The sequence below is a fragment of the Bacillus sp. BS3(2021) genome, assembly GCF_021043345.1.
GTDB classification, from domain to species: Bacteria; Bacillota; Bacilli; order Bacillales; family Bacillaceae; genus Bacillus; species Bacillus paralicheniformis.
In genome coordinates this window covers 346,030-403,700 of sequence record NZ_JAJNDM010000001.1, presented here as the reverse complement: position 1 = coordinate 403,700, position 57,671 = coordinate 346,030, and the positions used below count along the sequence as shown (strand labels likewise).

Here is a 57,671-nt window from a genome sequence, read left to right as displayed (position 1 = left end):
TTGAAAAAGGAAAACTACGGTGTCGCCGGTAAACGAATGAGCGATATGTAATAAAAACGGCGTCTGCCGCTTACATGCGGGACGCCGTTTTTATTATTTATACCAAGCTTTATTTCTTGTGATCTGGCTATTGTGAGCCGAATCCCAGACATCGACCGTGTAGGCGTAGTCGTAGTTCATAATGCAGCGGATTTCGCTTCCTTGCGCATCGTGGTTCAAGCCGAAGTTATGGGAAAATTCGTGGGTCGCCGCTTTTGCCGTGTTGGCCGTTCCCTGGTCGAGGTTTACGCTGAAGGCGCTGCCGTTCGGCTTGCTGTTGTATACGTATGCGATGCCGCCGGCGTCAAAATTGCTGTTCGCCGTAAATCCGACGACAAATTTATAACTGCGCCCGCTGAAATTGCTCTGAAGGTTTGATAGAATTTGAGAGCTGTTGCTGCCTGAAGAAGTCCAAGGCGCCACGGCTTCGACGACAAAATCAATATCGTGGTCCCTGTTGAACATGACATCCGCCTGCTCAATAATTTGGACGATTCTCGTCTGCCAATCGCTGTATTTCGCGCGATACTGAGCGTCAGCCACGGCCAGGACGCTCACTTTCTGACTGCCCGTGCCTGCCTGGGTTGAAAATGTCCCTTTGCTCGTATTCTTTTTAAACGTTTTTGTCCCCGTCACATTTCCTTTCTCATCCAATATTTTCGTATTGACCGTTCTTTCTATTTGAACTTTTCCATTCAAGTCTTTAAAGTCTTTCGCTTTAGGCAAAGAATCGATATGAGTGCCTTTTACTTCATGGCCGTGGTCATGATCGTGCCCGTCAACCTGGGCGGCGCCTGCAGTCAAACCGGGGATGAGACTGACGGAAAGTAATAGAGATAAGAATATAGAACGCTTTTTCACTGCTAATTCCCTCCTTTTTTTTGAACGAATGAAAGATTCTGCTAGTTGTCTAAAAATTCCTTCAATTCATCCAAAAAGAGGAAATATTGCACGCGTTCTGTTTACTGCTCCTTTCTATTTCCCCACAAAAATTCCAAAATGTTTACAAAAAAACAAAACAAAAAACCTACCGTTTTCCGGCAGGTTTATGAACAAAGGTCTCTGAGCTTTTTTATGTAAGCGACGGCTTCATCGAATTCTTCGTCCGTATACCGCTGCTTGCTTTTTACGGTAAACACTTTTTCTCTGATCTCTTCCTGCTCCAGTCCTTCAAAATACAGAATCGTCGACACCAGTTCCAAAAAGCGCGATGACTGGCCGTTCACGTCGTCTATATAGGCTTTAATATCCCGCATATCCAGCTCACACTGGCTCAAAAACTGCGTTCCCGCTTCAGTGGGCGAATAGCGGTATTGATAATAGCCGCCTTTTTTTTCTTTGACTTCATGAAGAAATCCGAGATTGCAAAGTTCTTCGACTTGAAGCGTCAGCTCCTCTGAATAGGGCCCGTAAAAATGAAAATCATACTTTTCATAAAAGGGAAGCTCCAATTTCTTTGCGATATAAATGATTTTCTGCAGCTTTTTCCGCCCGACAATCTCTCCCGAATCCGAGAAGACCTTCATCAGCTTTGCATGTTCTTTTAACAAATCTCCGCCATCTCCTTCATCCTTTTCTTTCTATATCAGTCCGAGCAATTCTTTCATTCTTTTCGCATGACGGCCGTCAGGCAATCCTTCGATTAAATCGAGCGGGAAATACAGCTTATGGTCCGTTCTCCGCTTGCCTGATATCGCATCGACAATATCGGACTGCCGCGACAGCTCCTTAATCTGGCCGTTGTGCGTCAGCAATTGAATCGGGAGGCGCTCCTCTTCTTCCCCCGGTCTGTAGAAATCATAAGGAAGGTCTGAGGACGAATCCACCACAAGATAATAATCGGGATCAATCCCTGATTCTTTAAACAAGGCGGTCAGTTCAAAGTAAGTCGCCATTTCCTCATTCGGATTGAATTCCGCATACTGGAACAGCCTGCGGTTGATAAAACGGCGGCATAAATCAGACAAAACTTCATCCTCTTCTTTTTCCCAGGCCTGAAAATAATAAAGAATGATTGCTTCATCAAGACTCAAATAATCTTCCAATGTGACATTGCCTTCAAAAATAGAATAAAAATGCACGGGCGCATACGTGAAAACATAGCCTTCCTCATGAAGCTGCTTTGCACGGTGAAGAATCTTCGTCAAAATCACTTCCGCGCTTCTTGTCACAGGATGGAAATAGACCTGCCAGTACATCTGGTACCGGCTCATAATATAATCCTCAACGGCATGCATTCCGCTTTGCTTAATCACGATTTGGTCTTCGCGCGGCCGCATCACGCGGAGGATCCGCTCCATATCGAAATGGCCGTAGCTGACGCCGGTATAATAGGCGTCTCTCTGAAGATAGTCCATGCGGTCAGCGTCAATCTGGCTTGAGATCAGGCTGACGACCTGCTTGTTCTGATAGGTTTTCGCGATGACCTCAGCGACATCCTTTGCAAACGTCGGGCTCACCTTGTTTAACACCTGGTTAACTTCTGTATCGCCTAAAATGATCGCTCTCGTAAAATCTTCATGATCAAGCCGGAAGACCTTTTCAAACGAATGGGAAAACGGGCCGTGCCCCAAATCGTGCAGCAATGCGGCGCAAAGGCACAGATCACGCTCGCTGTCATCCCATTCCTCCCTGCCTTTAAAAACGTCATCAACCATTCTTCTGACAATTTCATAGACGCCGAGAGAATGGTTGAAACGGCTGTGTTCGGCTCCGTGAAACGTCAAATAGGTCGTTCCAAGCTGTTTGATTCTGCGCAGTCTCTGAAATTCACGGGTTCCGATCAAGTCCCATATCAGCTTGTCCCGTACATGGACATAGCGGTGAACAGGATCTTTAAACACTTTTTCTTCTGATAATTTTCCGTTTGGATACGCCATTTTTGTCCCTCTTTTTTTCAAACGTGAGGCAAACTGATCGCTGCCCATCCGTCTCTTTTTCTTCGGAGAACTAAATGTATATTGTAAGTATTGCCCGATCTGCTTGTTTTCTTTTAGGTCTGTTTCTATTATATCGAGTCTGCTTTTTTGAAAACATCCTTGAATTTACCCGGCTATTTGTTCCAGACTGCAAAAAAGCCGGCAAACAAGCAAAAACGCCTGACCCGTTAGGGAGGCGGTTATTTTTTGAGTTTCTTTTTCACTTTTTCGATCAGCTCGTCTTCATCAGGAGCTGACAGCGGACGATTATTGACAAACGCGAACGATTTTTTTCGTCCCGGCCCGCAGTAAGACTGGCAGCCGATTTCCACTTTTGCATCCGGATCGATTTCTTTCAGACGGGGCAAAAGCGTCTTTAAATTAGTGGCCTGACAATCGTCGCATACTCGAAATTCATTAGCCATTTCATACGCTTCCTTTCGTTTTGTTCATCTGTCTTTATGAAAGGCATTCAACCGTGCCGAACTTTGATAAAAAATGACACCATCCTTCATTTTACAAGGATTCTTTCATTCCTGCAAGGATCGCGCTAAAAAAATCAGTTCCTATTCTTTTAGCAAACTTGTATAAATATTTTCCAAAATGGACAATCTAATACCAATACTGACAATGGGAGTTGAGAAGTGATGAAACAAAGACAAGACGCTTGGTCTGAAGAGAATGATTTACTGCTTGCTGAAACGGTATTGCGGCATGTCAGAGAAGGCAGCACACAGCTGAACGCCTTCGAGGAAGTGGGAGACAGACTGAACAGGACATCAGCCGCCTGCGGTTTTAGATGGAACGCGGTTGTCCGCCACCAATACGAAAAAGCATTGCAGCTGGCTAAAAAACAAAGGAAGCAAAGAATGCGCGCCCTTGGAAACGGCCAGCCGGCGAAAAAACGCTTATTATACAAGCCGCCTGTCGAAACAGAGGCTGAACCGCCTGCAGAAAGCGTCATTGAGCAGCAGAAAGCAACCGCCGATTCAAGCGAACAGCAGCCGATCGCCAGCGAGCATCTGCCTTATGTTGATGAGAGCTTTAAAGAAGAGTTAGCTAGTTTATCGCACCTTCTATCGCCAAACCAGCCGCAGGCAGGCCATTCAGCCGATTCATCGAAAGACATGACGATCGATGATGTGATCCGCTTCCTGCAAAACTACACAGGAAACGAAGCACAGACTGCCGCTTTAAAAATGGAAAATGACCGCTTAAAACAGGAAAATGAAGAGCTGACGAAAAAAGTTGAAAAGCTTGAAGCTGAAGTCAAAAAGCTGGAAAAAGACCAGTCGACCATCCAGGAAGACTACGAAACGCTCGTAAAAATTATGAACCGTGCAAGAAAACTAGTTTTATTCGAAGAAGACGAACACGCTGCGCCCGCCTTCAAAATGGACCGGAACGGCAATTTAGAAAAAATGGCTGAATAGCGCTTTCAGAGGGTGCGGCAAAGAGACAGAACTGAAAACGCATAAAAATTTGCCGATACGCTGATACCCCTTTCTTGAAAAAAGGGGGTATTTTTTACCTCTGCGGCTTGCTTTCATATGACAAAAATTTCATAATAGGGATAGCAATTTATAAGGCGGGGTATTCGATGAAGTTTGTTTTATATGCGGTTCAGTTAGGCACGGCAGCCCTTTTGTTTTTGTTTTCTGCATTGGCAAGCTGGTATCAAGGCAGCGAGCTTTTAAAGGTGCCGTGGGAGTGGAAATATACAGCCAAGTTTACAAAACTGCTCTATGGAGAGGACTCCATAAAATACGCACACGATATTTCCCAGCTTGATTTTTTCGTCTACGCGGCCAAGCATACGCCGGCAACCGTAATTTTAATGGCCGTCAGTTTGGCGTATATCATCGCTTTGGCGGCTTATCTTCTCATCAAAACATATGTAAAACGAAAAAGCGCTTTGAGCGCAGCATAAAAAAACCGCTTCGGAAGCGGTGAAGTGTGACAAAATCCTGAAACGTTCAACCGTTTTAGGATTTTGCCGTCTATGAAGCATTTTCTCAATCCGCTAGAGGCAGCCGCGGTTTTTCGCCGCTTTAAGCATGCCTGGCAACGAATATAACGGGAGCGCAGAGGCTCTTCTTCTATCCAAAAACTTTTTCATTCCGCTCAATCATACGGACGAGGTTTTTTTCATAGGCTTCTTCTTCTGCGGGCGTGAGGGGGCCTTGATAAATCTCCCCGCCCAGCTCTTTCAGCTGTGTCAGAAGCAAGAGCATCAAGTCCTGCACCGAGATGTCTTCATTGAGAAGCTCAGAGAGCGAAGCCATCGTTTCCGGGCGAATATCGGGATAAACGGCTTTTGTTTTCCCGCGCATGTCTTTCAATGCGGTGTCGTAGAAACGTTTGATCAGCTCAGCGCGACCGCTTCCGCTTTGATCAGCGCATAAATAAATTTGAACAGCCACTCCGCCTCTCAGCCGCCTCTGGGAAATTCCCGCAAACTTCCTTCCCCCGATGCTCAAATCAAAGCTCCCCGGACAGTAAGAGCCTTTGATTTCATAGGCTTCGATTGCTGCGTCATAGGATGACAGCATTCGCTTAACGAGCTCAAACATCGCTTCATAGCCCCGGTCGATATCAATTCCGTTTTTCTTATCCTGAAAAATCAGCGAAACGTTTAAAACCCCGCTGTCCAAAACGACGGCCAGTCCGCCGGAATTGCGAACGATGACTTGATAGCCCGCTTCTTCAAGCAATGAAATCCCGTCTTGTAAATAAGGAAGCCTTGTATCCTGAATTCCGAGCACGATCGTGTCATGGTGCACCCAGGAACGCGCCGTCGCCGGAGACAAACCCTTTCCGACAGAAGCGCACAGCGTATCATCTATCGCAAATGATTGTTTTGCATCAAAATATGGGCCGAGGCTGGATTGGTCAATAATTCTCCATTTCGGCTGGATGAGTAGATCAATCGGTTGCTTTGCCATATATATTGTAAACCCTTTCGTTATGCATTTCAGCCAACATCCATTATACCATTTACGAAAACATGATGTGGGATTTTTCTTATCTCCGGCGCTTCTCCTTCATTCATGTGACTCTTAAAGACGGTTCTCCGAATTCGAGCGGCAGCCCGACGTAATTTTCGGCAAGACTTTGAGCGGCCGCTGTTGAGGTTGTGACATGGTCAAGCTCAGCCAATTGAATTTGGTAGTCAAATGGCGTGTAGCCGTGATGACGGTGCAGCAGGGATGTCATATACCAGGAAAAGCGCTCCGCTTTCCAGACGCGACGGAGGCAAGCCTCAGAATAGCGGTTCAGCCGCTCGGTTTTGCCGGCTTCGTAATAGTCTTCGAGCGCCCACGCAAGCCGTTGGACATCCGCCATCGCAAGATTCAGGCCTTTCGCACCGGTCGGCGGTACAATATGCGCGGCATCCCCCGCTAAATACAGTCTGCCGTATTGCATCGGATCGCATATAAAGCTTCTCATCGAGACAATGTTCTTTTGAATCACAGGGCCTTCAGTCAGCTTCCATCCGTCATCGGCCGACAGCCTTAAATGAAGCTTCTCCCATATCCTTTCGTCCGGCCAGTTCCCGATTGAATCTGAAGGGCTGACTTGCAGGTAAAGCCGCTGGATTTCCGGAGTCCTCGTGCTGACGAGGGCAAACCCGTCCTCATGATGGGCATACACAAGTTCAGACGAGGACGGAGGGGCTTCAGCCAATATGCCGAGCCATCCGTATGGGTACACCTTTTCGTACTCTTTGCGGATCTCCCTCGGAATGCTTTGTCTGCTCGGCCCATGAAATCCGTCGCACCCCGCAATGAAATCGCAGGTCAGTTCTTCTGTATCGCCGTTTTCAGTCTGATAAGTGATGACGGGCGCTTCTGTATCAATATTTGACAGGCGGACGCCAGACACATTGAAAACGATGCGCCCTCCCGATTGCAGACGGACGTCGATTAAATCTTTGATCACTTCATGCTGGGGATAGATGGCAATGTACTTTCCTCCCGTCAGCTTGTGCATATCAATTCTGTGCCGCTTGCCGCCAAAGCGGATCTCAATCCCTTGATGAAACATGGCTGTTTTCATCATCCGTTCACCGGCGCCTGTTTCATTTAGCAAATCTACCGTCATCTGTTCAAGAACGCCTGCACGGATGGTTTCTTCAATCTCCTTTCGCGAGCGGGATTCGATCACGACCGCTTCGATTCCCCGGCGTTGGAGCAGGTTTGCGAGCATAAGCCCGGCAGGCCCCGCTCCGATAATTCCCACTTGTGTCCGCAAAATGGTTTCCTCCCTTTATCCATGTTTTGATGTGGCTTCTAACGTAAACTCGGCGCTTTCCGATTTAGAGACAAAATCAAATGAAGCATGCTTCTCTTGGACGAGCATGATGCCAAGCGCAGCAAAAACACTCGGGATCGCGAACACCATGAAAGCCTGCTTCGGCTCCATCCCAGCAGCAAGAATCAATGCAAACAGCGAAGGAGCAATGATCGCTCCGAGTCTGCCGACCCCGAGCGCCCAGCCGATTCCGGTCGCTCTGATTTCTTTCGGATAATATTCTGAAATATAAGGATTGGCGATATTTTGCGCTCCGACAGTGCATGCTCCGCCTAAAGCAATCAGCAAGTACAGAAGAACGGCGTTCATCGTCATTCCAAACGCTGCAAAACAAAAGGCCCCGATGACATACATCGCCGCAAGCACTTTTTTATGGCCGGCCTTATCTGCCAAATATCCGCCGAATACCGCTCCTGCGGCTTGTCCGCTGCACAGCGCCAGATTAAATGACAAGCTTGACGACAGCCCGTAACCTGACTCCTGCATCATTTTCGGAAGCCATGTATTTAAGCCGTAGACCATGAGAAGGCAGCTGAAAACGGAAAGCCAGAATGCGAATGTGCTCGCTGCACGTTTTTGTTCGAACAGTTTTTTAACTGGAAAGCCCTTCTTTTCTTTCGCAATCACCGAAATTTGATAATTGTCGTCTTCCCTGTACCGTCCCGCCGGATGCACCTGATTGAGAATCTCAGCCAACGCTTTCGTCTTCTTCTTCAAAACGTAAAATGACAGAGATTCGGGGAACCGGCTGAAAAAAAACGGGAGCACAAAGAGCGGCACGGCTCCGATCAGATACAGCACTCTCCAGCTTGTCCCGGGCACGGCGAACATGCCGACGAGAGACGCCAGCACACCGCCTGCGGAATAGCCGCAATACATGGCGGCTACGATCACCGCTCTGTTTTTTTTCGGCGAATATTCGGTCATCAGCGAAATCGCATTTGGCATCAACCCGCCCATTCCAAGAGCAGCAAGAAACCGCATGATCGTAAACAAAAGCGGAGAATCGATCAGCCCGGCCAATGCCGTAAACAGGCTGAACAGAAAAATACAGAAGCCTAACACCTTTTTGCGGCCGTATTGATCTGCGAGCGGTGAAAAAATAAGTGCGCCGAGCATCATACCGATCAATGTATAGCTGCCGATCGCTCCGGCTTGAATGGCGGTCAGGCTCCATTCCTCCATCAGCCACGGCAAGCTGACGCCGTACATCGCAATATCATAACCGTCAAAGGCGATGGCGAAAAAACACCATAGGAAAACAGTCAGATGCACTTTGTTGAATTTGCTGGCCGCCATGATTTCTGCTGGATGAACTGAACGATTTTTCATGTTTCCCTCCACGATTCTAATCGTATTATGAGAACAGCTTAACGTACGGTGTCTTTTTCATTGAAAGCGTGCGTGCGAGCTTTTTGCCCCGCAGGTTCGAATGCCATGACGACATTGGAGCTCCCGGAAGACTGGCCGTATCCGTAAAACGTGCTTTTACATCCGTCTTCAAGCACGCCCAAAAGCATTGCAATGTGACGGCCGCCAGCTTCAAGTCCGGCATTTTTAGCATATTGAGGCAGCATCTGCTGAGCAGATATAAGATCGTTGTCTGTTAAATAGGTTAAAAATTGAGCATCGAGGGCCTGTTCGGCCAAAGTCGGCATGCATTCGGGCCCTCTCACCAAATGGTGGCTGAGTGCCCCGCTGCTGATGAACACGATTTTCTTTCTGCTTTCCTTCAGTACTCTTCCGGCAATCCGGCCCCACAAATACGTTTCTTCCAGGTTCGCCGCCAATGTAACCGATAAATCGATGACGGGAATATCCCCTTTTGGAACGAGATAGCGCAGCGGAACAACTGTCCCGTAGTCCCAGCAGTAGGCGGGATCGTTGATAGGAATGACGGAAAGCCCCTCTTTTGCGCCGGCTTCGGCCAACTGCAGCGCCAATTCCGTGTCCCCGGGGTAAGAATACGGAACATCGGAAATTAAATTCGGGCACTCCAAAGCTGTTAAAACGCCTTGATGATCGGGAGCCGCATCGATCAGATGATCGAAGCTTGACGTCCAGTGACAGGAAATCAAGACAACGGCATCAGGCTGAATTCTTTCGATGATCCCGGAGAGCCGCTTCATCCCTTTGACCAGCTCTTTTTGAAAGTCAGGGGTTTTATCTTCAAAGCACATCCTCGGTGTATGCGGAACAAGCGCCGCCAATTCGATTGACATGTAGATTCCTCCCGTCGCCTTCTTTAAGGTCTTAATTTTGAAACCGGTGTTCCGCCTATGCCCCAGTGGCTTTTAGGAATTTCGGTGACAAGAACACGGACGTTTTCCCTCGGAGCATCAAGGGTGGCGCTCAACGTTTCCGTCACTTTTTGAATGACTTCCTCGACCTTTTCAGGCGGCCGGCCTTCTAATAATTGAATATGAACGATCGGCATATGATCACCTCAGGTTATGATTGGACTGAAAATGATACATCTCCCAGTCCTTCTACTTGTGCTGAAACGCGGTCGCCCGGCTGCAGCATGACAGCTCCCGTTACACCGCCCGTTAAAATGATGCTTCCGGCCGCAAGCTTTTGTTTCTTCCTGGAGAGCATATTGGCGAGCATGGCCGCCGAATTTGCGGGATGTCCGACAACTGCTGCACCAGTGCCCTGCTCTTTGACCTCGCCGTTTATCACTAAAGAGACTTTTGCTTCATCAAGCTTGAAATGGTCCGGCATCTTCACTTTTTCACCTAACACCACCCTTGAAGATGACGCATTGTCCGCAATGACATCAGGCAGGGTAAATGAGAAGTTTTCATAACGGCTGTCAATCACTTCAAGAACGGGAATCAATTCAGCAACGGCTTCAAGGACCTTCTCCTTTGTAACACCCGGCCCTTCAATATCCTTTCCAAGCACAAAAGCAATCTCGGCTTCAACCTTCGGGTGAATCAGCTCGTTCATCCGGATGCTTCCGCCGTTTGGTACGATCATATCTTCAAAAATATAACCGTAGATCGGCTCCTCGACGTTCATCTGCTCCATTTTCGCCCGGCTTGTCAGGCCCATTTTCGGACCGATAATGCCGTTGCCATCCCATAATTTCAGTTGAATCAGTTCTTCTTGAATCGCATACGCCTCTTCGACGGTCAGCTCCGGGTAGTCCTTTGTGATTCTTTCAACCTCGCGCTTCTCTGTTTCAGCAAGATACAAGAGGCGCGCCGTATCCTTCAATGCTGTGGCATTCATCCGTTTTCCTCCTTTTACAGCTTGATGCAAATATTGGTTAATTCGCTGAAGAATTCGAGGCTGTGAATGCCTCCTTCTCGTCCGAGCCCGCTCTGTTTCATGCCGCCAAACGGTGTCCGAAGATCGCGGAGAAACCAGCTGTTGACCCATACCATGCCCGATTCGATTTGCCCGGCTACGCGGTGCGCCCGGCGGAGGTCGTTCGTCCATACGGTCGCGCTTAATCCGTAATGTGTATCATTAGCCTGTGCAATAACTTCCTCCTCTTCGTCGAACGGAATCACCGTCACGACCGGCCCGAAGATTTCTTCTTTGATGAGCCTGGAATTGCGGGAAAGTCCGGTGATAATCGTCGGTTCAAGAAAGCAGCCGGATTCCTGTCCTTCAGGGCGTTTTCCTCCGGTTAAAATAACGCCGCCTTCCCGTTTGGCCAATTCGATGTAGTTCATCACACGCTCGGTGTGTTCAGAAGAAATTAAGGCGCCGATATTCGTATCCGGATCAAAAGGATCGCCGACTTTGAGCTCTTTCGTTTTCTCAACGAACTTGTTCAGAAATTCGTCATACGCTTCCCGCTCGACATAGATGCGGGAGCCGCTCATACATACTTCGCCCTGGTTGACGAAACTCGATTTCAATGAGATACTGACGGCTTCCTCCATGTCGGCATCGGCAAAAATAATATTCGGGTTCTTTCCTCCCAATTCAAAGGAAAGTTTCTTTAATGTTTTCGAAGCAGCTTCCATAATGATTTTGCCGGTTGTCGTTTCTCCCGTGAAAGATATCGCATCAACATCGGGATGCTCAGAAAGCGCAGCGCCGGCGGAATCAGGCCCAAACCCGTGGACGATGTTGACGACTCCGTCAGGCATTCCTGCATCATGGCAGATTTCCCCGAGGAGCGTGGCTGTCAGCGGCGTCAGTTCAGCCGGTTTGATGACGGCTGTATTTCCCGCCGCCAGACAAGGCGCCAATTTCCACGTCAGCAAAAGCAGCGGCAAGTTCCACGGATTGATCAGCCCGACGACGCCGACCGGACGGCGGATCGCATAATTGATTGCAAGATCGTCAGTTTGATAAGCTTCTGTTCCGGCTCCTCTCATAAAATCCGCAAAAAAATGAAAGTTGAAAGCAGCCCGCGGAATATCTAAATTACTTGAGAGCGAAAGCGGCTTCCCCGTATCCAATGTCTCGAGCCTTGCCAGTTCGTCTTTACGCTCAAGTATGATGTCGCCGACCTTTCTGATGATCCGAATCCTTTCGTCAACGGTCATGTTTTTCCAGCGTCCGTTTAAAGCACGCCTTGCGGCCGCGACTGCAAGATCGACCTCTTTTTTGCCTCCTTCCGCAACGCTCCCGATGATTTCCTGTGTAGCCGGATTGATATTGTCAAACGTACTGCCGTTCTCTGAAGGAAAGTACCTGCCGTTTATGTAGTGCTGACAGTCAAAAGGTTTTACGAGTTTTGCCGATGGGGTCTGAACATTCATATTCTACAAACATCCTCCTTTTCAAATCCTTTCCATTAAGTTAAATGATTTTAAACGACAAGAAAACAGCAATGTTCCTCTATGCGGAACAAATCAGACATTTTTTCCGAAAATTTGATATTTTCCGCTTTTTTATTTTTTAAATCATGTTATATTATGGAATAAAAGGCAACGAAAACAAGGGAGAGAGTTGAGGAACCTATGACTGTTGAGACAAAGGACCACCAGCTGCTCGGTTCAGTAAAAAATGCACTTCGTCTGCTTCAATCGTTTACATTAGAGACACCGGAAAAGAAACTAACCGAACTCGCCTCATCGCTCGGCCTCGGAAAAAGCACAGTATCGCGCCTTTTGACTACATTGGAAAGCGAAGGGTTTGTCATGAAGGACCCGGAATCCAGAAGATACAAGCTCGGCTTATCGGTTCTGAAGTTAAACACCATTGTCAACTCCACTCTTGAAATCAACCGCGAATCCCAGCCGGTCCTCAAACGGCTGACAGAAGAGACCGGCGAAACGTCGCATATTGCGATGCGACGCGATCTAAGCGTCGTTTATCTCAATCGGACGGAATGCCCCCGCCCTGTCGAACTTCTCTCATATATCGGGCGGCAAAACCCGATGCATTGCACAAGCTCGGGCAAGGTGCTTCTCGCCTTTGACGAAGACGGCATATTGGATGAGTATGTGAAGGAAGGCTTGAAAAGCTGTACAAAACAAACGATTACAGACGAGGACAAATTGAGGGAGGCGTTGAAAACCGTTAAAGAAAACGGGTTTGACGTCAGTTGCGGGGAATTCATTGATGGTGTCACATCCATCTCAGCTCCCGTCAGAAACCACGCGGGACGAGTGTTGTACGCCGTCAGTGTCGTAGGTCCGGCAGAACGCATAAAGGCCCGGCAGGCGAAAATCGTATACCAAGTGAAAAAAGCGGCCCGGGATATTTCCGAAAGAATCGGGTACTGGAAACGAATATAAAAATTGGGGGAATCGGCTTTGTATGATCTTCACACGCACTTTATACCGCACGATGTGCTGCTTTGGCTGGACGACAATGAAAAGAAGGTCCACGCCGTCCGCGAAAAAAAGGATGGCCGCCAAGCGGAGTTTTTGACGGTCAATCACAAATGGGGCTTTGAATTAAAAGAGCTGTTCTACCAGGAAGCTTTATATTTGGAAGCCCAGCAGGAAGCCGGCGTCTCACACTCATTGGTATCGCCGGTTCCCCAGCTTTTCCTTTACGATCTCGCCGAAGAAATCACAGACGAATTGTCCTTTGTATACAACAAAGCGCTTGCCGGATGGGTTAAAAAACACGACGGCCGCCTTTCAGGCCTCGGCACCGTCCCGCTGAACAGCCCTTTAAAGGCGAGCGAGCGCCTGAATGAAGCGATGAACAACGGCCTTAAAGGAGCGATTATCGGCCCCGGCGCTTCGCAAATGCTTCTCTCAGACGAAGCATTTACACCGTTTTGGGAAACGGCTGACAGAAGAAAAGCGATTATCTTTATCCATCCGCTCCTTTCTGAAGATCCGCGGCTTCGCCGCAGGATGCTGCCAAATTTGATCGGCGTTCCGTGGGAAACGACAATTTGCGCCGCTGATCTTTTGTTAAGCGGGTTTACAGACCGTTTTCGCAATGTGAAAATTCTGCTGGCGCACGGCGGCGGCTTTTTGCCCTATCAGATCGGAAGACTGGACAAAGGATATGACAAATGGGCCGGCGTTTCTTCATCGCTTTCGGCGCCGCCGCGCGAATATTTGCGGAAGTTTTGGTTTGACAGCGTGCTGTGGGAGAAAGAAAGTGCGGCATATTTAAAGAAGCTCATCGGAGAAGACCGCCTTGTTCCGGGTTCCGATTTTCCTTTTGACCTTTGTCAGTGGCCGCCTCTCGATCCCGGTCGGAAAGGGGCGGAATCTCTGCTGAATGTAGCGATTGAAGCATAAAAAAAGGCGAACCTCTTCAGGTTCACCTTTTTCAAAAACAAATTACAGCGCTTGAACTGCCGTAATCAGCGCAAGATTATAAACGTCTTCAGCGTTGCATCCTCTGGAGAGGTCGTTTACAGGCATGTTCAGCCCTTGCAGAATCGGACCGACCGCTTCGAAGTTGCCGAGGCGCTGAGCGATTTTATAGCCGATGTTCCCCGCTTCAAGGCTTGGGAAAACAAATACGTTTGCATCACCTTTAATGACGGAGTCCGGCGCTTTTTTCTCGGCGACAGATGGAACGAATGCCGCATCAAATTGGAATTCGCCGTCCAGTGTAAGCTCAGGCGCTTTTTCTTTGGCGATCGCAACCGCATTGGCTACCTTTTCAGTTTCGTCTGATTTTGCAGAGCCTTTTGTTGAAAAGCTGAGCATGGCGACACGAGGGTCAATGTTGAACATTTTCGCTGTGTTCGCACTTTCGATTGCAATTTCCGCAAGGTCCTGACTGTCAGGCGCAATATTGATCGCACAGTCTGCAAATACATACTGCTCATCGCCGCGCGCCATGATAAACACGCCGGAAGTTTTCTTCACGCCTTCTTTTGTTTTAATAATTTGCAGCGCAGGGCGAACCGTATCCGCTGTTGAATGAGCCGCACCGCTGACAAGACCGTCGGCAAGCCCTTTATAAACAAGCATCGTTCCAAAATAGTTCTCATCTAAAAGGATTTGGCGGGCCTGTTCTTCCGTCGCTTTTCCTTTGCGGCGTTCAACGAAAGCCTGAACAAGGTCTTCCATTCCTTCGTATGTATGAGGATCGTATATGTCAACGCCATCCAGCGTCAAATTCAACCCGTTCGCTCTATCTTTGATTTCCTGCTCGTTTCCCACAAGGATCGGCTTTAATACGTTGTTTCCGGCCAAATCGTTGACAGCTTTGAGAATGCGCTCGTCCATACCTTCCGGAAATACGATTTTAACTCCTTTTCCTGCTACTTTTTCCTGCACTGTTGTAAATAGATCTGCCACTATATACCCTCCTTGAAAGTGTCACAAATACTTCATTTCTCTATTAAGCATACTCTTTTGTGATATAAATTCAATCCTTCTGTATTTTATTATAATGCTTTCACTTTTTAAACGCTTTTTTTAAATTAATTTAAGTGCGGCAGGGTTTAAACACTTCTATTAGTATATAACAGCCTTTCCCAGTTATACGACAGATCGTCACCTTTTGTTCAAATCTTCTAAACGGATAAAACGCGGCAAACTATGATATGATGAAGGCAAGTACATACAAATTGGGAGTGATTGCAAAATGAGCGAACAGCAAAAAACGAACGAAGCCGCCCAAACGCTTGACGGCTGGTATGCCCTTCACGATTTCCGGACAATGGACTGGTCCGCATGGAAAATGCTTTCAAGCGATGAGCGCCAGATCATTATCAGCGAATTTACAGGTCTTCTCGAAAAATGGGGAGCTGCTCAAAAAGAAGGAAACGGAAGCCACACGCTATACAGCATCGTCGGCCAAAAAGCGGACTTCATGCTGATGATTTTGCGTCCTACGATGGAGGAATTAAATCAAATTGAACTTGAGTTCAATAAATCCAAACTCGCTGAATACACGATACCTGCTTATTCATACGTATCCGTTGTCGAGCTGAGCAACTATATGGGAAGCGGCGAGGGAGACCCTTACGAAAATCCGCAAGTGCGTGCGCGCCTGTACCCTGAGCTCCCGAACGCCAAATATGTCTGCTTCTATCCGATGGATAAAAGAAGATCGGGCGATGACAACTGGTACATGCTGTCTATGGAAGAGAGAAGAAGCTTGATGCGCAGCCACGGGATGATCGGCCGCGGCTATGCGGGCAAAGTGAAACAGATTATTACCGGCTCAATCGGATTTGACGATTATGAGTGGGGTGTCACGCTCTTTTCAGATGATGTGCTCCAGTTCAAAAAGCTCGTCTATGAAATGCGCTTCGATGAAGTAAGCGCCCGGTACGGTGAATTCGGTTCATTCTTTGTCGGCAACCGCCTCGCAAATGAACAGCTGCCTGCATTTTTGCATGTGTAATGATAAAAAGCTCCAAAGACCTCGGTCTTTGGAGCTTTTTTGCCTATTACTTGCAGTTACACGGCTGTGTAGGCGGAGTCGCCCTTTTTTGCACCTCGATTGAAGATTCGGCATAGAAAGTCGATCCGAGCCCCAGCACTCTGTTCTCCGCCCGGAATGTATACTTTCCTGCGGCAGGCAGCGTTTTGTTTGCCAGCACAAGCTTAAACTCCGCAATACCCAACAGATCAATTGTAAGCGGCAGCCTTACCGTTTTTCCGTTATTCAAAATTTGCCCTGTAGTCAACGCTCTTCCGTTCACGGTATCTTTCGTTGTTGCGGAAAATCCCGACGGCAATGTAAATTCAACCGTTCCCAGCGCCAGGATTGAATTCGGACGATACGTCAGCTCAATATCCGAGAACGACCACTCCTGTTTGCTGGCACCTGTTATAGTCGCATACAAGGAAGCGTTCGCAGCCGGGCAGTAGACAGATTCAGTTTTGGTTGTTTGAGCGCTAGCCTGGAACGAAGGCAGAAAAATCGAAACCATCATCACGAGACTAACCGCCAAGATTGACAATTTAGAACGATACATTCTTTTCAACACAGCAATTCCCCCTAGTCATCATTTTTTTCATCATTCGTCATGACGAAAGCGTACAAGAAAGGCAACATCAAGCAACGCCTTCTTCCCAAAGCGCCGGCACTTTGGTGATTTCTATTAAAAACTACCATTTTTTCAACAGGTAGTAAATGTTTTCCATGTCATATTTTTAAAAGAAATGCAAAATAATAGAATTTAACCAGGCGTTGCTCCTCTTGATTTTCTTCGCTGTTCTTTAGTAAAGGACAAAAGACCCGTCCGCATTCCTTCTCTTCATTCTCCTGATTTTTGTTGACAAACGGTGTATCTGGCTGTACATTATTGACATTATTGAAACATGACCATCTGCGTTTAAATTTGAAATCACCTTGCTTTTTCTCCATTCATGTTTTGACTGAATGGATGAAGAAAGGAACGAAAAAATGCCTAAATTGGTTTCTTCAAATCTTGTAAAAGGTAAGATCATCAATATTAGTCCGCCGCAGACGCTGGCGCTCAGTTTCTTGATTATCATTGCCATCGGCGCCTGTTTATTGAAGCTGCCCGGCGCATCCACTACTTACATCTCATGGGTGGATGCTTTATTCACGGCCACCTCTGCAACTACGGTAACTGGGCTTGTTGTTGTCGATACAGGGGCAGATTTTACGGTTTTCGGACAAACAGTTATTATGTGCCTGATTCAAATCGGCGGACTCGGCTTAATGACGTTTGCCGTTCTCGTCATCATGATGATCGGCAAAAAAATCGGCCTGCAGCAGCGGATTCTCGTTCAAGAAGCATTTAACCAGACTTCTTTAGGCGGACTTGTCCGCCTGGTCAAGCATTTGTTTATTTTTACCATTGTCATAGAATTTGTGGCATTTTTGATCCTTTCGATCAGATGGGTTCCTGAATACGGTTTGCAAAAAGGCTTGTTTCATAGTTTGTTTAACACGATTTCAGCCTTTAACAATGCGGGGTTCTCCCTGTGGCCGGACAACTTGTCTCAATATGTGGGCGACCCGATTGTCAACATTGTCATCACAGGCCTTTTCATTACAGGGGGTATCGGCTTTACCGTTCTGCTGGATTTATGGACAAAGCGAAACTTCCGGACATTATCGCTGCATTCCAAGCTCATGATCGTTGGAACATTGATCATCAATACGACAGCCGCCTTGCTGATTTTTATTTTGGAATACTCGAATCCAGGTACGCTCGGCGGACTGCCTTTAGCCGACAAAATGTGGGGCGCTTACTTCCAGGGTGTGACACCGAGAACTGCCGGATTCAATACGCTTGATATCGCCCAGATGACAACGCCGTCCCTCCTGTTAACCATCGTTTTGATGTTTATCGGAGCCGGAAGCGCGTCAACAGGAAGCGGAATTAAACTGACAACGTTTATCGTGATGATCTTGGCGACGATCACCTTTTTAAGGGGAAAAAGCGAGACGGTTGTGTTCAAAAGGGCGATTAAAATGAAAACCATTTTAAGAGCTTTGGCCATCATTGTGATCAGTTTTTTATTCGTGCTTTTCGCATTATTTATATTGACGATCACAGAGAATGCTCCATTTTTGGAAATCGTCTTTGAAGTATTTTCCGCTTTTGGAACGGTCGGCCTGTCGATGGGACTGACACCTGATTTAACGACCGCAGGCAAAGCGGTTATCATGATGATGATGTTTATCGGCCGCGTCGGGCCTCTCACTATGGCGTTTACGCTGGCCAAGCCGAAGAAGGCGCCGATCCGCCATCCTGAAGATGAAGTGATCACAGGTTAATATGCAGAAAGACCGCTCTTTTCACGAGCGGTCTTTTTGTTTTTCTCTTTCCAACATGATGTGTCGTCATATTCCATCCCGCCCGTTCATACTGTAAAAGGGATGGGAAATATTGATCTATCATCTTGAGTCTTTTACAGCCGGATCGTCTTCATAGCAGCACTTTATCATTCCTCATGTATGGACGGTAGGCATGACTTTGACACAATGAAATGAGGAGGAACGAGATGAAATTTAAAAAAAATCAGATTCAGCCGCTTCAGGAGCTTGAAATGCCGGATTTCCGGCAGCAAATGGGGCCCAACCCTTATCCGCAGATGGGGCAGATGGGGCAAATGTACCAGCAGCATGGACAGCAGCCTTTCACCCAAACGGGGGGGCAGCAATCGTATCAGCAGCCCGGCCCACAGCTGTTCCAGCCGCAGCCGGCAGGAGTCCAGGTCCCTCCGATGCCTTCAGCACAGCAGACTTCACCGAGTATCCCCGGCATGCTGCCGCTTGAGCAATCCTACATTGAAAATATTTTGCGGCTCAATCGCGGAAAAGTGGCAACCGTATATATGACATTTGAAAACAATCCGGAATGGAATGCGAAAGTCTTTCGGGGAGAAATTGAAGCAGCCGGCCGCGACCACATTATTTTAAGCGACAGAAAAACAGGCACACGCTATTTGCTGCTGATGGTGTATCTTGACTATATTACGTTTGATGAGCCGATCACTTATGATTATCCGTATTCAATGGCCTCATATACCCCAAGATAAAGGTTCGGTTTCATTAAAACCGAACCCTTTTTTTATAGATATTAAGCAAAGTTTCTCACATCATTATTACGTTTGAATTTGTAAATAACGATGAGGAAAAAGACAGCAGCGAAAGCAAACAGGATCATGATATTCAAATAAAGACCTTGAAGCTGCTGTCCCTCCTGCAATTTTGCCAGCGTATCCAGCACCCACCGCTGCGGAAGAAAGTCCGCGATACGTTGTGCGAAAGACGGCATGATTTCAATCGGCCAAAAACATCCGGACAGCATGATCGTCGGCATAAATATTAAATTTCGCAATACCCCGGATGACTTGGAGCTATTTGCAAAGACGACGGTGATCAGCGCCAGGCCGACCGCGCTTAGCGCAAAAATCAACAGCACCGCTGCCATCTCCCAAAATGAGATGCCAGTCTCCATCCGGAACACATATTTCACCATTATCAATGTTAAAAAGATTTGGCATGCGATGACAGACATACTGACGGCCACATTGGACATAACGTACTGTCTTGCCGTTATCGGTGTGGTCAAAAGCCTGAAATACGTTCTGTTCTCTTTTTCCTTCACTAACAGTTCGGTCAAGCTTCCCGCTGAAAAAAGCATCGCCATCAGAAGAAAACCGACCGTTCGCTCCGTCATGTTTCTATTTTTCGCCGTGTCTTCAACCGTATATGTTTTGACACCCGTTTCAGAACTCCGGTAATTTTTATACATTTCCTCAAAACGCTTTTCATTCCCCTGCGCCGATTTGCCGATTGCGGCGATATTATCAATGTAATGATAAACATACGATTTCACAAACCCGGTGATTTCAGCGCCTTTGACAGATGCAATGGCGATATGAGCCGGTTCTCCGCTCTGCACGCTTTGAGAAAAGCCTTGTTCAAACGTAATGACGCAATCAAGCTCCCCTGACGCAATTTGACTTTTCCCTTCTGCCTCACTGACCGCGCTGATGTTGACATTCTCGATCCCCTTCAAAAAATCCTTAGTATCTTCGGCGATTCGTCCGCCGTCATGATTGATAATTCCGACGCGCAAATCTGTCTTGTCCATGCTTCCCTCTGTTAAAAGCGATACGAATATGCCTAGCAAGGGCAGACATACGAACAGAAAGATATTGATCTTCTTTTTGAAGGTGACATTCAGTGTGTTTTTGACAAGCCATAGCATTTCTTTCATCTTACAGCCCCTCCCTTCTCTGCAATGAGACAACGGCAATCAGCAGAAATAACAGGGATAAACCGATGTTCAGCAAGATTACGGGCAGCCCCGCCGCTAGATCGTCCGCAAATATAATGTTCATAATAGCTTCGTTCGTCCATGTGAGCGGAGACAGGTCTTTGATCAAAGCTAAAACACCTTCCGCACCCTCGACAGGAAAATAAGCGCCTCCGAAAAATGCAAACAGCGGAATCAACACGTTAATGATCGCCACTGCCGCTTCCCCCGTTCTCGTCAAATAACTGACGCCAAGGCCGAGGCATACGGCAAACAATACGATGCTGAACAGCACGGCCGCCACAAGGGCGAGATGATCTCCCCAGTACGCTTTAAATACGTATTTGCTGAATATGACGACGGCAAAAATACACAATCCGTTTGTCACAAGATTGCCAATCAGCTTGCCGGCAAAAATCTCGCCTTTATGAACCGGCGCCGCGATCAGCCGGTCGGCTGTTTTTCCAAGCCGCTCTCCCCTTATTAAATAACTGGCGCTTAGTGCACTGTAAAGCGCGATCAGAGTGGTCATGGTAACCGCGTAATAATCCATGGAGTTGGGCTTTCTGTCTGAGCTGAGAGACGTCTCCTTGATATAATGGTCGCCAGGTATGTCCCCGAGCACGGCACCCGCTTGCTCAGGAGCGGCTTTGATGATCTCTTGTGCGGCATTGTACCGGTTTGCAAACGCGGTCAGCATTCCTTGAATAATGCTGTTTTTCATACTGTTTTTATCCATTTGGTAAAGCTTGATGCCGCTGTTTTCGATCTCAAGGTAAGCATCGTAGTTCCCTTGTTTGATTTCTTGTTTTCCATCCGTATCAGACAATATTTTTTTAAAATGAACGCCGGATGTTTTCGCTTCTTTTGCGAATGTTTTAAAACCTTCCGAAAACGCTCCGTCAGCCTTGTCTTTATACAGAACATGAACCTCGCCGACCGCTGCTGTTTGCTGATCGAAAGCGTTCGTCAGCGCGGTGCCTAAAATCATAATCAGTACAATCGGAAATGCCAGCATAAAAAGGAATGTCCGCTTGTCCCGAAAAGCCGATACAATTTCTTTTTTCGCAATGATGAGTGTATTCAAACCATGGCCCCCTTTCTAATCGCGCAACTGTCTTCCGGTCAAGGTCAGGAACACGGTTTCCAAATTAGGCGCTTTTTCTTCCAATGAACGAATCTCGGCCCCGTTTTTCATCAGCTTCTCAATAATCTGGTTTAAATTATTGACACCTGCATCCGAGTTGATTTTGATCGTATTGTCTTCAAGAGCAGCCGCCTCCACGCCGCTGATCGTTTTCAGTTCGCCGATATCGACATTTTCCGCCGATTTAAGAACGACCTGAATATCTTTCGTGTTGGTAATGATCGATTTCAGCTGCTCCTTCGTTCCTTCGGCGATAATTTTTCCATGATCCACGATGGCGATCCGCGTACAGATCTCTTCAACTTCTTCCATATAATGGCTGGTGTAAATAATCGTGCAGCCCATCGCATTTAACTTTTTGACGGATTCCAAAATATAATTTCTCGAATGCGGATCAATCCCCACCGTTGGTTCATCCATGATGATCAACTTTGGCCTGTGGGCGATCGCGCAGGCGATATTGAGCCTTCTTTTCATTCCGCCTGAAAAATTTTTCGGGAAGCTTTTATGCTTATCGCTTAAACCGACGAACTGCAATGCTTCTTCCACCCGATTGCGCAATTGGGCCCCGCGGAGACCATAGAGTCCGGCGAAAAACTTCACATTTTCATATGCCGTTAAATCCTCGTAAATGGCCAGATCCTGCGGGACAATGCCGATATTCATCTTGGCGAATTTGCGGTGTTTCGCAATGTTTTTTCCGAGAATCAAAATCTCGCCTTCATTGCATCTCAGCAAACTCGAGATCATGTGAATGGTCGTGCTCTTTCCGGCCCCGTTTGCGCCGAGCAATCCAAATATTTCGCCCTCTTCGATCGAGAGTGATATATTGTCGACGGCAACGAAGTCGCCAAATTTTTTTGTTAGATGATGGATTTCCAATACATTCATGTTCTCACCTCATTTTGATTTCATTATAAAAAAAAGATGAATGGTGCGGCAGTGCAGCATTTCATCTTTTTCACATGAGAAAATTCATATTCAATTCATGAAATCATTCATGCTTGGGCAGCAAGGTGGTGACAGAGAAGCCGTTCGAACCGTCAACAATCACCTTTCCGTTAACAGAAGCGGCCCGTTCCTCCATCCCGATGATCCCCATCCCTTTCTTGATTTTCTGCCGCCCTTTTCCATTGTCTTTCACTTCGGCTTTAATGAGTGTATTCAGCACATGAATATAGATGGATACATGTGTCGCTTCTGCATATTTCACCGAGTTTGTCAGTGCTTCGGTGATATTTTCAAACATAATCTTCCACTGAATTTGAGAAATAACATCCAAATCGCCTTTATGCAAAAATGAAATATTCATATGATACCGCGCCGAACATTCATCGATAAACAGCTTCAATCTATGGATACCCATCTGTTCTGAGGGCGGCTTGACGCTTTTTAACGTCAATCTGATATTTTCGATCCCGTCCTTGGAGATGTTAATCGCGTTTTGCAGGAGCTCGGAAGCTTTTTCCTTGTCTATGTCAAGGACGCGCTTCGCCGCTTCGAGCTGAATCAGCGCTCCTGTCATGGAATGGCCGATTTTATCGTGTATTTCCTGGGAAAGCCGGTTCCGCTCCTCAAGCTTATACGTATATTCGGATTGTCTGATAAACTCTTTGTTTTCCTGCAGCATGTTTGTTACCTTCTCCAGGTCTCTTCTCGTTTGATCGATATGATGTTCAAGCTTTTCAATCCGCGCTGCATCTTGGCTTGCCGCCCAGTACAGCAAAAATTGAAAAGCGGCTGTCAACGCGTAGACCGCTGAGATGCTTTCATTGATAAACAAAACCGGAACGATTGAAGCGGCAAGTACCATCCACTTCGGCAGCCCGAAATTAGCTGCTCCTTCATACAGGCTAAAAGGAAGAAATAAAATAAATAGGGGGTGCACCTCGGCATAAGAAAAAATTGAAATGATGACAGACATAATAATAAAAAGCTTTTTTATTTTTCCTTCAGATAAAATTGAAATCCCGAGGTTGATACAGGCGTAAACAAGAATGCTGAACACAAGCCACGGCAGATTGTCAATTTCCGAAGAAACGCATTGATAGATGATAAATCCCAGCAAAATCAGTTTGCCGGTCAAAATCCGCAATTCCATGGTGATCCCCCAGATTAAAAGTTAACTTTTCCAGTTAAATAATAAATTGCGATTTGCGTCCGGTGTTCAAGCCCTGTTTTCCCCAAAATCGAGGAAATATAATTGGCAATCGTACCTTCAGAAATAAACAGTTCTTTCGATATTTCTTTATTGGACAGCCCTCTGGCAATCAGGGCCATAATTCCGAGCTCGCGTTCGGTAAACAGGCTTTCGTCTATTTTGGATTCCGCTTCTTTATGCTCCGCCAAATTAGATTTAATCTTGTCGAGGATGATATCCTGCATGACAGTATGGCCGTTGTACACGCTTTTAATTGCGTCTCTAATTCGCTCAGGATCGGCATTTTTCAGCAAATATCCTTTTGCTCCGTTCCGTATGGCAGCGACGATGTATTCGTCATCATCAAACGTTGTTAAAATAAAAGGCTTGGCGCCCGTTTCTGAAATGAGCCGCGCAGCTTCCACTCCATCCATGTTGGGCATGCGGACATCAAGCAGTGCAATATCCACAGCTTGGCCGCGGCAAAATTCGACCGCTTGCAAGCCATCCTCCACCGTCGCCAGCACTTCAAATTCATCATAAGTGCTCAGTATGATTTTCATACCCTCTCTTATGAATGAATTGTCATCCGCAATGATCACTTTAATTTTCATCTTTGAACGGAGACCGGTCCTCCGCCATGCACATCCCTTCTGTCAAAATGCAAAAGCCGGGTCTTTCGCCCTGTTCATAACATTAAATTACCATGAATCAGCCCCTGTTAAAATAAAAAAAAAGCCAATCCTTTCAGGAGATTGGCTTTTTAGTAAGCTACAAGTATTTAACAGCTGATACAACAACCATGATCCATGCGGCAATAAACGCCACGCCGCCCAGCGGAGTAATCGCACCGAGGACGCTGATTTGCGTAAGGCTGAGGACATATAAACTTCCTGAAAATAAAACGATTCCGGCAAACATCAGCCAACCTGCCGCAGTTACGCTTCCCGCATCTGTAAGCTTTGACGCGATGAGCGCGACGGCAATTAAACCGAGCGCATGATACATATGATACTGGACGCCGGTCTGCCAGATTTGCAAATATTTCTCGGGAATTTTCCCCTCAAGACCATGAGCTCCGAACGCCCCTAAAGCAACCGCAAGCATCGCATTGACAGCACCTAAAATTAAAAATAATTTCACGATCAAATCGCCCGCCTTTCTTTTATCATCATAGCGCACACGCCTTTAATTTCAACGTTTACACATCTCATGACACGATATTGTCAAATTTCTTTTTCCGTAGCTGCATCTGTTCCGCAGCAATCGCTACAATTGTTCCAAGGACAAGCCCATTGCTTAAAATGGAAACAAAAACAGGATGCATTCCTTCCAAAGCACTTTCAGGTACAAACATGACCCCCACGCCGGCAAGGAGCGCAATCCCGGTAACAAAACGGATGCGGCCTGCCTCGTCCTTTTCATAAGAATCGAATTCGGCAAATGCCAGGCCGACCATCGTTGAAAACACGACGAAGTTCACCGCAAAGCCGACCGGAGACGGCAGGCTGGCAAAAGTATTCATGACCAGCGGGAAAAAGCTGATGACGATCACGATCAAACTCCCGAGCAAAAACGGTTTTTTCGAAGACATTCTCGTCGTTTGAATAAACCCGGCCGCCCCGGATATCGGCACCGTGCCTACAGCTCCGAGCAATCCGCTCAGCAAATGGCTGACGGAGGCGATAAATCCGGCAGGACGTGCCCGCCTCCTCTCCTCCAGCTTCTCAAACTGTCTGACCGCTCCTTCAACCACCCGTATGCTGGCGAGCATATTGACGATTAACAATACTGTAATAAATAGCGAAGTAACGACTAATCCGCTGTCAAACAGCGGCATTCCGAACGGAAAAATATCCGGAAGGCGGAACAGCTGGTTCGCATGCTCAGGCGCCTTCGCCACGCCGAATACGGCAAATAAGACCCAGCCGCCGAAAAGCGCAATTAAAATTGAATATTGCTTGAGAACCGGAATGTTTGACCGGCTCATCAGAAACGTAGCCAGCATGACCACAACCGCCAGCAAAAACACGGGTATATCGACCTCGTTTTTCCGGTAGCCGATCCCCATGACACCTTTAACGATCGGATCGCTAAGCTGGATGACCAGCAGCAGTAAATAAATGCCCGTCACAACAGGAGTAAACATCACAGCCAGCTTATCAATAACTTTAAATAAACTAAAAATAAAGAAGAAAACCGCGCTTAGCAGCATCGCTCCCTGCAGCCCCTGAAGCGTTTCAATATGAGTCGCAAATACGGTCCCTGTAAGACCGGAATAAATCGTGTACACGCCCCACCAGAGGCCGGCCGGACTCTCATTAATCGGCAGGCGGTGTCCCAATAAACATTGGATAAAAGCCGTTGTGCCGAGCACGAAAAAAGTGCTTTGAACCAGCCCTGCGGTCTCTGCCTGGTTCAGCCCGAATGACTGCCCGATTGCAATGGGCACCACGATTGCGGCCGCAATAATAAATGCCGTCCATTGTAAAGCCCCAAAAAGCAGTTTCAAGTTGATCAACCTCTCTTTTTTAAAACAGCCGACGGCGCCTAGAAATCAAAAATAGAATCTCCGTTGCCGTCATCTTCGTGCTTTTGTTTCTCTTGTTTTTTGTACTGTTCAGCACCGGCGCTCCCCATCATTTTTTCTAGCATCAGCTGGTCGCTCGATGGTTTATTGGCCGTTTGAACATAGGGTGAAGACTGGACGGACGGCCGCTGCTGCGGTTCAACAATGACGTCGCAAAGGGAGCGGATAACCGCGATGTGCATTTTCAATTCATTTTCCTGGCTGCATTCCTTTGCTTTTTTCAATTCGTCCTCCATCTTCTGCAGCAAACTTGATATATGTATGTTCATCAAATCGATCCTCCAAACCGTTTTCAGTTTCCATTTCATTTTACCAAATTAACTTCTCCCGTGCCGAATGCACTTTGCAAATATCCATTGCGAAAAATTGCCTCTCCTGCTGTGAAATATCACCTTTTGCACTTTTAAAAAAGATATCTGCAGGCAAACGCAGGTGGAAAACGCCGATTTTATTACGGCTAAAAGTTGACAGCTGAAAAGGCTGTCACACATAATGAAAAAAAACTTCACTCGAATTTCTAAAAGCGAAAGGAATCAGGGAATGGCAGAACGTACACCCTCCATCGAAACGACCGTTACCGAGCAAAAGCGATATTTTTTAAGCGGGGCAACACTCGCTGTTGAAAATCGTCTGGAACAGCTTAACATTCTTAAGAATGCTGTAAAAAAATATGAACGGGACATACTTGAAGCCCTTCAGAAAGACCTTAATAAATCAGAGCACGAAGCCTATATGACGGAAATCGGCATTGTACTGGAAGAAATCCGCTTCATCAGCAGACGATTAAAAAAATGGGCCAAGCCGAAAAAGGCCAAAACGGCCGTCTCGCACATCGGTTCAAAAAGCATCGTCATTGCGGAGCCTTATGGCACGGTCCTGATCATCGCGCCATGGAACTATCCGTTTCAGCTTGCCGTTTCGCCTCTGATCGGCGCACTTGCTGCGGGGAATACGGCCGTCATCAAACCGTCAGAGCTTGCTCCCGCTGTATCCAGCGTCATATCCAAGATGCTTAAAGAAATCTTTCCCCCCGAATATGTATCCGTTATTGAGGGCGGGGTGGAGACGAATCAAGAGCTTTTGCGGCAAAAATTTGACTATATCTTTTTTACAGGCAGTGTTCCCGTGGGCAAAGTCGTCATGGAAGCCGCAGCAAAACAGCTCATTCCAGTCACACTTGAGCTTGGCGGAAAAAGCCCCTGCATCGTGCACAAGGATGCTGATCTTAAGCTTGCAGCTCAAAGGATTGTTTTCGGAAAGCTGACAAACGCAGGACAGACGTGCATTGCGCCTGATTATCTGCTCGTACACAAAGATGTGAAAAGCGGGCTGTTGCACGCTCTGAAGCAATCGATCCAAACATTTTACGGAAAAGCGCCGGAAAGCCATCCGGCGTACGGAAAAATCATAAGCGAACGTCATTTCGAACGGTTACTCCGCTTTTTACACAACGAGAATATCGTAACAGGCGGAACGTATCAAAAAGACGCACTTAAAATTGCTCCGGCCATTATCGATGAACCCGACTGGGAATCGCCGATCATGCAGGAAGAGATTTTCGGGCCGCTCCTTCCTGTCATCGGCTATGAAACAATCGAAGACGTTATCCAAATGGTTCAAAGCCGCCCTAAACCGCTCGCGCTCTATTTGTTTACGAATGAAAAACCGGTACAGAAGCACATCCTCAGCCGGATTTCATTTGGCGGGGGATGCATCAATGACACGCTGATGCACACAGCCACACCTTACCTCCCCTTCGGCGGCGTAGGCGAAAGCGGAATCGGAAGTTACCATGGGTATCACAGCTTTAAGACGTTTTCCCACGAGAAAAGCGTTTTAAAACAGACAAACCTGTTTGACATTTCATTCCGTTACCCTTCATCAAAAAACGGGCTGCGAATCATCAAAAAACTTCTCAGGTAGATAGGAGCCAGACAAACGAAGAACCGCTTATTTTAGCGGTTCTCGCGATTTTAAAGATTCGGAAGGGACCAATCAATCGGCTCATCACCGATTTGTTCCAAATACTGATTGGCTCTTGAAAACGGTCTGCTCCCGAAAAACCCGTTTCTAGCCGAGAATGGGCTCGGATGCGGCGACTGGATAATGAAATGCTTGGATGTATCGATTCGCTCTTTCTTCATTTGGGCATGCCGGCCCCAGAGAATAAAAACGACCGGCTTATCTCTTTTGTTTAAAACATCTATGATACTGTCTGTCAGCTGTTCCCACCCTTTTCCTTTATGCGAATTTGCCTGGCCCCGTCTCACAGTCAAAACGGTGTTCAGCAGCAGAACGCCTTGCTTGGCCCAACTGACGAGAGAACCGTGATTAGGGATGTCGGCGCCAATGTCATTCTGCAATTCTATAAAGATATTTTTCAAAGAAGGCGGCGGATTGACACCGGGTTGTACGGAAAAGCTTAAGCCATGGGCCTGCCCCGGGCCATGATACGGATCCTGGCCGAGAATCACGACTTTAACATTTTCATAGGAAGTATAATGCAAAGCATTGTATATATCGTTCGGTTCAGGATATACGGTGTGCTCTGCATACTCCCTTTTCAGCATTTCCCTCAGTTCTTGATAGTAAGGCTTATTAAACTCGTCCTTCAGCTGCTGCCACCAGCTGTCATTCAAAATCTGTTTCAATGTTCAGGCCTCCTTAACTCAATTGTCTTGCAGCGGAAAGCCTGGATGCGACCGGTTTTCCGTCCCAGACGATTTCGCTTTCCGCTTCCCTTTTTTTCATAGCAGGTTCTTCGAGAAGTACGAAAAAGTTCTTTGTCGGAAGCTTGCCAAGCTGATGCTTTTCACTCAAGACATCCAAATAATACTGTCTCATTCCGCCAAGATCTCCGGATTGGTTGTCACCCTGATCTGAAAACGCATAGATGACGCTTGCAAAAGGAACCCTTTTCACGCGAAAGCGCTCAGCTGCTCTCAGGAAAAAGTCCCAATCCCAATAATTGTGGACAGCAGGATCAAAATAGCCGATCTCGTCATGAAGAGACCGTTTGTACATACTCCCTGAAGGAACATATGTAGAAAACTTCCTCATTTCATCCAAGTTAAAGGAATACGCAAAAAGATAACGGCTTGTCGGAATTCTTTTATCCTCTTTTTCTTCGAAAGACACAATCTCAGCATCCGAATAAACAAAATCGGCGGTCTCCAGCGCATTCAACATTCTTTCCATATGGCACGGAGTGAAAAAATCATCATCATCACACAGCATAATAACATCTCCGGAAGCTTCTTTCACCCCTATATTTCTCGCTTTTACATGCTTCACGTTTTCTTTCAGATGGATAACTCTGATCGGAAGGTCTGAATAAAGGCGCTCAACAAAGTCGACGCTCTCCCCGGCATCATTAACAATAATGACTTCAAACGGTGCAACAGACTGTTTTGTAATGGATTCAAGCAATTCGCACAAAGCGGTGACCCGGTTGTGCGTGACAACTACGATAGATATGTTCATATTTGTGATATACGCTCCTTCTTATTTCATTCTAAACATATTAAATCATAATGCGAATAATTTCACATGGATCAAAAGATGGTTTGGTTTTTTATGCCAATCCATTCACGAAATTTGGCAGAGGACCGCTGCACTATAAAGCGGCAGCCATTTCATTGTGATCTTGCGAAAAGCTGTCTATAATAAGTAATAAACCAACTTTGGATGGAATCTCTTATCGTGGAGGATTGACTGAACATGACAATGCACAAAGCACTGACAATCGCCGGCTCTGACTCAAGCGGAGGCGCCGGCATTCAGGCGGACTTAAAAACGTTCCAAGAAAAGAACGTCTATGGAATGACGGCCCTTACGGTTGTTGTCGCCATGGATCCTGAGAACAACTGGAATCACCAGGTATTCCCAGTTGATACAGAAGTCATCCGCGCCCAGCTGTCGACGATTGTGGACGGCATCGGGGTAGATGCGATGAAAACGGGCATGCTTCCGACCGTTGATATCATTGAATTGGCGGCAGACACAATCAAGAAGCACAGCATGAAAAATGTCGTCATTGATCCCGTTATGGTATGTAAAGGAGCAAATGAAGTGCTGTATCCCGAACACGCAAAGGCTTTAAGAGAGCTTTTGGCTCCGCTTGCCACGGTCATTACGCCAAACCTTTTTGAAGCCGGCCAGCTCAGCGGACTTGGAGAAATTAAAACGGTTGAGCAAATGAAGGAAGCGGCAAAAGTCATTCACGGCCTCGGCGCTGAACACGTCCTCATTACAGGAGGAGGCAAACTGAATCACGAAAAAGCGGTAGATGTATTATTTGACGGCCGGGATGCAGAAGTCATCGAAGGAGAAAGAATTGAAACTCCATACACGCACGGGGCGGGCTGCACCTATTCCGCAGCGATTACGGCTGAACTCGCCAAAGGTTCAAATGTAAAAGAAGCCATTTATTCTGCAAAAACATTTATTACGGAAGCCATCCGCGAATCATTCCGTTTGAATCAATACGTCGGGCCGACGAAGCACTCCGCTTTACGGCTCAGTGGCAAATAAAAGCCAGCCCCATTAAAAGGGGCTGGCTTTTATTTAGCTTTCGCGTTTGATCGTTCTTGCAGATGATCTTAAGAAAGTCTCGATCGATTCCACAAAAAGAGCATATTCTTTCATTTGTTCATAAGTGTCTTGAAGTTTCTTTTGTATTTCTTCATCATCCGGAATTGTTTTATCTTCAATACCGCCGATCAGCTTCTTCATCTGAAGGAGCAAACCATTGTATTCCTCTCTCGTATCCTCAATATGATCCGCCATTTTTTTCAAACGCACAGCTGTCAACTTCTGCTGGTTTTGATCCAAAAAAACAACCCCTTTTTCACTGCACTCTCTCTAAAAAAAGCATATCATAAAGGGATTGTACAGAAAATAGCAAACCGCTCCCTTTATGCGACCGTCCAGGATGTTACATTCACTATGATTTCTTTTCTGGCACCGATCCAAACATCATTATTTCCCGGGTAAGGAAAATATCTTGCCGTAAAGACTTCCTCTCCCCCATTGACGAAGATTTCAATCGCAGACGCGTCTAAAAAGATGTTTAAATCGCGGAGCTCATGCAAACGACAATGTCTGGCTTCCGTTCTTTCATCAACATAGCTGTTTCTTTCCAAAGTTATGATGCCGTCAGCTTTATTGTAAATGAGTCGCGCGGCACCCCTGAAGGAAATCTCAAAGCTGTCTTCAATAAGTTGCGGGCTGATGAAAAGCTCGGTTTTGTCCGGTTGAACAATGTCCAGTTTTTCGGTGCCTTGATTAAGTGATATTGCTGCGCGTTTTTCGTTTTGGCGGAGCGTTCTAAGCTCCGCGACCGGTTTTTGAACGATTTTATCGTTTTGCAAATGCAGTTCCCTCGGCAATGTCATACAGTGCACCCATTGATGCTGAATCGTCGGCTGGCTCTGTTCATCCTGGTCTGGAACACCCATCCAGGCAACCAGTATCCTCCGGCCTGATTCGTCTTTTGTCGTCTGCGGCGCATAAAAATCAAAGCCGCGGTCAAGCTCTTCAAAGTCTCCGTGTGTAAAACCCGGTTTCTGCTCGTTCAATTCACCGACAAAATAACCTGACTGATAGACGTTTTGGTAGCGCATCTCTTTTGCTTCAAGGCCTTGCGGACAGACAATTAAGACGTCTTTGCCGTTTAGTTCGAACATGTCAGGGCATTCCCACATATAGCCGAATTCCCCGAGCTGATCTGTATTTGAACCTGTGATGTCGCCAAGGAACTGCCAGTCTTTCAAATTATCCGATTGAAGCAGAACGGCTCTGCCCTCAAGTTTTTCAGTCTGGGCGCCGAGCACCATGTACCAGCTGCCATTCTTTTTCCATACTTTCGGATCGCGGAAATGAGCCGTGTATCCTTTCGGAAGCCTTGCAACAACCCCCTGTTTTTCAAACGAGATGCCGTCTTTCGAGACGGCGAGACATTGATAGGTCTCCCTATTTCCCTCGTCGTCTCTGACATTCCCCGTATAAAACAGGTGGAGCACATCATTTTCAGCGATCGCGCTTCCTGAATAACAGCCGTTTTTATCAAACCAGTCGCTCGGCGTGAGGGCGATCTCTTCATGCCGCCAGTTCACGAGATCTGTTGAAGAGTAGTGCCCCCACAGCTTTGCACCGTGCCCCGTTTTAAAAGGCATCCACTGATAAAAAAGATGGTAAACTCCCTTCCACTGAATGAACCCGTTCGGATCATTCAGCAGTCCGACAGGAGGCATGATGTGATAATGCAGCCGATAGGGATCAAGATTTACAATATCCCGGTATTCTTCAACCCGGTTTATTGCCTTTTGACGAAGCTCCTGATCTTGATTCATCGTTTTCCCCTCCTTCCGTCACTTTTTCTCGTCTTCATTAATTCCTAAGATAAAGGCTGTGATAAACGCGACAGACACAGAGATCGCCATTCCGATTAAATAATGGATCAGGTTGCCCATTCCAAGCGGAGCAACAATCGCAATCATCGGTATTCCCGTCAAACCGTAGGCGTTTGCCGCAACATTCATAAAGACAACGTATGCAGCACCGAGCGCTCCACCGGCCATTGCCGCGATAAACGGCTTGCGGTAACGGAGGTTAACACCGAAAATAACAGGTTCGGTAATGCCGAGAAAAGAAGAGAAAGCAGCAGGTAAAGCGATTTCTTTTGTTTTTGCGCGCTTTGCCAAAAAGAATACGGCAAGTCCGGCCCCGCCTTGGGCGACATTGGACATAGACCAGATCGGAAGCAGGTAGTTCCTGCCGATATCAGCGATAAGGCCGGCCTCAATCGCGTGGAAACTGTGGTGAACACCAGTTAAAACGATCAGCGAGTATGTTCCTCCGAAAATCAGTCCGGCAACAGGTCCGGCAAGATCATACACATAAGTTAAAACGTTCGTGATCCCTGTACCAAGCATTCTTCCTAAAGGACCGATTGCGATAAAGGCAATAAATCCCGTTGAAATAATCGTGACAAACGGTGTCACTAAAAGATCGATCGCGTTTGGAACAATTTTTCTTACGCCTTTTTCGATTTTACTCATCACATACACGGCAAGCAAAATTGGAACAACGGTTCCTTGATAGCCCAGCATCTCAATTTTGAGCCCGTAAAAGTTCATCACATCCGGTGATGCAGTTGCCAATCCCCAAGGATTGAACAAGCTCGGGTGAATTAAAATTCCTCCAAGTACAGCCCCTAGGTAAGGATTGCTGCCAAATTCTTTCGCAGCACTGACACCGATCAAGATCGGAAGGATAATAAATGCCGCGCTTGAGAACATATCAAGCATTTTATACAGCGCTGCATCAGGATCGACCCACTGAAATGCCTTCATCATCCCCAACAGCCCCATTAATAAACCGCTTGCAACAATGGCCGGGATGATGGGCACGAAAATATTTGACAGCGTTTTCGCGAATCGCGCTAAAGGATTCATTTTTCCCTTTGCGGCATCGCTGTGCTGAACCGTTTCCTTTTGATCAAGATTCAGCTCTTTAGCAAACTGTTCATACACTTTATTAACAAGTCCTGTTCCGAAAATAATCTGGTATTGGCCAGAGCTCGAAAAGGCTCCTTTTACACCTTCCAGCTCTTCGACCTTTTCCTGGTCGATTTTCGCTTCGTCCTTGATCACCAAACGAAGCCTTGTCGCACAATGAGCTGCACTGATGACATTATCTTCTCCGCCAAGAAGCTGTATAAGACGTACGGCGATTTCTTTGTGATTCATGATGACTCCTCCTTTTTTTTTAAAAAAAAAGCAGAAAAGACCTAAAATTCACCAACGAATGGCGGATAGATTCTCCCCATTCATCTAGCAAATTTTAGGTCTTGCCTGCTTTACCAGTCACAATCCCCGGTATTTATTTTTTAATACGCTTTCATTTTATTATGTGATAACGCTTTCGTCAACTACTTTTTTATTTTCTGTGAAAATCGACCTAAAAAAGCCTGATCGCGCGTTATCAGGCGGTATTACCTATAGGAATCATTTAAACGCTGGACATGCAGCGTAATATATCCGACTTCCGATTCCGGAAGATGAAGATCATATTCAGTTTTCACGTAATCCGCCAGCCCTGCCGCACACTGGTAGCTTTCAGGATACTTTTTCCGGATGAAATAAAGCATGTCATCGTCCATGACATGAAACGCTTCATTTGATTCCAGCCTGTTGATGGCATACCTGAGATGCGTGACAAGACGCTGATATGAGATGCTGTTTTCGTCAATCTTCTGATTGAAACAGCATTCGATTTTTTCTATCAATTCTTTGATGATGTTCGTGTATTTAAGCGTCTTCTGCATGTTTTCCGCATCCATTTTTGCGGTATGAATATGCAGCGCAATATAACCCGCTTCATCATCAGGCAATTCGACTTTCAATTTTTCTTTGACCAAATCGATTGCCCAGAGTCCGATCTCATATTCTTTTTTATAAAGCGCTTTGATTTCATTTAATAATTTATTTTGAATGACGAATCCTTTGCGGACTCGCTCGATCGCAAATGACAAATGATCCACAAGGGCGATGTGGATATGATCACTCAACGGTGCGGACAGCCGCCCTTCCGCATAGCTGATGATCTCTTCGGCAGCTTCAATATGTTCTTCCGGAAGTGTTTCGAGGATTTGTTTAAACTTTTCATTTTCTTCATGAATGGTAAAAATTTTTTCTACCTTGTTTCTTGGAATGGTATCGTTTTTGCCTTTTTGAAAAGCGATACCAGGCCCCATGACAATTTTTTCTTGACCATCCTCCTTTATGATTGCTGCATTGTTGTTCAATACTTTATAGATTTTCAAAGCCGTCACCCACTTCCCGTTATGAGTGGGATTTTACCTTGTTTAAGTTCCCGTGTAAAGAGTTGGTCCGGCTCTTACCCTCTTCACCGCTTTTTGGCAAACAGCCCGGTTGGGTTCTGTCGTAAAACTGCCGGGCATCGCTCTCTTACAGCCCGACATCCGCTCTGTTGATTCTTCTCTTTTTTCCGAAAAGCCGCCTGCCTGATAAGCATCGGCAGCCTGATATGTACCGCCGGCGAACGCCATCACCTTCATTTGAGTCTCTCTGACAGGCACCACCGCATTCAGCAGCACGGCCGTCCATAATTTTAAAAATGATATCAAACCTTTCATACCGATCCCCTCCAGTTTCGTTGTGGTAAAACTAGCAACTCTATTAAACTTTCTTGCTCTATCTTATCCCAGCAAAATGAAAATGTTTGTCACAATGTGTGTGCAAAATGATTCTAGTTTTTAGAAGTTTTGTTGAAAACTGATGGAAACGCATGATTCAACGGAAACAAACCATGAATGTAACTTACTCACAGCTTATCCTAAGGATAAACACATATTACCCACAGGGTATATCCACATATCCACATATTTATTCAACATTTAGTATAAGAACGTATATTCCCTACAATATCTATACACAAGTTTATTCACTTATACACAGTAAATTGTGCATAAATCTAAAGACATCCACTCCAATACATTGAATCTTTGAAAATTATTTCTATATATAGAAGGATTCTTTTGAAACTGAGAGAATATTTTAAAAGTTCGAAACTCTAAGGATTACAAAGAAACCATTTATCCGTAAGGGGGAAAACAGATTGAGAAAAAGTATCATGCGCTATTTCGTCATGGCTTTTATTCTATTATTTTCGTTATCCACATTCCTCACCGGAGTGCAGGCAACATCCGTTCCCGATCAAAAGTCGCCTGAACTTGAGAAAGCTGAAATCTACGGTGATATTGATGTGACGTCTGATAAACAGACAACAGTTATTGTGGAGCTGAAAGAAAAGTCGCTTGCCGAAGCAAAAGCGGATGGGGAAAAGCAAACGAAAGCTTCTTTAAAAATCGCTCGCAGCAAAGCGAAAAACAGTGCGCTGAAAACACTCAAAAAAGCGAAAATAAACCGCGAATACGACCGTGTATTTTCGGGTTTTTCAATGAAACTGCCGGCCAGTGAAATTCCGAAGCTGCTCGCCGTCAAGGAAGTAAAAGCGGTTTATCCGAACGCAGCTTACAAACCTGACAGCATAAAAGGAAAAGACGTGACACTTGCAGCGGATGCCATTTATCCACAGATGGATAAAAGTGCACCGTACATCGGAGCAGATCAGGCATGGAAATCAGGCTATACCGGTAAAGGCATTAAGGTAGCTGTCATTGACACGGGTGTGGATTACACACATCCTGACTTAAAGAAAAATTTCGGCCCATATAAGGGGTATGACTTTGTGGATAATGACTATGATCCACAAGAAACACCGGCAGGCGACCCGCGCGGAGAAGCGACTGATCACGGCACCCATGTTGCGGGGACCATCGCCGCGAACGGTCAGATTAAAGGGGTGGCGCCTGAAGCAACGCTTCTTGCTTACCGTGTGCTCGGCCCCGGCGGCTCAGGAACAACCGAGAACGTGATTGCAGGCATTGAAAAAGCCGTCGCGGACGGAGCAAAAGTGATGAACCTCTCATTGGGCAATTCACTGAACAGCCCTGATTATGCAACAAGCATCGCACTGGACTGGGCGATGGCCGAAGGAGTTGTCGCCGTTACGTCAAACGGAAACAGCGGACCGGAAAACTGGACGGTCGGCTCGCCGGGAACTTCAAGAGATGCGATTTCCGTCGGCGCCTCGCAGCTTCCATATAATGAATATTCTGTGAGGCTTCCTTCGTATTCGTCAGCAAAAGTGATGGGATACCAGGAGGAAAAAGATCTTGAAGCTTTGAACGGTCAAGACGTGGAACTTGTTGAAGCCGGCATCGGACAAGCTGACGATTTCAAAGGCAAAGATGTGAAAGGAAAAGTAGCGGTTATCCAGAGAGGCGTCATTCCATTTGTGGATAAGGCCGAAAACGCCAAAAACGCCGGCGCTGTCGGAGCCGTGATTTACAATAATGTAACAGGGGAAATCGAGGCCAACGTTATGGGGATGGCCGTACCGACTGTCAAATTGTCGAAAGAAGAGGGCGAAAAGCTTGTTCAGCAGATCAAAGAAGGGGAACGCTCTGCTGTCTTTTCTTTCAAATTGGACAAAAAGCTCGGGGAAACGATTGCCTCCTTCTCGTCACGCGGACCTGTCATGGATACATGGATGATTAAACCTGACGTTTCAGCGCCAGGCGTCAATATCGTCAGCACCATTCCGACCCACGATCCGAAAAACCCTCACGGTTACGGTTCAAAGCAGGGTACAAGCATGGCTTCCCCGCATGTCGCGGGAACGGCAGCCCTATTAAAGCAGGCCAAACCGGATTGGACGCCAGAGCAAATCAAAGGCGTGCTGATGAATACGGCGGAAAAATTGACGGATGAAAACGGAAAGCCTCTCCCTCACAATACGCAAGGAGCGGGCAGCATCCGCATCATCGAGGCCCTTCATGCTTCATCAATTGTAACGCCGGGCAGCCACTCATACGGAACGTTCCTGAAAGACAAAGGAAAACAAACGAAAAAACAAGCGTTCACAATTGAAAACCTTTCTTCATTCAGAAAAGCCTATCAGCTCGAATACTCCTTTAAAGGAGCGGGCATCACGGTATCAGGAACGGAACGAGTCGTGGTACCGGCCCATCAAACAGGTAAAGCAACGGCAAAAGTAACCGTCAATTCCGCCAAAACGAAAGCAGGCACATATGAAGGCACGGTTTACGTCCGTGAAGGAGGCAGAAAAGTCGCCGAAATTCCGCTCCTGTTGATCGTCAAAGAGCCTGACTACCCGCGCGTCACATCCGTAACGGTTGAACCGGGGGCAAAGCAGGGTGCTTACACGATCGAAGCCTACCTGCCGGGCGGGGCTGAAGAGCTCGCATTTCTCGTCTATGATGAAAATCTGAACCTTCTCGGGCAGGCCGGCGTTTATAAAAACCAAGGCAAAGGCTATCAATCTTATCAATGGAACGGCAAAATCAATGACGCCGCAACCCTTAAGTCCGGAAAATACTATATGCTAGCCTATGCGTCCGCCAAAGGAAAATCAAGCTACATTCTGACGGAAGACCCTTTTATCGTCGAATAATGACAAGCCTTGTTGAGAACCACTCAACAAGGCTTTTATATGTTAAAATACGGATAATGCGTTCAGGAGAAGCTCTCCCTTCTCTTCAAAACGTGAAAAAAGCAATCGGAGGACATCGTATATATGCTTTCTTTTATCGTATTATTCGGCTTATCCTTCCTTATTGTCTGCTTTATATTTTTCACGATTTTGTACTTCGCCGTCAACCTGCAGAAGCGCGAGCCCAAGCCTTTTCAAAAAGCAACGGAGCAAACCGTCGATACCGTCATCCTCGTTCCGCTCAGCTGGCTGTTTACCGCTTTATACATATGCATTCTGTTTATTCTTTTCCCGATCCGCCATTTTCTCGATTTTTTTCAGCAAAAACGTTAAATTGACTGATGAAACGCTTCGGCCAGCAGCCGGTAAGATTCCAGCCTGTCTTGAAAATCGTGGGTGATCGTCACCGCCATGATTTCATCCGTTCCGTAAGCGCCGGCCAGTTCAAGCAGCTGTTCCTTCACCTGCCGCGGCGTCCCGATGACCATCCGTTTTCGATTGTCTTCCACTCTCTTTCTTTCATAAGGAGAATATTGATATGACAGCGCCGTTTCCAATGATGGAAAGCCTTCGGTCACTATCCCCTGTTCATTGGCTAATAAAGAGAAATCCAAGCTTTTTGCAAGGTTCTCCGCTTTCTCTTCTGTCTCAGCGCAAATCACAAATACAGCAATGATCACGTTTGGCTGTTCACCCAATACAGAAGGTTCGAACCTCTCTTTGTAAAGTCTGGCCGCCTCTTCTCCGCCTTCGCCGTTAATAAATTGGGCAAATGTATACGATGCCCCTGTTTGGGCGGCAAGCCTCGCGCTTTCCCCTGAGGAGCCGAGCAGCCAGACAGCGGGCGCTGCGGCCACGTTCGGCGATGCGATCAAGTTGGGAAAGCGGTGGTGTTCATCGGCCTGATCGTGTAAATATGTGACGAGATCCTGAATTTGTTCGGGATATTGGTCAGTCATCCGTCTTCCTCCATTTTGAAGAGCCATGGAAGCGATCGGCATCCCTCCCGGAGCACGTCCGACACCGAGATCAATCCTTCCGGGCGCAAGTCCTTCCAAGACGCGGAAGTTTTCTGCCACCTTGTAGGCGCTGTAATGGGGAAGCATGACGCCGCCGGATCCTATACGGATCTTCTCTGTTTTAGCCGCAAGATAACCGATCAGAACCTCCGGACTTGATCCTGCCAAGTTTCTTGAAAAATGGTGCTCGGAAACCCAAAATCTCTTGTATCCGAGGCGCTCCGCCGCTTGCGCGAGCTCCACCGTATGCTGTAAAGCCTGTTCAGGTGTGCTTCCTTCAGAAACGGGAGTCTGATCAAGTATGCTTAATGACAACATCTTTTTCACCCCAAGTCTTCGTTTACTTTTCCTGCGCAAAAAGAAATAATAGTATCATGGATAAACCTAAAGGAGCTCCTAATACTGATGAATGAGACGAAGCAAAAAACGCACCCGCCAGTCGTAGAAGAACGCTTTGCAAAAGGCTGTTTATTCGGAATCCTTTTCAGTCTTCCCTTTTGGCTGATGTTTTATCTTTTTCTTCAATACATGCTGACAAGATAAGTCCCCTCCGAGTCGGAGGGGACGTTCCTTACCTTTTGTTCAAACCTTTTCCTTTAACGAATTCATTCATATACGCACGCGGTGGCTTTTTGAGGCTGCCGGTGATCTGGTCTGTCCATTTGTCAGACCGTTTGCCGTCTGTCCGCTTTTGATAATAGTTTGAAATCGTTTCGTCATATGCGGACATATGTTTTTTAAACTCGGCTTCGTCCGCTTGATAGGCATTTTCATGATAAATGTGATCAAGCGGCAGACGCGGCTTTTTATCCGACAGGTTGGCCGGATGGCCGACGACAAGCCCGAACAGCGGCAGAACGTATTCAGGTGTTTCCAGAAGCCCGGAGACTTCGTTCAAGTTATTGCGAATCCCGCCGATATAGCAGATGCCGAGGCCCATTGATTCGGCCGCTATTGACATATTTTGAGCGGCAAGAGCTGCATCGATGACGCTGACCATAAAGGTCTCCGTCCCTTCAAGAGAAGCTGTGATATCTACACCCTTTTCCCGGGCCATTTTGTCATGCCGGTAAAGGTCTGCGCAAAATACAAACAGATGGCCGTTTTTTTCAACATATGGCTGATTTCCGGCCAATTCCGCAAGCTTGCGCTTCTTGTCCGGGTCGGTGACACCGATGATTGAATAAGCTTGAATATAGCTGGACGTCGATGCGCTTTGAGCGCTCTCCACAAGCAGGCGAATCTCTTCTTCGGTCAGGAGCTGATCTGTAAAAGACCTGATCGAACGGTGATTTAAAATTGTTTCAATCGTTTTATTCATCCTTTTACCTCCTCAACCTTTATCATATCCAATATCTGCTTTTCCCTAAAGCAAAACGGTTTGGCGGACTGCAGATGGATTCAATTTCATATGGTAAAATGATAGAATCGTCTTACAATTTTTGAAGCGGAAAGGGAGATGACGGTGAAGTCTGTAATTGAAGAATTAGATGCATTATATCCGGAAATGATCGAACTCAGGAGACATTTTCACCAATATCCGGAGCTTTCCCACCTCGAGGTCAATACACCGCGCACCATTGCAAATTACTTGGAAAACCTCGAGATTGACGTGAGAACAAATGTCGGCGGACAAGGGGTCGTCGGTCATATTAAAGGCGGCCGCCCCGGCAAGACGGTCGCCTTGAGAGCCGATTTCGACGCTCTGCCATTACAGGATCAAAAAAATGTTCCGTACCGGTCGACTGTCCCCGGCGTCATGCACGCTTGCGGACACGATGCTCACACGTCGGCTCTCCTCACAGCCGCAAAAGCCCTGGCAAAGCATCAAAAAGACTTGAAAGGAAATGTCGTGCTGATCCATCAATTCGGTGAAGAGGTCACACCAGGCGGCGCCAAGCCGATGATTGAAGCCGGCTGTCTCGAAGGCGTGGATGCCATTTTCGGCACCCACATCTGGGCTCCGATGCCCGTCGGTCAAGTCGGTGTTACATCAGGCCCGATTATGGCAGCCGCTGATAAATTTAAAGTCACGATATCCGGGCGGGGCGGACACGGAGGCGCGCCTCACTTAACGACAGATGCTTTAATAACAGGAGCCTCAGTCGTCAACCATCTCCAGCAAATCGTCAGCCGCAGAATCGATCCGACGGAAGCAGCCGTCTTGTCGATCGGAACGTTTCATTCAGGCCAGGCGTTTAACGTCATCGCCGAAGAAGCGGTCATTGAAGGAACGGTCCGCACCTTTTCAAAGCATGTCCAAGAGACGATCATCGCCGAGATGGAACGCGTCATCAAGGGCGTCTGCGACAGCAACGGCGCTTCATTTTCACTCGATTATGAAAAAGGCTACCCGCCTGTCGTCAACCATGAAAAAGAAACGGACATCGTCCGCCAATGTGCAAAACGCGTCGTCGGCCCTGAAGCCGTCATCGAACTCGAACCGAATATGATCGGCGAAGATTTCTCTTATTATCTAGAACATGTCCCTGGATCATTCTTTTTTACCGGCGCGGGCAATCCGCAGACTGGAGCCGTTTACCCGCACCATCACCCGCTGTTTGATATCGATGAAAAAGGCATGCTGAACGCGGCGAAAATTCTTGTGTCGGCAGCTCTCGCATTTTTAAACCAAGATTAAAGACAGCCTGATTCGGCTGTCTTTTTTACTTAAACATATACCCTTTATATTTTGTCAGCTGGCAGCTGGCGTTATAAACGATCGCATAGCCGATCAAAGCAGACAACACAGAGCTCCCTCCGTAGCTGATGAACAGAAGGGGAACGCCCGTAACCGGCATCAGTCCGACGTTCATTCCGATATTTTGGAATGTATGGATGACGATCAGCGCCGTATACCCGACACAGAAAAATGACGCAAACTTATTATAAGGATGTATCTTATCGATCAGTACGACAAGCCGGTAAATGAAAAGGAAAAACAGGATGACGACAAAAGTACAGCCAATAAAACCGAAACTTTCCCCGATGACGGCAAAGATGAAATCGGTTTGGCCTTCAGGAACGTAGACTTTCAAATTGTTCATACCCGTTCCGAAGATTTCTCCAGAGCCGATCGCCGTAACGGCCTTTTCGGTCTGATACGTATCGTTCGCGTCCTGCTGGCTCGAATCGACCCATGTCATCACCCGGTTGATCTGATATTGCTGGATGTGCAGCGTATCCTTCGAAAACTCCGGAAAATTGATCACCAAAAACAGAACGAGCAGTACGAGGGTGATTCCTGACCCCGCCACAATCGAAATCAGCTTCCAGTTTACACCTGATAAAAACACCATAACGGCGACAAAGAACATGCAGATACCGGCCGTACCGGCGTCCTGCATTAAAATCAAACCGACCGGAACCGCAGATACCCCTGCGATTTTCAGCAAAAGGTGAACATCCTCCTGCATCGTGCGCGAGCCTTTCGGACTTGCTTTGGAAATCACCGAAGCCAGCATCATAATCAGACCGATTTTCATAAATTCCGACGGCTGCAGCGTGACCGAACCAAATTGAAACCAGCTTTTCGCTCCTTTGATAATCGGTGCGATCGACGTTGGACTGAACTTTAACACGATCAATGACAAGATGCCGAATAGATATATGTATATGCTGAATTTTTCAAGCTGCTCTAGATCAAAATAGAGAAAGCCGACGATCACCGAAATGCCGAGCAGATAAAAGAACAATTGCTTTGCCGGATAGCCCTTCAGTGAAAAAGACGGCTCTGCAGCGTAAACAGCGATCACACTGATTAAAAAGAACATGGCTAATATAAAAATCAAATCTCCCTGATAATAGGGACTTGTCGTATTTTTCTTCTGACCCATTGTACCCCGCCTTATTTCTTCATCAAAAGCACTAACTTTCATTATAACATGAACAACCGTTCACATTGCGAAAAAGGGTGAATAAAATAACAGCCTGCATGCATCAGGCTGTTATTTGAACATATAGCTTTGATACTTTGTTAACTGGCAGCTTGAATTGTAGACAACCGCGAAGCCGATCAAGGTTGCTACGACTGAGCTTCCTCCATAGCTGACCAAAAGCAGCGGGACGCCGGTCACTGGCATAATGCCGATATTCATTCCGATATTTTGAAAGGTATGAATGACAATTAAAGCGGTAAAGCCCGCACAGAAAAATGAGGCAAACCTGCTGAACGGATGTATTCGGTCTATGAGCACGACAAGCCGGTAAATTAAGAAGAAAAACATAATGACAACAAAAGTGCATCCGACAAACCCGAAGCTCTCGCCGATGACGGCAAAAATAAAGTCTGTTTGCGCCTCAGGTACATAGACTTGAAGATCGCTTACACCATTTCCGAATACTTTCCCCGAACCGATCGCCAGCTGCGCCCTTTCGACCTGCATTTTATCGTCGGCATTCTGTTCGCTCGGATTGACCCAGGTCATGACACGGTTGATTTGGTATTGTTCAACCCCGAGTGCTCCCGCGACATCGGGAAATTTGATAATGACAAACAAAATCAAAACAATGACTGTAAGACCCGTTCCGAAGATGAGAGAAATCAATTTCCAGTTCACGCCCGACAGGAATACCATCACAAGAATGACAAACGCGACGATTCCGGCTGTACCCGTATCCTGTTCTAAAATCAAGCCGAACGGAACAATGATAATACCGGCGATTTTCAGCAGAAAGATGCAGTCTTCTTTCAACGTACGCTTGCCGACAGGCCCGTTTTTCGACATGAAGGAAGCCAAATACATGATCAGCCCGATTTTCATGAATTCCGACGGCTGCAGCGTAAACCCGGGAAGCATAAACCAGCTTTTGGCACCGTTGATGACCGGCGCAAACCTGTATGATCCGATATATGCCGGACTGAACTTTAACACGATCAGCATCAAAATCCCGAGCAGATAAAAATAAAAGCTGAGCTTTTCAAGCTGCTCCAAATCAAAATAAAGAAACACGATGATGATAAAGGCCCCCAGCAAATAGTAAAGGGACTGTTTCATCGCAAAGGGTTCATTATATTGATTAAACTGCTGAGCGGCGTACACAGCCACAACGCTTATGATAAAAAAGACAATATAGACAAAAATCAAATCCCCCTGATAAAAGGGATTTGTAATATTCTTTTTCTGACTCATTCGAAATCCCGCCCTTATAATATGACACGATGAAATAATCCAGGAAGACGGCATCCGCTTCCTCACAAATGATATGACGTACAAAAGAATAAAATGTTTCGATTTTATTGCGAACAAATTCCTATTCTATTTTAAAGGATTTTTCCAACTATTGTCGAATGTGATAAATTCATTGATTTTTGATTGTTTTGTATTAAAATGAGTAATGTTGCATAAAATTAAACTTTTGCCTCCGGCAGAAGCGATACAGAATCACCAATTCATAAGGAGTTTTTCATTTTGGATAAAGCACTTCAAAAGCGTAAACGGCTTGATCTCATAAAATTTTTGGTCCCTTCGCTTATCGGAATTATTCTGTTTATGATTCCCGTTAAAATCGAAGGAAATTTAACGATTCCAATTGCTGTCTTTTCAAATGCATTGCAGAAGCTGCTTCAGCAGCAATTGCCGTTAATCATGACGGTCATCGTAACCGCAACATTTATCTTAACCTTTATCACCAAAACCTTTCATCCGGCTTTCATTAAAAAAAGCGAGTTTTTCTATAACTTGCTGAATGTATCTTTATTTTGGTATATCGTCCGCCTGTTCGGCATGATTTTCGCAGTGATGGCATACTTTAAGATCGGCCCTGAAGCGGTATATGCCGACAGTACAGGCGGAACATTATTATTCAGCTTGCTGCCCGTTCTTTTCTCCGTCTTTTTGTTTGCAGGCCTGTTGCTGCCTTTTCTGTTGAACTTCGGCTTGCTCGAGCTGTGCGGCGCTTTGATGAAAAAGCTGATGAGGCCTGTCTTTAAGCTGCCGGGACGGTCATCGATCGATTGTATGGCTTCATGGCTCGGCGACGGCACGATCGGCGTGCTCCTGACAAGCAAGCAGTATGAAGAAGGATTCTACACGAAGCGTGAGGCCGCCGTCATCGGCACGACTTTCTCAGTCGTCTCCATCACGTTTTGCCTCGTGATTATTTCACAGGTTGACCTTGCCCATATGTTCGTTCCGTTTTATTTGACGATATTGCTGGCGGGTGCCGTAGCCGCGGTGATCAGCCCGCGGATTCCGCCTTTATCAAGAAAGGCTGATACTTATATTACAGACCAAGCGGATCAGGATCAAGAGGAGATTCCCGAAGGATACACTCCATTCCAATGGGGACTCAGCCGTGCTGTCGCAAAAGCAAAACAAAATACAAGCGTCAAAGATTTCTTGCAGGACGGAGCCAAAAACGTGCTCGATATGTGGATGGGCGTCGCTCCCGTCGTCATGGCCCTCGGCACAGCCGCACTGATTGTCGCTGAATATACGCCTGTTTTCAAATGGCTCGGGCTGCCGTTCATTCCCCTTCTCGAACTGCTCCAGGTTCCTGAAGCCGCCGAGGCCTCACAAACGCTTGTTGTCGGGTTTGCCGACATGTTCCTTCCGTCTGTGCTCGGAAGCGGGATTGAAAGTGAAATGACCAGGTTCATCATCGCCTGTGTATCGGTTACACAATTAATCTACATGTCGGAAGTCGGCGGTCTTTTGCTCGGTTCCAAAATTCCGGTGACATTCCTTGACCTCGTCTTGATTTTTCTCGTTCGGACGCTGATTACGCTGCCTGTCATCGTACTGTGCGCCCACTTTATTTTTTAGACAAATAAGAGGCTCTCGGCGCCAAATGCCGAGAGCCTTTTTTGTTTAGAAAAAGTCGTTGATCCAAGGGGGCTGCGGCCTTATCGTGCGGTCCAGCCTGTCACTTCCTCTTCGTTTCCGGAATCCTGCCGGTTTCGTATAGGGAACGCGAGGTCTTGGCTAACTTTTGCAGGATCAATTTCCTCCACGCATTTTCTCTCCTTCATCCTTTATGTCCTATTGAATCGCCGCGAAAATTGAGCCGATAGTTGGAGCGGAAAATGCTTTCCAGTATGTATCATTTTTCGAAGAACGTGGTATAATAAATGTAACAGAATGTTCACAAAATATTCTCCAATTAGACACAATTGTTGTTTCATTCCGCTTTTTTGGCAGCGCTATCATTATTGAAAGGGGCTGAAAACGCATGGATATGTTTTTCGCTTACTTGCTGATCGCAAGCGCCACTCCTTTATTTTTATGGCTGGACAACAAAAAGGTCGCAATTTCTTCTATTCCGCCAATCATTTTAATGTGGGTCTTCTTCTTTTTCTACATGACCAGCAGCCTTTCTCCTACAGGACACTCTCTCATGATCGTACTCTTTATTCTCAACGTTGTCATCGCCCATGTCGCCGCTTTCATCATTTACGGACTTCCATTGATTCGAAAGCACATGAGCCGATAAAAAAGTGCCGGTTGTTCCGCCGGCGCTTTTTTTGCTGTAAGAGACACCATTATAGATCAAAGTTAAATGCTGAATGGGAGTAATCTTTGATGAATGTTTGATACCGGCCGCTGAAATCAAGCAGGTTGTATATTTTTGATTTTTCTGCAAACCGCTTTTGGTTGTCTCTGGCCGGATAATAAACGGACATGCCGCTTCCTCTCGGGTGCTCAGGAGACTTGATGTTCATGATGACAGCCTTTTTGACGGATTTTACGACCTCTTTCGCTTCTTTCTCAGCTCCGATCTGCTGGCCGATCAAGCTTGACAGATCCGCCAAATCAACCATATCCGATTCATCTGCATAATCTTCGGCTGCGAGACGAGCGTAGTGAAGCAGGCGCTTTCCATCCGGCTCTTTCAATGCCCGGTTCATGCTTAAGCTCAACCTGTCGATGGCATCGACAGCGTCTTTGACGCGGTTCAATTGAATTAAAGACTGCTGCAGGTCTTCTGTTTCACCGTTTTCTTTTGACTGCTTTATGTAGCCTGCCGCGATTTCCCTGCCAAGCTCTTTCGGATCGATTGAAGGGTCGTCTTGAACAGACTGCAGCGCATATTTGTAATCCCAGCCGTTTTGATTCGTATAGTCGACTGAAGCCAGCATGTACTTTCCATAATCCCTCAAGGCATATGCCGTTTCAATCCCGGCCATTTTACAGTTGTCAAAACCGATTAAATCAAACTTTTGCTTCGTATGTTCATAGGCCTTTTTGATTCCCGACTGGAGCTCGCTTATTTTCATTTTTTTATTGCCGAAGTTTTCGTCTCCCCCGTAGCCGTCAACGGAGCCAAGCCCATGCCCCCAGAAGATCAATACATATTTTTTAGCCGGGTATGTTTTGACTCCCCATGTGATAAAATCTGTGACGGAGCCGGGACTGTCCATATTTGTCTTCCCGATATTTTCGAGGGGCGCCAGCTTCTGATGTTCGACTTTCCACCTCTGATTCACCTTGTGACTGATCGACGGGTTCGCCCATTTTTTTGCTCCTCCTGTCTGAAGAACGACATTGACGTTTGAAGATGAACGCGCATCCATCATTTCCTGAATGTCATCGCTTGCCATATGAAAATCGCTTTCCATGTCAGAACCAATCATATATACAAGAATAGTGTAGTCGTCTTTTTCTTTTAATAGAGCGGCTGATGCCGGCTGAAAAAAGGCGACTGAAATAACGGAAACCACAATCCATTTGATCAAGTTCATCTTCTTATGCTCCTTATTTAAGATTCCGGGAAATAAATAAGAGAGTAGTAGCCGTCCTCGTCCGGCTGTTCATGTTCTAATGAATATCCAACGGATCGGAAGCACGCTAAGCACCTCTCGTTATCCTCTTCAATTCCGGCAAACCATTTGTTGATCCGGCTCATTTCCGGCAATGCCATCGTCCTTTTGATGAGCGCTTTTCCATATCCCTCTCCGCGCAAAAACGGATCGACTACAAGGGCAATGTTCCCGGTCAAGTCCTCCTCAACTTCAACCATGACAACGCCGACAGGCTTGCCGTCCTCTAAAGCCGCCCATACCCGGTAGTTTTCATTCCCGTCTGCAAAATTGAACCACTCGTCAAGCGGCATCATCCCTTCCAGCCGCCTTTTCACTTCTGCATCCTCAAACCAAGTCTGCAGCCATTCAATATTTTCTTTTCGAAACAGACGTAGTTCTTCTATACTGCTCATTGTTTTCTCCTTTACTGCGCGTATTTTTCAGCCTGCAGGCGATACAGCTCTGCATACTGGGCCTGATTTTTCATCAATTCTTGATGGGTGCCGGCCTCCGCTACCCTTCCTTTTTCTAAAAATACGATGTGATCGGCAAAACGGGCCGTGCTTAACCGGTGCGAGACAATAATGACTGTTTTGCCTTGCGTCAGCTTTTGCAGCTTATCAAATATCTCTTCCTCAATAAACACATCCAGCGCAGAGGAGGGTTCATCGAATATCAAAATGTCGGCAGACTCATCACGCATAAATGCGCGGGATATGGCGATCCGCTGCCATTCTCCCCCCGACAAATTCCTGCCGCCGAACAGTCTGCCAAGCTCTGTTTCATAACCGTCTTCAAGCTTATGTAAAAACTGATCCACTCCGCCGAAGGCCGAAGCACTTTTTATTTTAGCCAAGTCGGTGCAAGAAGAAATGTCGCCCAAGCCGATATTGTATTTCAATGTCATTTCGTACCGTAAAAAATCCTGAAACACAGCCGCGGCATTTGACCGGTAATGTTCAATATCATACTTATAAAGCGGTAAACCATTATAAGAGATCGTGCCTTGATTAGGATCAAAATAACGCAGGAGCAATTTAACGAGTGTGCTTTTGCCTGATCCGTTTTCTCCCACGAGAACGGTCGTCTTATTCAATGGAATATCGAGCTTATGAATATCAAGAACCGTTTTGGTTCCATCATAAGAAAATTCCACTTGATCACATGTAAATCCTTGTTCCTTTTGAACAGCTGGCGCGGTTTCCCCATTTTCCATGCCATTTTTGCTGTTTAAAAAAGAATGAACATTTCCGAGGTGCCTCGTTTCTCTTGCACCGATCGCAAACGCAGCGAACATTTCATTGATTCCTTCGTTGAACTGAACCGCGGCTCCGATAAACAGCATCACATCCCCGATGGACAACCGACCATAAAAAGCCTGGTGAACGATGTAAATCAGAACGGCACCTGCGGCCAAAGATTGTAATACCGACCAGAACAGCTGATACAGCGCCAGTTTTTTTTGATCGTTGGACAGCGTATGGAGGAGCTCCATCGAGGTGTTTTTATAAAAAGACTTAAAAAAAGGAACAAGATTGTATATCTTGACCTCTCCGGCTGTTTCAGACATGAGAGGGACACCTGCATAATATTCCGCGCGCCGTCTCAGTTCCTGAACCTCTTTCCGTCCTTCAAAGGTCGCGTTGTTTAATTTCGCCTCCCAGTACAGTTTAGGAACGGCCAATATGAGAAACAGCAGCGGCACCCACGGTGCAGACATGCCGATCAGTAAACTGCTGGCTGCAATCATCACCATTCCGCCGAAGGTTTGAGACACGATGGAAACCCACATCGTGACAAAATATTCATTATAGCGGATGATTTGTGTATTGGTATGAAAAGATGCGTCTTCAAAAGCCGCGATATCAGGAATGGAAATTGCCTTTTTCATGAGCATTTCATCAAGATAAGCTTCGAGCTTGGCGGTAAGGAGCCTTTTCTGCATTTCAGCCACAGGCTGAAGGGCATCTACGATCAGCGTAAAAGCAATGTATGCAAAGGCCGCCCAAACAAGCGCATTCCAAGAAGACAGCTCAAACGGCGCCCGTGCAATCTCATCGATCACCTCTGCACTCAGCCAGACTAGGAGCGGTCCGAGCATTGCATTCAGCAGTGTAATAAAAAATAGAACAGCCGACTTAAAAGGGTCGCAGCGCCAAAACAACGATAAACCATAAAAGATGATGGAAGCGGTTTGAGGCAGCTTTTTGAAAAAGGAACAAAACTTCAGCAATATACCTCATCCTTCCCCTGAAACGATTTGGCCTGCATGCGGAACATTCTGCTGTATTCCCCGTTCTTGTCCATAAGTTCCTGATGGCTTCCCTCTTCCGCAATTCTTCCGTTTTTCAAAACCAGTATGCGGTCAGCCATTTTTACCGTACTGAACCGATGGGAAATCATGATCACCGTTTTTCCCTCTGTGAAGCTGTGAAATTGCCGAAAAATATCATACTCAGCCCGAATATCCAAAGATGCGGCCGGCTCGTCCAAGATGACAAGTCCGGCATCTTTCATAAACGATCTGGCTAAAGCAATCCGCTGCCATTGGCCTCCCGAAAAATCGGTGCCCCCCCATTCAGGGCCGATCATTGTTTCCAGCCCTTCAGGCAACTCTTCGATGATTGGTTCCAGCTTAGCGGACCGGGCGGCGGCGCGAAGTTTTTCTTCATCACCTAAAGCTTCCGTTCGGCCTACCGCGATATTGTACCGGAGTGACAATTCGTACTTACCAAATTCCTGAAACACGACCGCCATCTTGTTTCTCAGCTCTTGAAGATCGATCTTGCGGATGTCTTTGCCGTTCACTTTAATCTCACCCTCATCATATTCATAAAAACGGCAGAGCAGTTTGATGAGCGTTGTTTTCCCCGATCCATTCGCCCCTACAATGGCAATTCTTTCTCCCGGTGATACTGAAAAGCTGATTCGATTTAGAACATCGCCTGTGTGCATGTCATTCGGTTCAGGCTGCTCGTCGTGTTCCCGCATTTCTTCATCTTCAAGCTCATCGAGCATATCCAAATCTTCCTCATTCACATCAGCTTCATTTTCCCGGGAGCCGGCAGCCGCTTCTCTGAAAGGATAGCGGAAGGTGACATTTTTGAATTCGACTGCCAGCGGTCCTGCGTCCCCGAGAGATTCGCCATTGGAAGGAAGCCTGATATCCTTTTCGGCGTTCATAAAAAGAAAAAAGTCTCTTCCCATTCTCCATATATCCAACGTATCTGCACCTTCCTTGGCGATATCCCGGAGAGCCGTTGATAATTGGAACACGGCCCCCAAGTACAACGATATATCCCCCACAGAAAAACTGTTTGAATGGGATTGGGACAGAATCCAAAAGTACCCCAAACCCGTTCCCGCCCCCGATAAGAAACCCGTTAAAACCGACCAGCGCGCGCTTCTGACTTGAATATTCCGCAGCACAGAATACAAGCCTTTAAAAGCAGATTGATATAAATCAAGAAAGAAAGATCCCAAGCCAAACAGGCGTACTTCTTTGGCGGATCGTCTCCCGAGCAGAATGTGGCGAGCATATGCGGCCCTCCTTCTGACAGGGGCGTAATCCTTGTGATATTCCCACTCCATTTCATTGTAATGATTATGGACAAAAGCGAATGGAGCGGTAGATAAAATGAGGATGACAGCAAGAACGGGCGACAGATAGGCAATAATTAAAACAACGCCCGCCAAAGACATAACGGCTGTCACCAAGTTCGAACTGATATTAATGAATTGGGAAGGAAGCCATGTCGAGCGATCCCGCAGTGTTTCCAGCCGGTCCCTGTACTTTGGATCCTCAAAAAAACGCATCCCCGGAATGCGGTCAAAAGCGTCGATTAACAAACTGTTGACTGTGATCATCGACCTCTCAGAAAGCATGGCCTTCACCCATTTTTCCAATGATTTAACGACACTGATCATGACCAGGCTTCCCGCATAAATGACAGCCCATATTTCCGCATAGATGACCGCTTCCTGCTCGACAATGCCGTCGATCATTTGCTTTGAAGCGTACAATTGGATTAAAGGTGCTCCGGCTTCGATCAGCATGAAGATAACCATGCAAATCATCAGCCGCGGACCGGATTTCCAGACCATTTTCCCAAGCAGGCCCGCCGTTTGCAGCGGCTCTTGAATATGCTTCATCTTCCACACATGCTTCACCTTCATTTTCTATACCTATTGTGGTCATTGATACGAGTATATTTTGGCTTTCTCCGGCGTATTGACGGTTTCGATATCAGCCATGACCCTTGGTTTTCCCGGACGGCTCCGGTCGAGAAGGTGCTCCTTCCCCTTGGATGCTTCCCTGAGCCATATTTCCAAGTCAATGACAGATCTCATGTACTGATAGCCCATGCCCAGATCATTATTTGGATCTTCAGAGCGAATAGCCATAGCCAGCAAGTGTTTCCACCATATACCGCGCTTAATGATGCCGAGCTCTTCAACAAAGACGCGCTCTCCCGGTTCAAATAGCTGAAGAACGTGTCTGCGGTCATTCATAAAGCTTTTCCTGGCCATATGGGCATATGTTGTTTTCGTTGATCTGTTATAAACATAGGCAGGCAGGATATCGGTGAAAGATTTGCGAAGAAGCATTTTAGAGCCTGCATAATGTTCTTCAAGCCCTTTTAAAACATCAAAATGCTGTTCAGGCGGTACGGAAAATGAAAATTCGATCAGCCTCCGATCCAAAAACGGATGGTACGTAGGCAATGTCACACCAACAGCATCCATGTACCTCGCTCTCGGCCACAAAAAGTCATAATGGAACCTCTTACCCCACACCGAGAGCTCCCGGCTTTTTCGATAGCGAAGATGATCCTCCTTATTGATCTGGTGTTCTCTCTTTCGGTGTTCTTCAGTAAAATATTCAGGCAGCTCATATTCCGTATCTGACCACAGCAGGTCGTAATAGAGCTTTTCTCCGATATAAGGCATGAAAGGGGCGATTCCATATTGAAATCCCAGCTTCAGCATCTCTTTCATGCTGCCGCCTGACCATTCGCGAAGCAATTTGTAGATTTCAGAAAACCGTCTCTGCCGAAGCAGAGAATCGATCACTGACACTTCTCCGCTAAAAATGAAATCCCCGCCCTCACCCGTCAGGACAGACGAAGCACCATACTCCTCAGCGATCACTGTAAAAGTCTCATTAACCAGTGAATTGGCTCTCGGATCAGGACCGTCTACAAACCAAAGCGGATCACGCCCGATTTCCGCGTTTGGAATTTTGGCTGTGGCGTCTCCGAGAATGATCAGGCCGGGGATGTCCATATCGCGCATCATATTTTTTACAAGGTCCTTGTCATGGCTTAGTATCATGTCAGGTTCGGCAAATGATATATTGACGGCCAGCAGCTGTTCCTTCCGTCCGCCTGCAATTGCGGCGGCGGTTACGGCAGCTGAATCCAGTCCGCCGCTTAATTCGACAATATGCTTTTCATCTTTTAAACGATCTGCTGTCACTTCCTGAAAAAGCTCCCGGAACCGCGGAACTGCGTCTCCAGCAAGATCTTTCTTGTTTAACAGCTGCGAAAGTCCCCAATAGCTGTGCGCGTGAATCGCATGATCCCGGCCAAGAAAAGCGTAGGACGCCGCAGGCACTTTGCGTATTCCTTTAAAAAACGTCCGATCTTCAAAGCCGTTTTCTCCTACAGCAAAGCCTGAAGTAGGAAACATTCTGCACACATTTTGATCGATCGCAAAAGGAATGTCATGAACAAGCAAAAGGATGCGCAAGTCATTCGCTGCAAACCATTCTCCTTTCGGACTGACCCAGTAGTAAACAGGACGGGTTGCGTATATATCAGTCGCCAAAACAAGGCTATGTAGACTGTCATCCCACCACATCATCGTAAATTCGCCATGCGAGTGAGACAGCATGGCAGCTTGATCCTGCTTCAAAGACGCGTACAGCTTGTCATATTGTTCAATCTTTCGGGTGCCATCCGATTTTGCGTTAAGACCGCCGCTGATCCAGCCGTCTAAGATGACGGGATGCAAAAGATTTATTTGAGTTGTAGGTCTAAAAGCTTCATCGTATCGGATATGCGCTTCAGCCATGTTTGCGATCCCGCGGCTGTAGCTGTGAATCCGTTCCGCCCGTCCCCATTTCTTGACGGCGGAAACCCACTCATGCCATGCAACGGTGTTGTCTCCCTGCATTCCAAACCATACTTTCATACTAGAGATAACACCCACCTTTCAGCGTAAGCGCTCATCTTATACGTCTGTAAAACTTTTAAATCCTTATTTTTATGATTCGGATCGATCGATTTGCCGTTTTCCATTTGAACCCACGCATGAGAAAACAGCTTGTCATCAATTTTCTTGACCCCGATCATGAGATCAGCATCAAACCCATTGCTGAATAATATAGATTGAATCGTTAATGCAATAGAAACGCACGAAGTAACCAAATGGTCGTCTTCATCAAGCGAATATAAATATTCGCCGTTCTGGTGCAGTTCGTCTATATCAAGCAGCCCTGCACCTCTTTGCTGTGCGCTCGCATACAGCGGAAACAGATGGATCGCAATTTTTTCATAAGCTTCTTCAAAATCATGATTTAACAGCATCATACGTACAAAAGCATGAACGGTTGTAAAATATTCGTGATTTTTGACAAGCGCTCTTTTTTTCATCAGCTTTTATCCTCTATTTTAATCAGCTTATGATGTGTCAGTTCCTGTATCGCCTCATTTAATATCGCTGACAGTTCTTCCTCTGTCTGATCGAACGCCGATTGCCACTTGATCAGAATATCTTTTTTATCCTTTCGCTCATTTTCAATTTCGATCCACAGCTCTTTTAAAGCCCCTTCCAATCCGAAATACTGCCCATTGTCCAGGTTTAGGACGATGCATTCATTTTCCAACACGGTTGTCGCTGTCTCTTGATTTCGAATAATTTTCAAAGATTAGACCTCCCCGGTATGCATGATTTCAGAAAAATAAAGGAGAAGAGAGCCGGCAAGCTCTCTTTCAGCACTTTATGCATGATGTTCTTTCCACGCCCTTGGCGAATGCCGTTATCATTTCAGCTTTGGAGCGTTTTAAAAAGAGCCTGCAATGCGACGATACCCCTGAATTTACCAACTGACCACATGAATCAGATTATCACAGGACAATATCAAAAAAACCGCAAAAAACTACCGAAAACCGACATGAATAGCCAATGGCATCAATGGGCCATTATTACGGGATTTATTCGGAGGAAAAAGAAAAAGAGAGCCTATCGACTCTCTTTTGCAGGGAAAAGCAAACATATACTTTGTCTAAACTTTCTGCTTGATCAAATTAAGCATCGTTCCTTTTTTTACTGCGCAGTACCGTGACGTTACTTTGAGCTTTTTATAGATTTTGCTCAAGTGATACTCTACGTTGCGCGTCGACATTTGTAGGTCTGCTGCGATCTCTTTATTTGTTTTACCGCTGGCCACCTTCTGCAAAATATCCAGTTCTGTGTCTGTTAAATGCTCGTCCACCGCAAGATCGGAATCAAGCCTCAGTTTTTGCAGCAAGCCGTCGGGAAATAACACAGCCCCTTTTAAACACAATAAAATACTCGAAGCAATCATGCTGTCTGTATACGATTTATCGATAAACCCTTTAACTCCGGCCTCAATCAGCTTATTAAAATATGAGTGAATTTCATCTCCCGAAAACATAATGATAATTTTGGATTGAGGTGCGGTTTCCAGCGTTTTAAGAGACAGTTCCAACCCGTTCATCCCCGGCATTTTTAAATCATAAAGAAAAACGTCTATATGTACCTCTTGATTTTTTAAGAGGTCGAGAGCTTCATTTCCTTCGTGGCAAACGATGACATCCATATTATATTTTTTTAATATTTCCTTCATTCCGGATGTCAGAACCCTGTAGTCGTCTACTAACAACACGCGTATCATCAGTAACACTCTCCTTAAATCAGTTTCCTCCGAACAAATACCGCAATAAAAACCCTATGAATAGAATTGAAGGATGATGTCGGGTTTTAGTGCCTTTTTGTGGTTTTTACCACTTTATTCTATGATAGCATGAATATGTAATCAACTGGAAGTAATAAGGAGGTGACACAGATGCGCAAATTGGAAACTGCCCAAGTTAAAAACTATGGTACATTCCTGACTGTTACTCTTTCTAAAAAGAGCAAGCCGGGCGACGGCAAATTCGGCCGCGGCGTAAAACGCGGTTAAGAGTGTATGAGAAAGAGAGAGCCTGTGGCTCTCTCTTTTTCCGTTCAGCAACCAAAAAAGAGTGCGGATCGTTGAAATCCGCACTCTTTTGCCAATCAATTAATGTCCGCTGTGCTCAGAATGTTTTGCACCTGGAGTACCGCCCTCAGGGTTGTCTCCGTGATAGTTGTGAGCAGCAAAGATCCAGACGGAACCGGCAATAATCGCAACCGCAATAAATGCGGCAAACAGCGTATTCCCGACTTGGATTTTGCCGCTGTCACTTTCAGTCATATGCATAAACATTAAGAGCTGAAGTCCAGCTTGGATGATCGCAAAACCGAAAATAATCCACAGCTTTGCAGCCATGCTTAAATCCGTATAAATCACCCACAAGGCCAGTAAGGTCAGCACAATGGACAACACGAACCCGACAATATGCTTCCAAGGAAAGTGGCTGTGTTCAGCCGATTGTTTTGCTGCCATTATACATTCACCAACCCTATCAAATAGACGCCGGTAAAGATGAAAATCCATACCACGTCTAAGAAGTGCCAATACAAACTTGAGATAAACAGCTTAGCAGACGTTTGCGGGGTTAGGCCGCGCTTTTTCGTCTGAAGCAAAATGCCGATAATCCAGAAGATACCGATCGATACGTGCAGTCCGTGTGTTCCCAATAGAACAAAGAAAGATGACCAGTAAGCACTTGTCGATAAAGTGGCACCTTCGTGTACATAATGATTGAACTCATAAAGCTCATAGCTGACAAACCCAGCACCGAGCAACAGGGTAATGATCATCCAGATCATCACGCCTTTCAAACTGCCGCGGCGCATCTCATGCACTGCGATGCCGCATGTGAAACTGCTCGTTAACAGCAGGAACGTCATGATTAAAACGAGCTTTGCGTCGAACAGTTCTGCCGGCAGTACGCCCCCCGCTGTTCTGTTATGAAGAACAGCATAGGTCGCAAATAACGTAGAGAATAAAGCAATCTCCGCTCCAAGAAAAATCCAAAAGCCAAGGATATTCAACCTTCCGATTTCAGAACGGTATTCCATAGGAGCGTTAGAATTGCTGTGTTCTGCATGTTCCATCAATCCCGCCTCCTTTACTTGGCATTCTTTCGTTCAGTCTCTTTTATTTCCTCAACACTTACATAGTAGCCGTCGTCATATTCAAATGAACGAAGAATCATACAGAGGAATACACCGATCAGACCGACGATTCCCATCCAGAACCATTCAAAGACAAGCCCGAATCCAGCAAATCCGAAGCATAATGACATAAGAAACGGACGGCCTGAATTGCTCGGCATATGAATCTTTTTAAACTTGCTTTCAGGATGAATCTCGACATTGTCTTCCTTCATTTGCGC

General features: G+C 46.4%; 60 protein-coding genes (2 of these 60 only partly in view). 17 read left to right on the top strand and 43 right to left on the bottom strand.

Translation table 11 applies throughout. The annotated features are described in order from the left end of the window. Positions 1-51, top strand: partial view of a 2-hydroxymuconate tautomerase gene (locus LQ247_RS01945; protein WP_025810627.1) — the end only. 135 nt of this gene lie to the left of the window's left edge; 51 of the gene's 186 nt are visible here — the last part of the coding sequence; its start codon lies off the left edge, out of view; it ends in the stop codon at positions 49-51. A gap of 42 nt (positions 52-93) precedes the next feature. Here the strand turns inward: LQ247_RS01945 and LQ247_RS01940 are convergent, their stop codons facing one another. From LQ247_RS01940 to LQ247_RS01925, 4 genes are all read right to left on the bottom strand, one after another. Continuing rightward, positions 94-900 carry a zinc-dependent metalloprotease gene (locus tag LQ247_RS01940; protein ID WP_231005511.1) on the bottom strand — a complete coding sequence of 269 codons (807 nt, stop codon included), beginning with the start codon at positions 898-900 and terminating at the stop codon, positions 94-96. A 185-nt stretch (positions 901-1,085) separates the two neighbouring features. Next, complete coding sequence (locus LQ247_RS01935; protein WP_023857045.1) at positions 1,086-1,589, bottom strand: YwgA family protein; 504 nt, start codon at positions 1,587-1,589, stop codon at positions 1,086-1,088. A 30-nt stretch (positions 1,590-1,619) separates the two neighbouring features. Beyond that, positions 1,620-2,918 carry an HD domain-containing protein gene (locus tag LQ247_RS01930; RefSeq protein ID WP_023857044.1) on the bottom strand — a complete coding sequence of 433 codons (1,299 nt, stop codon included), beginning with the start codon at positions 2,916-2,918 and terminating at the stop codon, positions 1,620-1,622. A 239-nt stretch (positions 2,919-3,157) separates the two neighbouring features. Beyond that, positions 3,158-3,382, bottom strand: coding sequence for a DUF1450 domain-containing protein (locus tag LQ247_RS01925; RefSeq protein WP_003186096.1), 225 nt, complete (start codon positions 3,380-3,382; stop codon positions 3,158-3,160). Between the two features lie 219 nt (positions 3,383-3,601). Between LQ247_RS01925 and LQ247_RS01920 the strand changes: the two genes are divergently transcribed. Both LQ247_RS01920 and LQ247_RS01915 read left to right on the top strand, forming a co-directional pair. After that, positions 3,602-4,390, top strand: coding sequence for an RsfA family transcriptional regulator (locus LQ247_RS01920; protein WP_023857043.1), 789 nt, complete (start codon positions 3,602-3,604; stop codon positions 4,388-4,390). 167 nt (positions 4,391-4,557) lie between these two features. Then, a complete protein-coding gene (locus tag LQ247_RS01915; RefSeq protein ID WP_023857042.1) occupies positions 4,558-4,887 on the top strand; it encodes a YjdJ family protein in 330 nt (109 codons plus the stop codon). 169 nt (positions 4,888-5,056) lie between these two features. Here the strand turns inward: LQ247_RS01915 and LQ247_RS01910 are convergent, their stop codons facing one another. The 7 genes from LQ247_RS01910 to LQ247_RS01880 form a co-directional block, all read right to left on the bottom strand. Next, positions 5,057-5,902: a lipoate--protein ligase family protein gene (locus tag LQ247_RS01910; RefSeq protein WP_026580256.1), complete on the bottom strand. Its 846-nt coding sequence runs from the start codon at positions 5,900-5,902 to the stop codon at positions 5,057-5,059. A gap of 103 nt (positions 5,903-6,005) precedes the next feature. Next, positions 6,006-7,211 (bottom strand): 4-hydroxybenzoate 3-monooxygenase, encoded by a 1,206-nt coding sequence (gene pobA / locus LQ247_RS01905; protein ID WP_231005510.1) that lies wholly within the window; start codon positions 7,209-7,211, stop codon positions 6,006-6,008. A gap of 15 nt (positions 7,212-7,226) precedes the next feature. Continuing rightward, positions 7,227-8,603: an MFS transporter gene (locus tag LQ247_RS01900; protein ID WP_231005509.1), complete on the bottom strand. Its 1,377-nt coding sequence runs from the start codon at positions 8,601-8,603 to the stop codon at positions 7,227-7,229. Between the two features lie 38 nt (positions 8,604-8,641). Beyond that, positions 8,642-9,493 carry an extradiol ring-cleavage dioxygenase gene (locus tag LQ247_RS01895; protein ID WP_023857038.1) on the bottom strand — a complete coding sequence of 284 codons (852 nt, stop codon included), beginning with the start codon at positions 9,491-9,493 and terminating at the stop codon, positions 8,642-8,644. 23 nt (positions 9,494-9,516) lie between these two features. Then, positions 9,517-9,708, bottom strand: coding sequence for a 4-oxalocrotonate tautomerase (locus LQ247_RS01890; RefSeq protein ID WP_020453317.1), 192 nt, complete (start codon positions 9,706-9,708; stop codon positions 9,517-9,519). A 14-nt stretch (positions 9,709-9,722) separates the two neighbouring features. After that, positions 9,723-10,508, bottom strand: a complete 786-nt coding sequence (locus LQ247_RS01885; protein WP_023857037.1) for a 2-keto-4-pentenoate hydratase — start codon at positions 10,506-10,508, stop codon at positions 9,723-9,725. A 14-nt stretch (positions 10,509-10,522) separates the two neighbouring features. After that, positions 10,523-11,998 carry an aldehyde dehydrogenase gene (locus tag LQ247_RS01880; RefSeq protein ID WP_231005507.1) on the bottom strand — a complete coding sequence of 492 codons (1,476 nt, stop codon included), beginning with the start codon at positions 11,996-11,998 and terminating at the stop codon, positions 10,523-10,525. 201 nt (positions 11,999-12,199) lie between these two features. On the opposite strand from LQ247_RS01880, the gene LQ247_RS01875 reads away from it, so the two are divergent. Next, positions 12,200-12,979: an IclR family transcriptional regulator gene (locus LQ247_RS01875; protein WP_025810618.1), complete on the top strand. Its 780-nt coding sequence runs from the start codon at positions 12,200-12,202 to the stop codon at positions 12,977-12,979. Positions 12,980-12,997: 18 nt separating this feature from the next. After that, complete coding sequence (locus LQ247_RS01870) at positions 12,998-13,948, top strand: amidohydrolase family protein (RefSeq protein ID WP_048350408.1); 951 nt, start codon at positions 12,998-13,000, stop codon at positions 13,946-13,948. 42 nt (positions 13,949-13,990) lie between these two features. On the opposite strand, the gene pta is transcribed toward LQ247_RS01870, so the two are convergent. Beyond that, a complete protein-coding gene (gene pta / locus LQ247_RS01865; protein ID WP_101561353.1) occupies positions 13,991-14,962 on the bottom strand; it encodes a phosphate acetyltransferase in 972 nt (323 codons plus the stop codon). Positions 14,963-15,251: 289 nt separating this feature from the next. Here pta and hemQ point away from each other — a divergent pair, with 289 nt between their 5' ends. Further along, positions 15,252-16,016 (top strand): hydrogen peroxide-dependent heme synthase, encoded by a 765-nt coding sequence (gene hemQ / locus LQ247_RS01860; protein WP_020453323.1) that lies wholly within the window; start codon positions 15,252-15,254, stop codon positions 16,014-16,016. Positions 16,017-16,062: 46 nt separating this feature from the next. Here hemQ and bslA read toward each other — a convergent pair whose 3' ends face one another. After that, complete coding sequence (bslA, locus tag LQ247_RS01855) at positions 16,063-16,602, bottom strand: biofilm surface layer hydrophobin BslA (RefSeq protein WP_231005657.1); 540 nt, start codon at positions 16,600-16,602, stop codon at positions 16,063-16,065. 422 nt (positions 16,603-17,024) lie between these two features. On the opposite strand from bslA, the gene LQ247_RS01850 reads away from it, so the two are divergent. Together LQ247_RS01850 and gerQ are read left to right on the top strand one after the other, a co-directional pair. Next, positions 17,025-18,371, top strand: a complete 1,347-nt coding sequence (locus LQ247_RS01850) for a TrkH family potassium uptake protein (protein WP_020453326.1) — start codon at positions 17,025-17,027, stop codon at positions 18,369-18,371. A gap of 227 nt (positions 18,372-18,598) precedes the next feature. Then, complete coding sequence (gene gerQ / locus LQ247_RS01845; protein ID WP_020453327.1) at positions 18,599-19,135, top strand: spore coat protein GerQ; 537 nt, start codon at positions 18,599-18,601, stop codon at positions 19,133-19,135. 41 nt (positions 19,136-19,176) lie between these two features. Here gerQ and LQ247_RS01840 read toward each other — a convergent pair whose 3' ends face one another. The 8 genes from LQ247_RS01840 to LQ247_RS01805 all read right to left on the bottom strand — a co-directional run bounded on the left by LQ247_RS01840 (position 19,177) and on the right by LQ247_RS01805 (position 26,507). Continuing rightward, positions 19,177-20,322, bottom strand: a complete 1,146-nt coding sequence (locus LQ247_RS01840) for an ABC transporter permease (RefSeq protein WP_020453328.1) — start codon at positions 20,320-20,322, stop codon at positions 19,177-19,179. A 1-nt stretch (position 20,323) separates the two neighbouring features. Beyond that, the gene (locus LQ247_RS01835; protein WP_269145952.1) at positions 20,324-21,448 is read right to left on the bottom strand and encodes an ABC transporter permease; all 1,125 of its coding nucleotides are present in this window, start codon (positions 21,446-21,448) and stop codon (positions 20,324-20,326) included. 15 nt (positions 21,449-21,463) lie between these two features. Next, a complete protein-coding gene (locus LQ247_RS01830; protein WP_023857031.1) occupies positions 21,464-22,399 on the bottom strand; it encodes an ABC transporter ATP-binding protein in 936 nt (311 codons plus the stop codon). Between the two features lie 103 nt (positions 22,400-22,502). Further along, positions 22,503-23,609 carry a sensor histidine kinase gene (locus LQ247_RS01825; RefSeq protein ID WP_144497879.1) on the bottom strand — a complete coding sequence of 369 codons (1,107 nt, stop codon included), beginning with the start codon at positions 23,607-23,609 and terminating at the stop codon, positions 22,503-22,505. A 14-nt stretch (positions 23,610-23,623) separates the two neighbouring features. Further along, a complete protein-coding gene (locus LQ247_RS01820; protein ID WP_023857029.1) occupies positions 23,624-24,262 on the bottom strand; it encodes a response regulator in 639 nt (212 codons plus the stop codon). A gap of 157 nt (positions 24,263-24,419) precedes the next feature. After that, a complete protein-coding gene (locus LQ247_RS01815) occupies positions 24,420-24,791 on the bottom strand; it encodes a DUF423 domain-containing protein (RefSeq protein ID WP_025810614.1) in 372 nt (123 codons plus the stop codon). Between the two features lie 67 nt (positions 24,792-24,858). After that, the gene (locus tag LQ247_RS01810; RefSeq protein ID WP_023857027.1) at positions 24,859-26,160 is read right to left on the bottom strand and encodes a purine/pyrimidine permease; all 1,302 of its coding nucleotides are present in this window, start codon (positions 26,158-26,160) and stop codon (positions 24,859-24,861) included. A 38-nt stretch (positions 26,161-26,198) separates the two neighbouring features. Further along, on the bottom strand, positions 26,199-26,507 hold the full coding sequence (locus LQ247_RS01805) for a YwdI family protein (protein WP_023857026.1): 309 nt from the start codon (positions 26,505-26,507) through the stop codon (positions 26,199-26,201). 271 nt (positions 26,508-26,778) lie between these two features. On the opposite strand from LQ247_RS01805, the gene LQ247_RS01800 reads away from it, so the two are divergent. Next, on the top strand, positions 26,779-28,161 hold the full coding sequence (locus LQ247_RS01800; protein ID WP_048350108.1) for an aldehyde dehydrogenase: 1,383 nt from the start codon (positions 26,779-26,781) through the stop codon (positions 28,159-28,161). A gap of 50 nt (positions 28,162-28,211) precedes the next feature. On the opposite strand, the gene LQ247_RS01795 is transcribed toward LQ247_RS01800, so the two are convergent. After that, positions 28,212-28,889 (bottom strand): uracil-DNA glycosylase, encoded by a 678-nt coding sequence (locus LQ247_RS01795; protein ID WP_020453337.1) that lies wholly within the window; start codon positions 28,887-28,889, stop codon positions 28,212-28,214. A 13-nt stretch (positions 28,890-28,902) separates the two neighbouring features. Beyond that, positions 28,903-29,721 (bottom strand): glycosyltransferase family 2 protein, encoded by an 819-nt coding sequence (locus tag LQ247_RS01790; protein WP_020453338.1) that lies wholly within the window; start codon positions 29,719-29,721, stop codon positions 28,903-28,905. A 237-nt stretch (positions 29,722-29,958) separates the two neighbouring features. On the opposite strand from LQ247_RS01790, the gene LQ247_RS01785 reads away from it, so the two are divergent. Next, on the top strand, positions 29,959-30,771 hold the full coding sequence (locus LQ247_RS01785) for a bifunctional hydroxymethylpyrimidine kinase/phosphomethylpyrimidine kinase (protein ID WP_020453339.1): 813 nt from the start codon (positions 29,959-29,961) through the stop codon (positions 30,769-30,771). 33 nt (positions 30,772-30,804) lie between these two features. Here the strand turns inward: LQ247_RS01785 and LQ247_RS01780 are convergent, their stop codons facing one another. From LQ247_RS01780 to LQ247_RS01760, 5 genes are all read right to left on the bottom strand, one after another. Continuing rightward, the gene (locus tag LQ247_RS01780) at positions 30,805-31,071 is read right to left on the bottom strand and encodes a hypothetical protein (protein WP_165389258.1); all 267 of its coding nucleotides are present in this window, start codon (positions 31,069-31,071) and stop codon (positions 30,805-30,807) included. Between the two features lie 83 nt (positions 31,072-31,154). Continuing rightward, entirely contained in the window at positions 31,155-32,591 is a 1,437-nt protein-coding gene (locus LQ247_RS01775) for a sucrose-6-phosphate hydrolase (protein ID WP_144497880.1), read from the bottom strand. Between the two features lie 18 nt (positions 32,592-32,609). Continuing rightward, positions 32,610-33,989: a sucrose-specific PTS transporter subunit IIBC gene (locus LQ247_RS01770; protein ID WP_023857021.1), complete on the bottom strand. Its 1,380-nt coding sequence runs from the start codon at positions 33,987-33,989 to the stop codon at positions 32,610-32,612. A gap of 245 nt (positions 33,990-34,234) precedes the next feature. Beyond that, on the bottom strand, positions 34,235-35,065 hold the full coding sequence (locus LQ247_RS01765; protein ID WP_023857020.1) for a PRD domain-containing protein: 831 nt from the start codon (positions 35,063-35,065) through the stop codon (positions 34,235-34,237). 42 nt (positions 35,066-35,107) lie between these two features. Next, positions 35,108-35,398: a hypothetical protein gene (locus tag LQ247_RS01760; RefSeq protein WP_023857019.1), complete on the bottom strand. Its 291-nt coding sequence runs from the start codon at positions 35,396-35,398 to the stop codon at positions 35,108-35,110. Between the two features lie 482 nt (positions 35,399-35,880). On the opposite strand from LQ247_RS01760, the gene LQ247_RS01755 reads away from it, so the two are divergent. Both LQ247_RS01755 and LQ247_RS01750 read left to right on the top strand, forming a co-directional pair. Beyond that, complete coding sequence (locus tag LQ247_RS01755) at positions 35,881-38,301, top strand: S8 family peptidase (protein ID WP_144497881.1); 2,421 nt, start codon at positions 35,881-35,883, stop codon at positions 38,299-38,301. Positions 38,302-38,424: 123 nt separating this feature from the next. After that, positions 38,425-38,673: a hypothetical protein gene (locus LQ247_RS01750; protein WP_023857017.1), complete on the top strand. Its 249-nt coding sequence runs from the start codon at positions 38,425-38,427 to the stop codon at positions 38,671-38,673. On the opposite strand, the gene LQ247_RS01745 is transcribed toward LQ247_RS01750, so the two are convergent. Next, positions 38,670-39,677: an LLM class flavin-dependent oxidoreductase gene (locus LQ247_RS01745; protein ID WP_025810610.1), complete on the bottom strand. Its 1,008-nt coding sequence runs from the start codon at positions 39,675-39,677 to the stop codon at positions 38,670-38,672. The two genes, LQ247_RS01750 and LQ247_RS01745, sit on opposite strands and share 4 nt — an antisense overlap. A gap of 87 nt (positions 39,678-39,764) precedes the next feature. Here LQ247_RS01745 and LQ247_RS01740 point away from each other — a divergent pair, with 87 nt between their 5' ends. Continuing rightward, on the top strand, positions 39,765-39,902 hold the full coding sequence (locus tag LQ247_RS01740) for a hypothetical protein (protein WP_023857015.1): 138 nt from the start codon (positions 39,765-39,767) through the stop codon (positions 39,900-39,902). A 28-nt stretch (positions 39,903-39,930) separates the two neighbouring features. Here the strand turns inward: LQ247_RS01740 and nfsA are convergent, their stop codons facing one another. After that, positions 39,931-40,680 (bottom strand): oxygen-insensitive NADPH nitroreductase, encoded by a 750-nt coding sequence (gene nfsA, locus LQ247_RS01735; protein WP_025810609.1) that lies wholly within the window; start codon positions 40,678-40,680, stop codon positions 39,931-39,933. A 144-nt stretch (positions 40,681-40,824) separates the two neighbouring features. Here nfsA and LQ247_RS01730 point away from each other — a divergent pair, with 144 nt between their 5' ends. Then, positions 40,825-42,000, top strand: a complete 1,176-nt coding sequence (locus tag LQ247_RS01730; protein ID WP_331000496.1) for an amidohydrolase — start codon at positions 40,825-40,827, stop codon at positions 41,998-42,000. Between the two features lie 25 nt (positions 42,001-42,025). On the opposite strand, the gene LQ247_RS01725 is transcribed toward LQ247_RS01730, so the two are convergent. Together LQ247_RS01725 and LQ247_RS01720 are read right to left on the bottom strand one after the other, a co-directional pair. Continuing rightward, positions 42,026-43,195: an FtsW/RodA/SpoVE family cell cycle protein gene (locus LQ247_RS01725; RefSeq protein ID WP_144497883.1), complete on the bottom strand. Its 1,170-nt coding sequence runs from the start codon at positions 43,193-43,195 to the stop codon at positions 42,026-42,028. 111 nt (positions 43,196-43,306) lie between these two features. After that, positions 43,307-44,491 carry an FtsW/RodA/SpoVE family cell cycle protein gene (locus LQ247_RS01720; RefSeq protein ID WP_023857011.1) on the bottom strand — a complete coding sequence of 395 codons (1,185 nt, stop codon included), beginning with the start codon at positions 44,489-44,491 and terminating at the stop codon, positions 43,307-43,309. A gap of 279 nt (positions 44,492-44,770) precedes the next feature. On the opposite strand from LQ247_RS01720, the gene LQ247_RS01715 reads away from it, so the two are divergent. Both LQ247_RS01715 and ywcE read left to right on the top strand, forming a co-directional pair. Then, entirely contained in the window at positions 44,771-46,126 is a 1,356-nt protein-coding gene (locus LQ247_RS01715; protein ID WP_224146320.1) for a YjiH family protein, read from the top strand. Between the two features lie 406 nt (positions 46,127-46,532). Next, positions 46,533-46,793: a spore morphogenesis/germination protein YwcE gene (gene ywcE / locus LQ247_RS01710; protein WP_020453353.1), complete on the top strand. Its 261-nt coding sequence runs from the start codon at positions 46,533-46,535 to the stop codon at positions 46,791-46,793. Between the two features lie 49 nt (positions 46,794-46,842). On the opposite strand, the gene LQ247_RS01705 is transcribed toward ywcE, so the two are convergent. From LQ247_RS01705 to LQ247_RS01670, 8 genes are all read right to left on the bottom strand, one after another. Next, complete coding sequence (locus LQ247_RS01705) at positions 46,843-48,042, bottom strand: clostripain-related cysteine peptidase (RefSeq protein ID WP_105981284.1); 1,200 nt, start codon at positions 48,040-48,042, stop codon at positions 46,843-46,845. Positions 48,043-48,059: 17 nt separating this feature from the next. Further along, the gene (locus tag LQ247_RS01700; protein WP_231005504.1) at positions 48,060-48,515 is read right to left on the bottom strand and encodes a GNAT family N-acetyltransferase; all 456 of its coding nucleotides are present in this window, start codon (positions 48,513-48,515) and stop codon (positions 48,060-48,062) included. Between the two features lie 11 nt (positions 48,516-48,526). Then, on the bottom strand, positions 48,527-50,335 hold the full coding sequence (locus tag LQ247_RS01695) for an ABC transporter ATP-binding protein (protein WP_095291383.1): 1,809 nt from the start codon (positions 50,333-50,335) through the stop codon (positions 48,527-48,529). Continuing rightward, a complete protein-coding gene (locus LQ247_RS01690) occupies positions 50,329-52,254 on the bottom strand; it encodes an ABC transporter ATP-binding protein (protein WP_229129214.1) in 1,926 nt (641 codons plus the stop codon). Before LQ247_RS01690 ends, LQ247_RS01695 begins: the two co-directional genes overlap by 7 nt. A gap of 42 nt (positions 52,255-52,296) precedes the next feature. Further along, positions 52,297-54,297, bottom strand: coding sequence for an asparagine synthase-related protein (locus LQ247_RS01685; protein ID WP_231005502.1), 2,001 nt, complete (start codon positions 54,295-54,297; stop codon positions 52,297-52,299). Continuing rightward, positions 54,294-54,758: a lasso peptide biosynthesis B2 protein gene (locus tag LQ247_RS01680; RefSeq protein WP_023857003.1), complete on the bottom strand. Its 465-nt coding sequence runs from the start codon at positions 54,756-54,758 to the stop codon at positions 54,294-54,296. Before LQ247_RS01680 ends, LQ247_RS01685 begins: the two co-directional genes overlap by 4 nt. After that, positions 54,758-55,030 carry a hypothetical protein gene (locus LQ247_RS01675; protein ID WP_003186189.1) on the bottom strand — a complete coding sequence of 91 codons (273 nt, stop codon included), beginning with the start codon at positions 55,028-55,030 and terminating at the stop codon, positions 54,758-54,760. Before LQ247_RS01675 ends, LQ247_RS01680 begins: the two co-directional genes overlap by 1 nt. 360 nt (positions 55,031-55,390) lie before the next feature. Continuing rightward, positions 55,391-56,023 carry a response regulator transcription factor gene (locus LQ247_RS01670; RefSeq protein WP_026580278.1) on the bottom strand — a complete coding sequence of 211 codons (633 nt, stop codon included), beginning with the start codon at positions 56,021-56,023 and terminating at the stop codon, positions 55,391-55,393. 171 nt (positions 56,024-56,194) lie between these two features. Between LQ247_RS01670 and LQ247_RS22250 the strand changes: the two genes are divergently transcribed. Beyond that, positions 56,195-56,311 carry a lariocidin family lasso peptide gene (locus LQ247_RS22250; protein ID WP_423734433.1) on the top strand — a complete coding sequence of 39 codons (117 nt, stop codon included), beginning with the start codon at positions 56,195-56,197 and terminating at the stop codon, positions 56,309-56,311. A gap of 99 nt (positions 56,312-56,410) precedes the next feature. On the opposite strand, the gene qoxD is transcribed toward LQ247_RS22250, so the two are convergent. The 3 genes in view from qoxD to qoxB are tightly spaced (at most 14 nt apart) and all read right to left on the bottom strand, a layout consistent with a single transcriptional unit that may run on beyond the window. Next, positions 56,411-56,776, bottom strand: a complete 366-nt coding sequence (gene qoxD, locus LQ247_RS01665; RefSeq protein ID WP_023857000.1) for a cytochrome aa3 quinol oxidase subunit IV — start codon at positions 56,774-56,776, stop codon at positions 56,411-56,413. After that, positions 56,776-57,390 (bottom strand): cytochrome aa3 quinol oxidase subunit III, encoded by a 615-nt coding sequence (gene qoxC, locus LQ247_RS01660; protein ID WP_023856999.1) that lies wholly within the window; start codon positions 57,388-57,390, stop codon positions 56,776-56,778. The genes qoxD and qoxC overlap by 1 nt, the downstream gene beginning before the upstream one ends. 14 nt (positions 57,391-57,404) lie before the next feature. Continuing rightward, positions 57,405-57,671 carry the 3' portion of a cytochrome aa3 quinol oxidase subunit I gene (gene qoxB, locus LQ247_RS01655; protein WP_025810604.1) on the bottom strand. Its footprint extends 1,683 nt past the window's final position, so only the last 267 of its 1,950 coding nucleotides appear in the window; its start codon lies off the right edge, out of view; it ends in the stop codon at positions 57,405-57,407.

Coding starts and splice junctions, on each gene's coding strand:
- LQ247_RS01800 (WP_048350108.1), top strand. CDS start 26,779: ATGGCAGAACGTACACCCTCCATCGAAACGACCGTTACCGAGCAAAAG.
- LQ247_RS01790 (WP_020453338.1), bottom strand. CDS start 29,721: ATGAACATATCTATCGTAGTTGTCACGCACAACCGGGTCACCGCTTTG.
- LQ247_RS01910 (WP_026580256.1), bottom strand. CDS start 5,902: ATGGCAAAGCAACCGATTGATCTACTCATCCAGCCGAAATGGAGAATT.
- LQ247_RS01680 (WP_023857003.1), bottom strand. CDS start 54,758: ATGAAAAAAAGAGCGCTTGTCAAAAATCACGAATATTTTACAACCGTT.
- nfsA (WP_025810609.1), bottom strand. CDS start 40,680: ATGAATAAAACGATTGAAACAATTTTAAATCACCGTTCGATCAGGTCT.
- LQ247_RS01885 (WP_023857037.1), bottom strand. CDS start 10,508: ATGAATGCCACAGCATTGAAGGATACGGCGCGCCTCTTGTATCTTGCT.
- LQ247_RS01720 (WP_023857011.1), bottom strand. CDS start 44,491: ATGAGTCAGAAAAAGAATATTACAAATCCCTTTTATCAGGGGGATTTG.
- LQ247_RS01670 (WP_026580278.1), bottom strand. CDS start 56,023: ATGATACGCGTGTTGTTAGTAGACGACTACAGGGTTCTGACATCCGGA.
- LQ247_RS01690 (WP_229129214.1), bottom strand. CDS start 52,254: ATGAAGCATATTCAAGAGCCGCTGCAAACGGCGGGCCTGCTTGGGAAA.
- LQ247_RS01925 (WP_003186096.1), bottom strand. CDS start 3,382: ATGGCTAATGAATTTCGAGTATGCGACGATTGTCAGGCCACTAATTTA.
- LQ247_RS01745 (WP_025810610.1), bottom strand. CDS start 39,677: ATGTTGTCATTAAGCATACTTGATCAGACTCCCGTTTCTGAAGGAAGC.
- LQ247_RS01740 (WP_023857015.1), top strand. CDS start 39,765: ATGAATGAGACGAAGCAAAAAACGCACCCGCCAGTCGTAGAAGAACGC.
- LQ247_RS01785 (WP_020453339.1), top strand. CDS start 29,959: ATGACAATGCACAAAGCACTGACAATCGCCGGCTCTGACTCAAGCGGA.
- LQ247_RS01850 (WP_020453326.1), top strand. CDS start 17,025: ATGCCTAAATTGGTTTCTTCAAATCTTGTAAAAGGTAAGATCATCAAT.
- qoxC (WP_023856999.1), bottom strand. CDS start 57,390: ATGGAACATGCAGAACACAGCAATTCTAACGCTCCTATGGAATACCGT.
- LQ247_RS01880 (WP_231005507.1), bottom strand. CDS start 11,998: ATGAATGTTCAGACCCCATCGGCAAAACTCGTAAAACCTTTTGACTGT.
- hemQ (WP_020453323.1), top strand. CDS start 15,252: ATGAGCGAACAGCAAAAAACGAACGAAGCCGCCCAAACGCTTGACGGC.
- LQ247_RS01825 (WP_144497879.1), bottom strand. CDS start 23,609: ATGGAATTGCGGATTTTGACCGGCAAACTGATTTTGCTGGGATTTATC.
- LQ247_RS01830 (WP_023857031.1), bottom strand. CDS start 22,399: ATGAATGTATTGGAAATCCATCATCTAACAAAAAAATTTGGCGACTTC.
- LQ247_RS01725 (WP_144497883.1), bottom strand. CDS start 43,195: ATGGGTCAGAAGAAAAATACGACAAGTCCCTATTATCAGGGAGATTTG.
- LQ247_RS22250 (WP_423734433.1), top strand. CDS start 56,195: ATGCGCAAATTGGAAACTGCCCAAGTTAAAAACTATGGTACATTCCTG.
- LQ247_RS01775 (WP_144497880.1), bottom strand. CDS start 32,591: ATGAATCAAGATCAGGAGCTTCGTCAAAAGGCAATAAACCGGGTTGAA.
- LQ247_RS01840 (WP_020453328.1), bottom strand. CDS start 20,322: ATGAAAGAAATGCTATGGCTTGTCAAAAACACACTGAATGTCACCTTC.
- gerQ (WP_020453327.1), top strand. CDS start 18,599: ATGAAATTTAAAAAAAATCAGATTCAGCCGCTTCAGGAGCTTGAAATG.
- LQ247_RS01750 (WP_023857017.1), top strand. CDS start 38,425: ATGCTTTCTTTTATCGTATTATTCGGCTTATCCTTCCTTATTGTCTGC.
- LQ247_RS01700 (WP_231005504.1), bottom strand. CDS start 48,515: ATGAGCAGTATAGAAGAACTACGTCTGTTTCGAAAAGAAAATATTGAA.
- LQ247_RS01805 (WP_023857026.1), bottom strand. CDS start 26,507: ATGAACATACATATATCAAGTTTGCTGCAGAAGATGGAGGACGAATTG.
- ywcE (WP_020453353.1), top strand. CDS start 46,533: ATGGATATGTTTTTCGCTTACTTGCTGATCGCAAGCGCCACTCCTTTA.
- LQ247_RS01705 (WP_105981284.1), bottom strand. CDS start 48,042: ATGAACTTGATCAAATGGATTGTGGTTTCCGTTATTTCAGTCGCCTTT.
- LQ247_RS01875 (WP_025810618.1), top strand. CDS start 12,200: ATGACTGTTGAGACAAAGGACCACCAGCTGCTCGGTTCAGTAAAAAAT.
- LQ247_RS01915 (WP_023857042.1), top strand. CDS start 4,558: ATGAAGTTTGTTTTATATGCGGTTCAGTTAGGCACGGCAGCCCTTTTG.
- LQ247_RS01900 (WP_231005509.1), bottom strand. CDS start 8,603: ATGAAAAATCGTTCAGTTCATCCAGCAGAAATCATGGCGGCCAGCAAA.
- qoxD (WP_023857000.1), bottom strand. CDS start 56,776: ATGGCAGCAAAACAATCGGCTGAACACAGCCACTTTCCTTGGAAGCAT.
- LQ247_RS01890 (WP_020453317.1), bottom strand. CDS start 9,708: ATGCCGATCGTTCATATTCAATTATTAGAAGGCCGGCCGCCTGAAAAG.
- LQ247_RS01770 (WP_023857021.1), bottom strand. CDS start 33,989: ATGAATCACAAAGAAATCGCCGTACGTCTTATACAGCTTCTTGGCGGA.
- LQ247_RS01895 (WP_023857038.1), bottom strand. CDS start 9,493: ATGTCAATCGAATTGGCGGCGCTTGTTCCGCATACACCGAGGATGTGC.
- LQ247_RS01820 (WP_023857029.1), bottom strand. CDS start 24,262: ATGAAAATTAAAGTGATCATTGCGGATGACAATTCATTCATAAGAGAG.
- LQ247_RS01930 (WP_023857044.1), bottom strand. CDS start 2,918: ATGGCGTATCCAAACGGAAAATTATCAGAAGAAAAAGTGTTTAAAGAT.
- LQ247_RS01760 (WP_023857019.1), bottom strand. CDS start 35,398: ATGAAAGGTTTGATATCATTTTTAAAATTATGGACGGCCGTGCTGCTG.
- LQ247_RS01685 (WP_231005502.1), bottom strand. CDS start 54,297: ATGAAAGTATGGTTTGGAATGCAGGGAGACAACACCGTTGCATGGCAT.